Raw genomic sequence first — 57671 nt, 5'->3', positions numbered from 1 at the left:
GCCGCCAGTGACACCACCGCCTACGGGGATACGGGGCGGCTCTTCACCATGTACCGCGGCACCCCGAAATTGAATGCTCCGGAGTTCGCGGTTATTGGGACTCCGCTCAGCGGCGCGACCGACGTAGCGACAGGCGTGAGCATGGTGGCGCCCGCCGCTCCCACCAACGTTGCGGCGGAAACCGAACAAGAATTTGAATTCGTGGCCAGCAATCCAGGAAATTATATTTCCGGGGAGTGGGCCGCGGAGAACCTGCCGCTTACCGGCGGCACCTATGCCGACGGCACGCCCGCCACGTGGCAGATTATCGGACTCTCGGACATTGTGGAGACCGACCGCGATAGCGCAGTCGGAGCGGCGAAAGCTGGCCAATACACGGCAGTGACTCCCCGCACCTCCTGCACTGTCACGGATGGCGCCGCTGGCGCGCAGCTTTCCTGCCGGGGCACCCACGTGACTCCCGGAGCGAAGGTGAAGGTGCGCGTGAAAGTGAAGGCCGTGGCGCCTCCCGCTCCGCCCGCGCCGGAGCCGACAGTGGAGCCAACTACGCCGGAACCCACGGTGGAGCCGGAACCAACGGCGCCAGAGCCGACGTCGCCCGCACCAGTCCCGACGGTGGAGCCCGAGCCAACGGTCGAACCCACCATTGACCCGACCACCCCAGCCCCGGAACCGACAACGGGGCCAAGCACGTCGCCTGCACCAGTCCCAACGGCGGAGCCAACCACGCCCGCACCAGTCCCGACATCCGGCCCGACAACCCCTGCGCCGCGGCCAACTCGCCCCGCCGTTCCCGGCACACGCCTCCCGGCTACCGGCGCGGGCGGAATGGCGATGCTCGGCCTGATTGCCGGCGGTGCATTGGCGGCCGGTCTGGTGCTTCGGGTACGCCGGAATACCCGCGTGAATTCCTAGACTGACGCTGCCCGGCCGGGCACCAGCGGTGCCCTGCTACGCGCCAACGGTGCCCGGCCCGGGGCCAACGGCGCATGGCAGGGTGCCCGCGCCAGCTGCGCCGTCGTCGTCGCACCATCCCCACCACGGCGCCAAATTCCACGGAAAGGCAACGGAGCAGATATTCTAGTAACCGGGCTCGCCACCGGAGGCGAGCAACCGGGGACACACGGGGAGACACAAGGAGGGAACCATGGCGGGTTCACCACCGCAAGATATGCTCAACCGCATCGCTGATGCATACGGAGTGGCAACGCATTATTGGAGTTTCGCGGGCGAATACGTGACGGTGGATGCCGATACGCTCGTCGCGGTGCTCGCGGCCATGGGGATTGATACCTCCACTCCGGAAGCGGCGCAGGCGGCGCTGGACACGGTCGATAGCCGCGAATGGCGCCACGTGTTGCCCGCCACCACGGTGGTGCGCGAAGGCAATGAGCAGATCATCCGCGTGCATGTGCCCCACGGTGCCGCCGTGGCCCTCACCTACGAACTGGAAGACGGCGCGGAACTACCCGCCGTGCAGTCCGAAGATTTTGAACTCCCGCGCCTTATCGACGGTGCCATGATTGGCCGCGCCGCCTTCATCATCCCGGGTAACCTGCCGCTCGGCTACCATACGGTGCGCGCCAAGGTCACCCCGCCAGCCGCGGGGGAGGAGGCCGCCACCTGGCATAGCGGCGCGCTCATCGTGGTACCCGCGCGCCTACCCGCCCCGGCAGAAAAAGGCGTGGCCGGCTGGGGCGTCATGAGCCAGCTCTACTCGGTGCGCTCGCGTGACTCTTGGGGCACGGGGGACACCGCGGACCTGGCCGAACTCGGCTCGCTCTTCGGCGGGCTGGGGGCGCAATTTGTGCTCATTAACCCGCTGCACGCCGCCGAACCGTGCGGGCAGCTCACGAACTCGCCGTATTTGCCGACGTCGCGCCGCTTCTTCAACCCCCTCTACATCCGCCCGGAGGACATCCGCGAAGTGGCCTATATGGACTCCGGCAAGCGCTCCATGGTCACGTGGGCGGGGCAGGCGCCTAAGGAATCCTCGCTGCACAATACTCTGCTGGATCGCAGCGCCTGCTGGGAAGCCAAACGCAGCGCCCTCGAAGTGATTTACCGCGAACCGCGCAGCCACGCCCGCCAGGCCGATTTCGACGCGTTCCGCGCGGCTGAGGGGCAGGGCCTGGAAGATTTCGCGTTCTGGTGCGCGATGTTTGAGCGCTACGGCAAGCACTTCCCGGTTGAATGCGAGCGCCCCGACACCTTGGCCTCGCGCCGCGAACGCACGGAGCTGAGCGAACGCATCGATTTCTACTGCTGGTGCCAGTGGGTCATGGACCAGCAGCTGGAAGCCGCCCAGAAAGTGGCGCGCGATGCCGGCATGGGCATCGGCGTGGTGCACGACCTCGCGGTGGGGGTGCAGGCCTGCGGCGCGGACGCCTGGGCCAACCCGGATGCCTTCGCCAGCGGCGTGAGCGTGGGCTCCCCGCCCGATATGTACAACCAGCTCGGCCAAGACTGGTCCCCGCCGCCCTTCAACCCGGTGGAGCTCGACCGCCAGCACTACGCACCGGTGCGCGATATGGCCCGCACCGTCATGCGCCATGCCGGGGCGCTGCGCATCGACCACGTGATGGGATTCTTCCGGCTGTGGTGGATCCCGGCGGGCAATAAGCCGGTGGACGGCACCTACGTGTACTACAACCACGAAGCCCTCATCGGCGTGCTCATGCTGGAAGCGGCGCGCTCAGGCACCTTCCTCATCGGGGAAGACCTGGGCAACGTGGAGCCCTGGGTGCGTGATTTCCTGACCGAACGGGGCATTTTCGGCACCTCCGTTATGCTCTTCGAAAAGGAAGGGGAAGCTTTCCGCGCCCCCGAACACTACCGCAGCGCCTCCCTGGTCACGGTGGACACCCACGACCTGCCCCCGCTGGCCGGCTACCTGGCCGGCGAACACGTGGACCTGCGCGCCTCCCTGGATATCCTGGTGGAGCCCGTGGAGCAGGTGCGTGAAGAAGCCCGCCGCGAGCGCAGCGTGCTTATTGACACCCTGTGCGGCTGCGGGTTGTTGGAGAGCCACGATCCCACCGAACGCGAGCTCATCGAGGCGATGCACTGCTATATTGCCCGCACCCCCGCCCAGCTCCAGGCCATTGCTCTGGTGGACGCGGTGGGCGAGCGGCGCACCCAAAACCAGCCCGGCACCGATACCGAATACCCGAATTGGAAGATCCCGCTGGCCGACGGCACCGAGAAGGTGGTCCTCACCGAGGACCTGGGCGAGCACCCCCGGCTGCGTTCCCTCATCGCCGCGTACACGGCGGAATACGAGCGCTGCCACCCGCGCGGCTAAGGCAGCTCAGGCACAGTAGCGGTTCGCGACTGTCTTAAAAGGTACGACGACGCAGCTAGGCCCGTCTCCTAGAATTTGCGCAAATTTTAGGAGACGGGCCTATCTCACGCCAGCACTTCTTCTTAGAGTGAATGCACCGGCCGGTCTGCCCCTTTCCTGAGCTGGAAACGGGGCACGGGGTAAGGAGCACGGGGCGCAACGGAAGCGCACCGTTCCCGCCCTCGCAGCACCAGCCACGAACAGCATTCTCAACGGTGAGGAGAGAACATGAAAAAACACCTCGTACCATTTTCGGCCACCGCCGCATCACTCGGTGGCTTCCTCTTCGGTTTCGACACCGCGGTGATTTCCGGAACCACAGCAGCCCTTCAAGACAAATGGGACCTGAGCGCCGGGCAGCTGGGCTTCACGGTCTCCTGCGCCCTCATCGGCACCATTATCGGGGCGCTCTTCGGTGGCATCCCGGCCGATAAATGGGGCCGGCGCCCCGTCCTCAAAGGCGTGGCCGCCCTCTACCTCATCACCTCTGTATGCGTGGCGGTAGCCAATAGCTGGGTCTTCTTCCTCATCTTCCGCATGCTCGGCGGGATCGCGGTGGGGGCCTCCTCGGTAATCGCCCCGCTCTATACGGCGGAGATATCGCCTGCCGCACGGCGCGGAAAACTGGTGGCCACGGTGCAGCTCAATATCGTGATCGGCATTGTGGTGTCCTACTTCTCCAATTACATTATCGTCAAAATGATGCCGGTGGAGCTGGGCTGGCGCTGGATGCTCGGCATCCAGGCGGTGCCTTCCCTCATCTTCCTCGCGGTGTGCTACTTCATTCCGGAAAGCCCGCGCTGGCTCTACACCCGCGGGCGCGATAGCGAATCGCTGCGCGTCATGGAAGACCTGTGGGGCAAGAACGAAGCCGCGCAGGTCATGGCAAATATGCATAACGCCGCCCCGCACGCCGCGGCAACGGAGCCCTTCTTCTCCAAGCGCACCGCCCGCCCCATCACCATGGCGATCCTCATCGCCTTCTTCTCCCAATTCGCGGGCACCAACGCGGTGCTCTACTACGCACCGTCCCTGCTCCAGTCCGCCGGCATCGCCGGCGACGCCGCCTTCGCCTCCTCCATCCTGGTGGGCCTGACCAACCTGGCCTTCACCCTGCTGGGGCGCTCCCTCGTGGACAAGGTGGGGCGCCGCCCGCTGGTGACCCTGGGCGCCGGTATCGACCTGGTGGCGCTGCTGGCCATCGCCGGAATCTTCTATTTCAACGGCTCGGAGCTGTCCACCACCACCGGCATTATTGTGCTGGTTCTCATCATCGTGTTCATCGCGGCGCTCGCGGTGGGTATCGGTTCGGTGCTGTGGGTCTTCATCTCGGAGATTTTCCCGCCGGCCCACCGCGCCAACGGTCAGGCCGTCGGTTCGGCCGCCCACTGGGTGTCCGCCGCGATCATCTCCGGCACCTTCCCGGTGATGTTCCAAGCCTCGATGACCTTCACCTTCCTCTTCTACGCTGCGTGCATGCTCGGCGCGGTCATCTGGTCGCGGACTATGATGCCGGAGACGAAGGGAACTCTTCTCGAGGACGTGTAGCCCGGGCGGCGCCCATGGCGCGCCCACGGTGCGGCGCACCGTGCGCCCCGCGCCTGGTACGGTGCCCACGCACCGTCAAGGTGGCGCACCGACCGGCGGGCGCGGCCCGCGTAGCGGGCCGCCGGCGTCGTCGTAAAAGAAAGAAGGAGGAACAATGGCGGGCGTAGGGATGAAAGACGTGGCGAGCCGCGCCGGGGTGTCCATCACCACGGTGTCCCACGTGCTCAACGGGACCCGGCGGGTGGCTGAATCCACCCGGATGCGGGTGCTGGAGGCGGCAGCGGAACTGGGCTACTCCAGCCCGCGCACCGTCCGCTCCCTACGTGCCGGGGCTTCACCCGGAATCGCCATTGTGGGAACCCTGCTCGGCAACGCCGGGGGCACGGCGGTGGCCCTGGAGCTGGCCCGCCAGGCTACCGATGCCGGCCTGGTGCCCTTCCTGCTGGATACCGGTGCGAATGTGCATACCGAAGAAGCGGCGCTCAGCGCCCTCATCGCGCACCGTCTGGACGCGGTCATCATCAGCCCCGTGCCCGGATGGCGCCGGCACTCGCTGCCGCGGCTGCGCCGCCACGCCATCCCCTTCGCGGTGGTCAACGGGAATGACCCCGCCGTGGTGGCCCCGCAGGTGAGCACCGACTACCAGCAGGGGATCCGCGATATCACCGCACACCTCCTCGACCACGGGGTGCGCTACCCGGTGCTCTTCTACCCGGACCGGCGCATCGCCAACGGCTCGCAGCATATGCGCGGCTTCGAGGAAGCCCTGGTGGAACGGGGCCACCGGGTGACCCGCCACCAGCTGGTGGGCGCCCATTCCTCCCCGCGGGCGGTGCGCCGCCAGATCGCCCAGGTGCTTGACTCCTGCGCCCATATTGACGCCCTGGTGCTGGGCAGCTCGGCCATGTGCGTGCCCGCCATGGCGGAGATACGGCGCCGCGGCCTGGTGCCGGGCCGTGATATTCGCCTGGCCGTTTTCGATGATTCCCACCTGCCCGAAGCCCAATCATTCCTGCGCGCCGTTGACCCGGTAGAAGCGGTTGCCGAGCGCGCCATTACCGAAATCACCCGCCTGCTCGGTGATCCGGATGCCGCCGCGGAGCGGCACCGTACCCGACTGGTGCCCTGCACCGTCATCACCGGGCCGAGCTGCGGCTGCCCCACGGCGCCGCAGGAAAGCTCAACGGCGGGAACTGACCAACATCGGCTCTACGCCGCAGCCCACGGGCGCCGTCACGCCGGCTGGGTACCCGACCGTGCCCTCCTCAACGATGAGGGACACAGCCGCTCCCCGCTGGCCGCCACGCCGCCCCCAACCCCCTCAACAAAGGAGGCACTCATGACACAGCTCGACCACTTCCCCGACCGTTTCTTCCCCGCCCTGCACGTGCGCCCGAACTTCGGGTGGGTCAACGACCCCAATGGCATCCACAAGGTGGGCGATACCTGGCACATGTTCTACCAGTACAACCCCAAGGCGCCCTGGCATGACCACATCCACTGGGGGCATGCCACCTCCACGGACCTCGTCAATTGGACGGCGCAGCCCATCGCCCTCAAACCGCGCCCCGGGCAGCCCGATTCGGCCGGCTGCTGGTCCGGCGTGGGCACCGTGCACGAGGGAGTATCCTCGCTGCTCTACACCGCCGTCACCCGCGGGGACGGCCCTTCCGTGACGGTCCTGGCGGAGGAAAACGCCGATAGGAGTGGCTGGGAGCCCACCGGCGTCGTCGCCACCATGCCGCCCATCGAAAACGTGCGCGCCATGCGCGACCCCTTCATTTTCGAGGTGGAGGGCCGCACGTATGCCATCCACGGCGGCGGCTTCGAGGACGGCACCCCCGTGATCTTCCTTTACGAGTGCTCCGATTGGCGCAACTGGCGCTACCTGGACACCCTCCTGGTGGGCGACGACCCGCTTGCCTCCATCTACGCCCCGGCCTCCATCTGGGAATGCCCCCAGCTCATCCAGGTGGGGGAGGCGTGGGTGCTCATCGTCTCCCAGTGGGTGGAAGCGGAAACGCTGATGGATCACCTCACCGGGGTGGCCTACCTGGTGGGCGATCTCGATATGAGCGCCGGGTACCCCCGTTTCGTGCCCCGTGCCGGCGGTGAATTCGACGCCGGGCCCGACTTCTACGCGCCTCAGTGCGTGGTGGACGGGGAGCGCGTGCTCGCCTGGGGCTGGACCTGGGAAGGCTCCGACCGCACCGACGCCGATATCGACGCCTCGGGCTACAACGGTGCGCTGACCTACCCGCGCCAGGTGCGTATTTCCGACGGGCGCGTGTGGACCGAGCCGGCTCCCGAAATCTTCGCGCTGCGCGAAGGCGAGGGCACCGTGGTCACCGAACTGCCCGAGCTGCACTCCTTCTCCCTGGACCTGGCGGGCAGCGGCACCATCTCCCTGCGCGATTCGGAAACGAACGAGGTGCTCTTCACCGCCGCCGTGAACGCGCCGGCCTCCCTGTGGATGGACGGCTCCCTGGTGGAACTCTTCCAGGAAGGCACCACCTCCTTCACCCAGCGCATTTACCCGCGCGGGCAGGTGCGGATGGAGGTGAGCGGGGAGCTCACCGTCACCTGCTATCGCCTCTCCGCTTTTAACGACGACGGCGCCCGGCTCCCGCGTGCCTTGCGTTAAGGGGCGGCGCGGCACCGTGTCATAAAAGTAGTAGCGCGCACTAAGTGAAGCGGCGGATACCGGTGGGTATCCGCCGCTTCGGCCTGTATGCGAGGAATGTAGCTTTCCTGCTAGACGTTGGGACTGGTGCCTAGTTGCGCGCCCGCCGGATTGCCAGCGCCCCGCCCGCTCCGAGGAGCACCGTTGCCGCGCCAATGGCACTGCCCAGCTCCGCACCCGAGTGGGCCAGTTGCGGCTTGGCTGCGTTGGCCTTGGGTGTTGCTGTTGCGGTGGGAGCCGTGGCTACGGCGGGCGTATTTGTTGCCGCGGGGGCGGCGGTTGCCGGGGCGGCAGGAGCAGAGGGCGCAGCCGGAGCACCGGTGATAGCCGGAGTTGCCACGGGGCCGGCTGGCGGCGTCGTCGTAACACCTGGCGTGGAAGGCTGCGCCGGCTGCGCGGGAAGCGGGCGGGCAAGAACCTCATTCAACTCTGCGATCTTCTTCTCGAGCGCCGCGACGCGCTCGGTGAGCGTAGCCACGCGGGCCTGCGCCGCCTCGAGCGACTTCGCCTTCTCGGCGACCTCGGCGCGCGCCGGTGCGGCCGCGGCCTCCGCATCCTTGATCTGCTGGGCGAGCTCGGCCTCCATAGCCGGGCACTGCGCCTGCGCCCCGCGCAGCTCTTCGATCAGCGGCTTGAGCGTATAAATCTGGGTATTGAGCTGCTGCTGTTGGGTGCGCAGCTGCTCGAGCTTCTTCTCCAGCGCGTCAATCTGCGCGCTGATTTCCGTCACATCCGCGCCGGCCTGCTGCATCTGCGTGCGCTTGACCACCAGCGCATTTTTCTCATCAATCGTGGCGTATTCAGTTTCCTGAACTTCCTTGAGCGTGGCCTGGAGCTGCGCCAGTTTCTTCTCTTGGCTAGCAATGGCGGGGCCGATCTTGCCGCACTCGGTGCTCAATTCCTGCTGCTGCGCACGCAGCGGAGCGAGGGGAGCTTCCTGATACGCGAGGCGCTGGCGCGCGGCGGCAAGGTCTTCTTCAAGGCTCGGAACCTTCGCCTTTTCAGCGGCCAGATCAGCGGTGACCCGAGCCAGTTCCGCTTCCGCGGTGGCCTTCTCCTCAGCGGCCTTATCCCTGTTCGTATCCGCACCGGCGCGGGAAAGATTACTCGTCAGGCTGGTGGATGTGGCCGGGGCACCGAGCGCCGCGGCTGGAATGAACATGGCGGTGGCTGCGGCGGCGGCAACGGCCAGGTAACTCGGGTGCTTCATCGGGGTGTCTTCCTCTTCTTTGAATATGACGGTTTGCACCACAAGTTTATAGCGAAGTAATAAAAGGATATTAGGAAATGTGATGATAAAAATATCCAGGATAGTTTCAGTTTTGGGGTAGCCGGAGCGGGCTGATTAAATGCCACGGTGCGGGAACCCATGGCGAGTTCCCGCACCGCTTGTGTATCGGAATAATCAGCTACGTGGCTAGCGCGTAACTTTTAGTTCCCAGCCTTCCGGTCGGCTTCCTGGTTGCGCACCGCGCGGGCGGTGCCGTCCACCACTTCGGAGACGATACGCCGGCAGGCCGGCGCCGCATCCGTGGTGGCCAGCCATTCCTGGCCGAGGGCCAGCAGATCCACCCCGAGGTCGGTACGGCCAGCCAGCTGAGCCGGGTAGGCGTACTCGAGCATATTCGAGGCGATTTCCACCGAATTGTTATCCCACATGTCCTTGGCCACCGCGAAGTACTTCTCTGCGTAGGCACGCACGCTTTCGGCGGAGGAACGCCCGGTGCCCAGGGCGAGATTGCGCTGGCGGGTATTGGTTTCCGGATGCACGATTTCTTCCCAGACCTTTTCCTTGGCCGCGCTGTCGGGCAACGCTCCTTCGGCCTGGGCCGCGAAAATCTGCCCGAAGGAGGAAGAATCGCGGGCGAACTCAGCGTCAATATCGGCCTGATCGGCCCGCCCGTTAGCCGCCAAGGCGATGAGGATATTCCAGCGGACTTCCTGATCGACGTCGTACCCTTCCGGAACGGCCACGCCGTCGCGCCACCCGGCAATAAGGCCGAGCTGCTCCTCGCTCACGGCCCGGCGCATCGCCGCACCCATGAGCTGGAGCTGGCGATCCGAACCCGGTGCCGCGGTGAGCGCCAGTTCGAAAATGCGCTCGGAAACGGCGGCCGCGAACTCGGTGCGGGTGGCCGGGTTGGAGTAGAGCTCCACCGCGGAATGCAGGGAGCCGAGCACCACGCGCAGCACGGTGCCATCGGTTTCATCCGCCAGCACCGCCAGCGCAATATCGGCGTAGGTGTGGGCGTCGAGTTCGCCGTCGCGCATCATATCCATCGCCGCGAAGACCACCACGGAGCGATCCAGGTGGTTATCGAATTTCTCGAGATTCTCCAGCGCCACCCGGAAGGAATCAGCATCGAAGCGGATCTTGGCGTAGCCCCAATCCTGGCTGTTGAGGAGAATAAGATCGGGGCGCTCAGCACCTTGGAAGGAGGCGATCTCGGTGCGCTCACCGGCAATATCCACCCACTCGGATTTCACGCAGCGCAGCCCGTCCCCGTCCAGGTCGTAGCCGGCAATGCGGATACGGTGCGGGCGCAGCGAAGAGTTCGCGTCGTTGCTCTGGACCACGGTGAGCCGGTCGATAACCCCGCCGCTGGCCTCCACTTCGGGCCGCAGGGTATTGACGCCGGATTCCTCCAGCCATACCCGGGTCCATTCCTTGAGGTCACGCCCGGAGGAAGCTTCCAGCTCGGTGAGCAAATCGGTGAGTGTGGCATTGCCCCACTTGTGCTTGGCAATATAGGCCCGCACCCCGGCCAGGAATTGTTCCTGCCCCACGTACGCCACCAGCTGCTTGAGCACCGAAGCGCCCTTGCCGTAGGTGATGCCGTCAAAATTGACGAGCACATCTTCCAGGTCGCGAATATCCGCGGCAATCGGGTGGGTAGAGGGAAGCTGATCCTGCTGGATCGCCCAGGTCTTCTCCGAGGCGAGGAAGGTGGTCCAGGCATCCTTCCAGCGAGTGTTATTGGCGGCGGCCAGGTGGCTCATGAACTCCGCGAAGGATTCGTTGAGCCACAGGTCATCCCACCACTTCATGGTGACCAGGTCACCGAACCACATATGGGCCTGTTCGTGCAGGATGGTGATGGTGCGCCGGTCGATAATCGCGCCGGTGGGCTTGGTGCGGAATACATAGGTTTCCACAATGGTCACCAGGCCCGGGTGCTCCATGGCGCCGGCATTGTATTCCGGGCAGAACACCTGGTCGTACTTGCGGAACGGGTAGGGATGCCCGTAATTGGCTTCGTAATACTCGAAGCCCTGGCGGGTGATGGTGAAAATCTCATCGGCATCCAGGTAGGGAGCCAGCGACTTACGCGCGTATACGCCCAGCGGAATATCGCGCCCGTCGATGGAATGGAAGGGTTCGCCTTCCACACCCTCGTAGGGGCCGGCCACAATCGCCACCAGGTAGGTGGATAGGCGCTCGGTGGGCGTGAAATCCCAGCGCGCCTTGCCTTCGCCCAAGGCCACCGGCTCCGGGGTGGGGGACACGGAAAACACCTTCCAGTTCTCCGGCGCGGTCACCGTAAAGGTGAAATTCGCCTTGAGGTCAGGCTGCTCAAAATTCGCGAAGACCCGCCGCGCGTCCGCCACCTCAAACTGGGAGTAGAGGTAGACCTCGCCGTCGGCCGGATCCACGTAGCGGTGCAGGCCCTCGCCAGTGCGCGAGTAGTACTGGGTGGATTCCACCCGCACCGTGTTCTGCGCCGCGAGGTTGGGCAGCGGCAGGCGCGAATCCTGGTAGCTGGCCGGGTCGAGCTCCGCGCCGTTAAGCACCACGCGCTCCACCGACTTCGCGATGAGGTCGAGGAACGTATCGGCACCCGGCGTGGCCTCAAAATCAATTTCGGTAACCGCCGCGAAAGTTTCCTCCCCGGTGGTCAGATCAAGTTCAATGCGGTAATTCTGCGTCGCTACGATCTGCGCGCGTTCCGCAGCTTCTGCGCGGGTGAGATTAGTCCCGGCCATCAAGCTTCCTTTCCTTGGCTTTCAGCACAATTTACGTGAAATCCTACCGGTTCTGGCGCGCCCTTGCCCGCAACGCCCGCTTTCAGCCGCACCGTTCGCGCGCCGTTGCCGCACCGTTTGCGCCCCGTTCCAGTTTCGCTCATGGCGCGAGGCGGCCCACGGCGCCCGTTTTCACGCTTGGATAGAACCATGAGCACTCAGGTTGAATTTTGGTTTGATGCAACATGTCCGTGGACGTGGATTACCTCCCGCTGGGTCACCGAGGTGGCCACCGCCCGTGATTTCGCCGTCACGTGGCGGCCTTTCTCCCTCGCGATCCTCAATGAGGGCAAAGATATTTCGCAGGAGTACCGCGCCCACGTGGAGGAGGGGCGCGAAACGGCGCTCGTCGCCATGAAAATCGCCCAGCTGGAAGGTAACGAGAAGCTCGGCGAGTTCTACACCGCGTTGGGCCAGGCTATTCACGAAGACCGGCGCCCCGTGGGGCGCGAGATTCTTGCCGAAGTGCTCGCGGCTCTCGGCGAAGGTAGCGAATATTTGAACGACGCCGCCCATTACGACGCCGCCCTGCGTGACAGCGTCGCATCCGGGCTGGCGCTCGTCGGCGACGAAGTCGGCGTGCCCATTATTTCTTTCGACGGCGCAGCCTTCTTCGGCCCCGTCATCTCCCCGGCCCCGCACGGTGAAGCCGCCCTCGCCCTCTGGGATGGCTGCCTCGCCCTGGCTCGCACCCCCGGTTTCTTCGAGCTCAAGCGCTCGCGTACCACGGGGCCAATTTTTAGCTAGCCGCCGAGCTTGCTCCTCGGCTCAGCTGCCGTAGTTCCGCCCGCGGGTGTGCTGGTAGCTGCGCACCGGTGTGACGGTTAGCTCTGCACCGGTGCGCCATGCGCCCGCGGGTGCACGTTTAGATCCACCCGCGGGCCCGGGCGAGCTGCGCCGCCTCGGTGCGGGTGCTCGCCCCCGTTTTCCCGATAGCGGCGGACAGGTGATTACGCACCGTCCCCTGCGAGAGATACAGCTGCGCGGCCATGCTTTTCACGGTCGCCCCGCTGAGCGCCAGCCGCAGCACATCACCCTCGCGCTCGGTGAGCGGATTGGGCCCCATCTGCAAGGCCTGCGCGGCCAACTGCGGATCGATAGCGTAGCCGCCGCCGGCAACGGTGCGCAGCGCCGCGGCGAGCTCCTCAGCCGGCGCATCTTTCACCACGAAACCGCGCGCTCCGGCCGCCATGGCGCGCTGCAAATACCCGGCACGCCCGAAGGTCGTCACAATAACGACGCCGCAGCCGGCCCCCGCCGCCTGCAGTGCCTGCGCTGCTGCGATTCCGTCCACGCCGGGCATTTCAATATCAAGGAGCGCAATATCGGCACCGGTTTCCGCAACGGTGGGAACGACGGCGCTGCCATCTTCCAGCTGCGCGACTATCTCAATATCCTCTTCCAGGTTGAGAAGCGCCGCCAAAGCCTCGCGCACCATCCGCTGATCATCGGCGATCACTACCCGGATGGGGCGGCGGTGCCCCGTAGCCGCACCGTTGCCCACGTGCGAGTTGGTGGCGGGGGCAGCACCGCCATCTACTTGTGCGCCGTCGTTCATAAGACCACCTCCACGCGAGTTCCCGGTTCCAGCCGGCTAATCGCCAGTGTTCCACCGGCAGCCTCCACGCGCTCGCGCAAACCGGTCAGCCCGGTACCTGCCGGAGCCCCCGTAGGGATACCTACGCCGTCGTCCTCCACCCGCAAGCGCGCGCCAGTCTCCCTCTGCTCGATAGTGATGGTGCAATTGCGCGCACCCGAATGGCGCACCGTATTCGTGACCGCTTCGCGCACCACCCACGCGAAAAGCTGGGCGGTGAGGAGGGGAAGTTCCGGGGGAGGCGTGAAATGCGCGGTGATACGCGCCGAACGGAGCAGTGCGTAAGCAGAATCCAGTTCGACGTCGAGAGTGGGCTGGCGCAGGTCGGTGACGGTGGCCCGCACCGTGTCGATAGCATTGCGCGAAATTTTGAGACTGTCTTCTAATTCAGCGCGGGCCGCCTCCGGATTGCTCTCCAATAATCTCGCGGCCAGTTGAGTTTTCACGGTGATGGCGGTCAGCGAATGGCCCAGCACATCATGGACGACGGAGGCCAGTTCAGAACGCTGCTCGGAAAGGATGAGCTCCGCGCGCATCCGCGCCGACCGCGTGGCAAATTCTTCCAGCAACCGCGAGATGAGAATGGGGATCATCGGGATAATAATGCTGCCCAGAAATGCTGCCCACACGAAATCATACGGTGCCCAGATATGGGCCGCCGCTCCGCCCGCGAAACACACAAGCCCGCACGGAATCCCGGGTATGAGCGGGAGCGAAAAAATCCATACTGCCGCGACGAAGGGTGCCGTGTAAGCGAAGCCAAAGGGGAAAGGACGGATAAGTGCCGCGCAGGCAAGCAGCGGAATGCTCCATAACGTGAGGGACACCCAGCGGGGCCAGGAGGGACGCATATCCGGAAATTGGAAAATCAGAATATACGTCAGTCCAAACCCGCAAATTCCCGCGTAACCGAGGCCGCGCTCAAGTGGAGTGAGACTTGGTGTTAAGAGAACTCCAGCGAAAGGAAAGACCAGGAAGATGAGCCAGATCCCGCTGCCGAAGAGCATAGTCAGGCGCTCGCGGTGGGTGGTCGGGGCCGCCGGTATCTGGTTGGCGGTGCGCCACATGCGGTTCAAATAATGGCTGGAGGGCGATGCTGCGGAGGCAGACGGTGCGGCGGGGGACGGGGCCATACCATGAGCATAGCGGCCGCGAAGTTCCTCCGCGGCCGCTGCCCGTGCCTGCTGATGTGCTCGCACGTTAGCCATATCTTAGCGCGGTACTCTAGCGCCGCACCGTCGAACGGCGCAGGGCCACGAGCGCCAGTGCCGCGAAAATCATCGTCCACACCGCCACGTTTCCAATCGCCCAGGCGAAGGATTCAGTGGGAAGGGCCTCCGGCATACCCGGCGTGGCGAAAGCACCGGTAATAATCACGTCCCCGTTCTGAGGCCAGTGCGCCAGCACGCCCGCCCCGTAGAAGGGCGTGTACCGGGCCAGCTCCATCATGGATCCGCTCAGTGGCATAAAGAGATTACCGAGGAAAGCGAGGAGCACCACCACACCGGAGGCAATGGACACCGCGGTTTCGCTGCGGAGCGCCAGGGCAACGGCAAGGCCGAAGAAAGCGAAGGGGAAGACGCCCACCAGGCACAGCCCGGCGCTCGCGAGCCAGATTCCGGGGGTATCAAATTGCGCGGTGGTCAGGATTCCGAGGAGGAAGGTCGCGCCGATGGGGAGGCAGGCAATGAGGAGGCTGACGATGATTTTGCCCGCCAAGTAATCCCCGCGGCGCATGCCGGTCAGGGCCAGGTGGCGGCCCCAGCCGCTGTCATGCTCCACGGCGGCGGCGCCCGCCATGGATGTCGCGGCGGTGGCCGCCCCGTAGAGGGCCAAGCTCACCATGACGTAGGCGGCGATGGTGCCCCCGGGAATGTGCTTGTCCGTTCCCGGTGAGGCCACTCCGAAAACCGCGAAGATCACGAGGGGGAGGGCGATAAGGAAGATAAGGGAGTCCACCATCCGCAGATTTCGCCAGAGCTCGTGGCGGATATAGGAGAAGAAGATATTAGTGCGGGAACGAGGCGCAGCCGGGCTGGCTATGAGGGTGGTCATGAGAGGGCTCCTTCGGGTGCCGCGGCGGCGGGCGAATCGGTGTGCGGGGAGGCCGTGAGGCTGAAGAACGCATCTTCGAGGCTGGCGGCAGAAATCTGGAGATGGGAGCCGAGGCCTTCATTGAGAATCACTGCGGCAAGCCGATCAGAATCAGCCACGGTGAAACGCACGAGGTCGCCGTCTCGTGCCACCGTGTCGGCGCCGGTGCGCCGGGCTAGTTCTTCCGGAGAGATGGCGGCCTGCGGATTCCAGGTGACGGTGAGGTGGTGGCGTTGCTGGGCGGTAATATCCGCGACGCTCCCGTCCGCCACGATGCGCCCGTTATTCATGAGGATGACTCGCTCGGCGAGGTCCTGGGCTTCTTGGAGGTAGTGGGTGGCGAAAATAATGGTGCGCCCGCGAGCGGCGTCGGCCCGAATATGCTCCCAAAAGTCACGGCGCGCCGTGGCATCCAGCCCCGCGGTGGGCTCATCGAGGATAAGCAGCTCTGGGTCGGATAGCAGGGCGGCACCGAAGCGGATGCGCTGAATTTGCCCGCCGGAGCATTTCGCGATTTTCCGGGAAGCGAAGTCGCTCATGCCGGCGCGTTCAATAACGTCGCTCACCGGGAGATGGAAGGGGAGGCAATCGGCGAGGAAACGGAGGGTTTCCGCGGCGGTGAGATCACGGAGCATTCCACCGGTCTGCAGCATGGCCCCGATGTGCCCGGTGAGAGCCGGGGAACCGGGAGTCTGGCCGAGAACTTCCAGGGTGCCGCGGCTGGGTTTGGTGAAGCCGAGCACCATATCGAGGAGCGTGGTTTTCCCGGCACCGTTGGGGCCGAGGAGCGCCACGATCTCCCCGGTGTCGATTCCGAGGTCGATATTATCGACGGCGCGCACATTCCCGAAATGACGGCTGAGGGCGCGAGCGGAAACGGCTGGCTGTGCGGTGCCGTCTGGCTGCTTCGCGGCGGCCGGCTGTGCGGTGCCGTCTGGCTGCATCGCGGTGGCCGGCTGTGCGGTGCCGGCTGGGGGCGTCGCTTGATCCGGCCGGGCCGGGTGGGCCGAGTTGGCCACGGGTATTGTGTTCATGCCATCAGTGTAAAAATTGGCGGCGGTGCGCCGGAACTGCCATGCATCACCAATTCTTCATGACAGATGTCATGGATAGGTGGCCTGGTCAGTCCGGCGCTCCGCCGCCGGTACGCCGTGGCAACTAGGCGCGCGTTAGCGCCGTCGTCGTACTATTTGGGCCGTGCATACGGAATAGTGCGTATGCGCGATTGCCGCGCCCGCGAATGCCGTATGCGCGAAAGAGCGCTTTTACCAAATACGCACGCGTTCTTCCGGGGCGAGGTAGAGGCCGTCGCCTTCTTCGAGGCCGAAAGCCTGCGCGAAGGCGTCGATATTTTTCACCGTGCCGTTGCACCGGAATTCGGACGGGGAATGCGGGTCGATGGCGATGAGCTGGCGCGCCCATTCGTCACGGTTCTTGCCCTGCCAGATCTTGGCGAAGGAGAGGAAGACGCGCTGCGCGCCGGTGTAGCCGTCAAGCACGGGGGCAGTTTCCAGAGTGAGGCCCTCGCGTTCCAGGTGAATCTCATAAGCCTTGAGCGCGATGGACAGGCCGCCCAAATCCCCGATGTTTTCACCTTGGGTGAGCTCACCGTTGACGTGGAAGGCCTCATCCCCATTCAACTGGGCCGGAATATAGGAATTGAATTGCGCGATAAGAGCCGCGGTGCGCTTCTCAAATTCGGCGCGGTCCTCATCCGTCCACCAGTTGTTGAGGGAGCCATCCGCATCGAACTTCGAGCCCTGGTCATCGAAACCGTGCCCGATTTCGTGGCCGATCACCGCGCCGATACCTCCGTAATTGAAGGCCGCATCGCGATCCTGCTCGAAGAAAGGCCATTGCAAAATAGCGGCGGGGAATACGATCTCATTCCACTGCGGGTTGTAGTAGGCGTTGACCGTTTGCGGATTCATATGCCATTCGCTGCGATCAACTTCCTTGCCGAGCTTGGCGATATTTTCCTCCACCTCAAATTCGCAGGCGGCGCGAATATTGGCCAGCAGATCCGTGCCGATCTGCATGGAGGAATAATCCTTCCATTTATCGGGGTAGCCGATCTTCGGGGCGAAAGTATCCAGCTTGGCCAGGGCGCGCTCCTTGGTGGCCTCACTCATCCAGTCAAGGCCCCGGATGGACAAGCGGTAGGCATCCAGGAGATCCGCGACCAGCTGATCCATGGTTGCCTTATGTTCGGGCGGGAAGTAGGAGGCCACGTAAAGCTGGCCCACCGCTTCGCCGAGCACGCCATTGACCAGCTGCACCGCGCGCTTCCAACGATCCCGCTGCTGGGTGGTGCCGGCCAGCACCTTGCCGTAGAAATCAAAATTCTTCGCGTCGATCACTTCGGGCAGGTAGGAGGCACGCGCCAGCAGAATGCGCCAACGGGTGTATTCCTGCAAGGTTTCCAGCGGGGTTTCTTCCCACAGCTGCGCGGCAGCCTGGAGCGCTTGCGGGGTGGTCACAATAATGGTGCCGAGCTGATCGGGGTCATAGCCGATAGCGCGCAGCGCGCTTGCCCAGGGGAATTGCGGGGCCGAGGCCACGAAATCCGCGAAGGACATCGGGTTATTGACCTTATCCATATCCCGGGCATCCGTGCGGCTCATATGCGCGGCGGCGAGCTTCGTTTCCACATCGATAACGCGCGCGGAAGCGGCCGTGATGGCGGGGCTGGGCTGGGTGGCCGCTTCATCAAAAGCCAGCTGGGCTAGTTGCGGCACAAACTCCCGGTAAGCATCCAGCATGGGAGCGAATTGCGCTTCGCGGTAGTAGGCTTCATCAGGCAAGCCCAGGCCGGACTGGCCGATGGAAAATTCGTTCACATTGGGATTGGCCAGGCTGGGGGCTACATCCACCCCGAAGAAGCTATCCACCCCGGTGCGCATGAGCGCGCCGATCACGCGGGCCAGATCTTCCTTTGTTTTCGCACTAGCTACCGGATCGAGATCAGCGGCGAGGGGAGCGGTGCCCTTCTCATTAATCGCCGCGGTATCAATAAATGAACGGTAGAGGGCCACAACCTTCGCCAGCGATTCCGCCGGAACGCCCGGCGCGGAATCCGCGGCCGTTTCCGAAGAGGTGGCGCCCGCCGCATCAGCGGCCTTCTCAATGAGTTCACGCACGTGGAGCTCAGCTTCATCGCGCAGATCGATAAAGGAACCCACCGACACCTGATCGGCCGGAATTTCCTTTTCACGCAACCAGGTGCCATTGACGGCACGGAAAAGATCATCCTGGGGGCGCACCGAAGTATCAGCGCCCGAAAGCACGGCATGCAAAGCAGTATCAGTCATGTGTCCAGGGTAGTGGACGCCTACGACACTTTAAATAGCGCATCGCCACGGGCGCAGCTTCCCGTTCCCGCCGGGCTCGTGCTAGTGGCGCCGTCGCGCCGCCGCACCGTCGCGGCGCACCGTGGGCGCCGTATGCACCGTTGGCCCCGTGGGCGCCGTCGCTGCACCATCCCCGAAGTAAAAGTGACAAGCGGCACAATAGGATAGGATTGCTGCATGCGAGTACATATTGGAACAGATCATGCCGGTTTCGAGCTCAAGGAATTCCTGGTGGAGATGCTCGAAGCAAGTGGCTACGAAGTTGTTGACCACGGCGCAAAAACTTACGATGCGCTCGATGATTACCCCGCCCCGTGCATTGCCTGCGGGCAGGGCGTTGTAGATGACGCCGGGTCGCTGGGCATCGTGCTGGGTGGCTCCGGGAACGGCGAGCAGATTTCCGCGAATAAGGTGCGCGGGGTGCGCGCCATCCTCGCCTGGAATGAGGATACGGCCAAGCTCGGGCGCGAACACAATAACGCCAACGTCATTTCCATCGGCGCGCGCCAGCATACCCAGGAAGAAGCCTGGAACCTGGTCAAGCTTTTCCTGGAGACGCCCTTCAGTGAAGATGAGCGCCACCAGCGCCGTATCGATCAGATCGCGCGGTACGAAGGCGCCTAAAGCAGTACGAAGGCGCCTCAAGCGGCCTAAATATATATCGCCGGATCGATGAGTGGTTCGTGATGGGCCGGGGTGCGTACCCGCGCGGGGATTCCCACCGCGGTCGCTTCCGCCGGCACATCATGAACGACGACGGCGTTCGCGCCCACCTGGGAACCGTCCCCAATGTGAACAGGGCCTAGTATCTTTGCGCCTGCCCCCACCATGACACCATTTCCCAAAGTGGGATGGCGTTTGACCGGTTCGGCTGATGACCCGCCCAGGGTCACCCCGTGGTAGATCATGCAATCATCGCCGATCTCCGCGGTTTCCCCGATCACCACACCCATGCCGTGGTCAATGAAGAAACGGCGGCCAATGTGGGCGCCGGGGTGGATTTCCACCCCGGTGAGCAACCGGGTGGCTTGGGAGAGGAGGCGCGCCGGCAGCCGGAGCCGCGGCGTCGCCTCCCACATCGCGTGTGCCACCCGGTGCCCCCACACGGCATGCACGCCGGAGTAAGCCAGTACCACTTCCAGGCGGGAACGCGCCGCCGGATCGCGCCGGCGCGCCGTATCAATATCTTCCCGCATGAGCCGGAGTGCTCGAGATAAACCCATAGGACCTACTCTAGCCGGCCGCCCGCGCCGTGGGCGTATAGCCCCGCGCCAGGTTGGCCTGCGCCGTCGTACCGGTACCTCCCACTAGTCGCGGTAGGGATCGAAAAAGGGGAGTGGAGGCGTAACGCTCACCGAAATCGGGGATGATCACAACGATGCGCTTGCCGGCAGCTTCCTCGCGCCCCGCCACCTCGAGGGCGGCCTGGAGCGCGGCGCCTCCGGAAATGCCCAGCAGCAGGCCCTCCGAGGTGGCAGCCGCGCGGGCCACCTCAAGAGCCTTCGCGGTGGGAACCGGGATGACTTCGTTGTAGAGCTCCGTGTCGAGAACCTCAGGCACGAAATTCGCGCCGATACCCTGGATGCCGTGCGAACCGGCCCGCCCTTCGGAGAGCAGCGGGGATTCGGCCGGCTCCACCGCGATAATCTTCACGTCCGGGTTGTGGCGGCGCAGCGCGCGGCCCGCACCGGTAATGGTGCCCCCGGTGCCGATACCGGCAACGAAGTAATCAACCTTGCCTTCGGTATCCGCCCAGATTTCCTCACCGGTGGTCTTTTCGTGGATCGCCGGGTTGGCGACGTTCGTGAACTGGCTGGCCAGGATCGCGTTCTCGGTAGTTGCCACGATTTCTTCGGCGCGCGCCACGGCGCCCCGCATGCCTTCCTTCGGATCGGTCAGCTCCAGGCGCGCCCCGAAAGTGCGCAGCAGCATGCGCCGTTCTACCGACATGGAAGCCGGCATCGTCAAAATAACCTTGTAGCCGCGCGCCGCGCCCACCCAGGCCAGGCCGATCCCGGTATTCCCGGAGGTGCCCTCCACGATGGTGCCGCCGGGGCGCAGTGCACCGGCCTTTTCAGCGGCGTCGACAATGGCCACCGCCACCCGGTCTTTCACCGAGTTGGCGGGATTGTAAAACTCAAGCTTGGCGAGGACTTCCGCGGAGCTGCCCTCCGCGAGCTTATTGATACGGACGAGGGGCGTGTGCCCCACTAGTTCAGTAGCGTCGTTGAAAATGGTCATATTTTCCTCCTCGGGTACGCTAACGCCGCTGCGAGCCATATTGTTCCCGCCGCTCCATCGTATTTTCTGGAGCGCGCGCGGCGCGCCGTGGCCCGAGATATGGATAGAGCTGGGCAAATGCCCGCGCTAGCCGCGCGTTCCCGGCGCGGCGGAGTGTTCTTGCGGAAACCGGAGCGGCGGGGGCGGGGGGCGGGCGGGGGGCGCCGTCTCTTTTTNTGGCCCGAGATATGGATAGAGCTGGGCAAATGCCCGCGCTAGCCGCGCGTTCCCGGCGCGGCGGAGTGTTCTTGCGGAAACCGGAGCGGCGGGTACGGTGCGCGGACGGCGCGCTAGCCGCGCGTGGTGGTGCCTGATTCCTGCGCGCGCCGTTCGGCCTCCGCGGCGAAAGCCGGAATGAGGAAATCGAGTTTGGTATCGAGGTTGGCCCGGTCGCGCCATTTCAGGCGGGAGAACAACACAATATTTCCGCGGGTGGGCTGGGCGATATCGGTATCATCTTTGACGTTATTGAATGACGCCGCCGCGGCGTGCGTGGCCATAATGATATTGGTAACGGTATCCACCGCCAGCAGCCCGATTTCCACATCCCAGCCGGCGATATCTTCGAGCGCATTAATAAGGGCGTTGAGGTGCGGGGCGATAAAACGCGAGGTGGCGGAGAACTGCACGAAAAGCAGATCGAGTCCCGGGTGAGTATCCATGAGCTCCCACACTTTATTCGCATAATCGCGCAGCAACGCATCCGCACTATCCCCTTCGGGTGGGGGATATTCGCTCGAAACACGCGCCAAACATGCTTCCATGAGGTCTTCGCGGCTTTTGAAAAGGCGATAGAGAGCGGATGTAGCCACACCGAGCTTCTCGGCAACCTGGCCGAGCGTGAATCGATCCAAACCGATGTCGAAAACTGCATCGATTGCTTCATCGGCAGTAAAGGTCGGTTTAGGGCCGGTCTTCTTGTGTGACCGCAGGGGGCTTCTCATGGCATCACCGTATTCAGTGGTTGACGTATGTCGATACGGCGCAGCACGATGTGGCCGTTTTTGTTTATTTTAACGCGCTATAGACGAGTCGTCATGTTTATCCAGGTAGAGGGACCTCGATAATCGCATCCTTAATTTGTTCGACGCCGACATTCCCCGCGGATAACTCTGCCATCATAGCGGCCAGGGCTGCGCCGCGCTCCGTGGAAATATGCAGTTCAACACCGTGGTCGCGGTAGTCCATCTCCGGGGTGAAGCCGGCGCCCGAAAGGGCAGCAATGTATTTGCCGGCATCGGAATGGGGGAGGAAAGCCCGGTAACGGGGCACGACGCGCCGTTCCACCATGCGGGCTTGGCCGAGCGCTTGGGTTACGGAATCCGAATATGCGCGCACCAGGCCACCGGTTCCCAGCAGGGTTCCCCCGAAATATCGGGTCACCACCGCAACGACGTCGGTAATGCCCGCGCCGAGGAGAGTATCAAGCATGGGGCGCCCGGCGGTGCCGGAGGGCTCGCCGTCATCAGAAGAACGGTGGATCGGAGCGCTTCCCAGAACGGAGACCACGTAAGCGCTGCAATGGTGGCGCGCATCGGGGAAGCGCCGCTTCTCACCGTCAATCACGGCGCGTGCCTCCGCCTCCGTGGCAACCCGCGCCAGCACCGTGATAAAACGCGAACGCTTGATCTCAAGTTCGGTTTCGTAGCGCGCCCCGGCCTCTAATAGCACATCCGACATATCGGTATTGTCTCATCACCGCTGGGTGCACCGTGCCGCACCATCCCCCCTACGGGGCGCGGCGATGCTTGATATCTCACACGCGCCATCTGGCGCGGCGGGGAGGTGATGAGGTAGACTCATTCGCTGTGTGTTATTGAAGTGCCGGTTCCGGCGCGGATATTCACGAAGATTCGTAGCGGCTGCGCAGGGCGGCCCGGAAAGTAGAGAGGAGCGGTTGACATGGCAGTACCTAAGCGCAAGATGTCCCGCAGCAACACCCGCTCTCGTCGCTCCCAGTGGAAGGCCGAGCTCACCGAGCTCCAGACCGTCCGCGTGCGGGGCCGCGAAGTGCGCATCCCGCGCAAGCTGGCCAAGGCTTACAAGAAGGGTCTGCTCTCGGACTAAGTCCGCGGGAAGCTCAAGCTTGCTTACCCTCGTGAGGATTCCTCACGGGGGTATTTTTTATCTTGCGGGGTAGTTGCTGGCAGCAGCGGGCAGCTCATTTCCTAGAATGGAAGGGACACCGACGAAAGGGGTCCCCATGCAAACCCGTCGCTACGCCGCCATCCTCGCCGCCGCGGCCCGCCAAAAACTCAGCCGCCGCGCCGTTCCTCAGGCTGACGAGCTGCCGCGGGTGAAAGTCCACGCGGTCGCCGAGCGCGCCGTGGGAGAAGGCATCGCCCGTTTCGCCGGCGGGGGAGTGGGCGGCCACGCCCCGGCTGCCCTGCTACACCAGCTGTGCCTGGGCCCCACCCTCGATATTCTTNGGAGGAAAGCCCGGTAACGGGGCACGACGCGCCGTTCCACCATGCGGGCTTGGCCGAGCGCTTGGGTTACGGAATCCGAATATGCGCGCACCAGGCCACCGGTTCCCAGCAGGGTTCCCCCGAAATATCGGGTCACCACCGCAACGACGTCGGTAATGCCCGCGCCGAGGAGAGTATCAAGCATGGGGCGCCCGGCGGTGCCGGAGGGCTCGCCGTCATCAGAAGAACGGTGGATCGGAGCGCTTCCCAGAACGGAGACCACGTAAGCGCTGCAATGGTGGCGCGCATCGGGGAAGCGCCGCTTCTCACCGTCAATCACGGCGCGTGCCTCCGCCTCCGTGGCAACCCGCGCCAGCACCGTGATAAAACGCGAACGCTTGATCTCAAGTTCGGTTTCGTAGCGCGCCCCGGCCTCTAATAGCACATCCGACATATCGGTATTGTCTCATCACCGCTGGGTGCACCGTGCCGCACCATCCCCCCTACGGGGCGCGGCGATGCTTGATATCTCACACGCGCCATCTGGCGCGGCGGGGAGGTGATGAGGTAGACTCATTCGCTGTGTGTTATTGAAGTGCCGGTTCCGGCGCGGATATTCACGAAGATTCGTAGCGGCTGCGCAGGGCGGCCCGGAAAGTAGAGAGGAGCGGTTGACATGGCAGTACCTAAGCGCAAGATGTCCCGCAGCAACACCCGCTCTCGTCGCTCCCAGTGGAAGGCCGAGCTCACCGAGCTCCAGACCGTCCGCGTGCGGGGCCGCGAAGTGCGCATCCCGCGCAAGCTGGCCAAGGCTTACAAGAAGGGTCTGCTCTCGGACTAAGTCCGCGGGAAGCTCAAGCTTGCTTACCCTCGTGAGGATTCCTCACGGGGGTATTTTTTATCTTGCGGGGTAGTTGCTGGCAGCAGCGGGCAGCTCATTTCCTAGAATGGAAGGGACACCGACGAAAGGGGTCCCCATGCAAACCCGTCGCTACGCCGCCATCCTCGCCGCCGCGGCCCGCCAAAAACTCAGCCGCCGCGCCGTTCCTCAGGCTGACGAGCTGCCGCGGGTGAAAGTCCACGCGGTCGCCGAGCGCGCCGTGGGAGAAGGCATCGCCCGTTTCGCCGGCGGGGGAGTGGGCGGCCACGCCCCGGCTGCCCTGCTACACCAGCTGTGCCTGGGCCCCACCCTCGATATTCTTGCCGACTCTCGCCTGCCCCTGGTGGCCACCGGTGCCGTGATCACCGACCTACGGTGGGAGATTCTCAGCCCCGTCCCCTTCGGCCGCCCTCTCACGGTGCGGGCGTGGGTGGCCAGTTTCGAGCGTGATGAGAAGGGAACGGCGCTACGCGTCGCGGCGGATATTTTGTACGACGGCGCAGTATGTTACCGGGAAATCGCCCGTTACCTGGACCGCGGCAGCTCCGGGAGCCCCGTGCACCTCACCGGGGCAGAACCGCAACCCGAGCACAGTGTTTGGCCGGAGGGCGGCGCACCGTCCGCACCATCCTCGGCCCCCGCTCCATCGGCACCTGGCGCGCCGTCCGCGCCGGGCGCCGCTCTCGACTTCCGTACCGAATTTGGGGTGGATGAGGCCGGGCATCTGCGCTACGCCACCCCCTACGCTCTGGCCGAACGGCGCTTCACCGCCAAAGACGCCCGCCATTGGGCCCGCCTGACGGGAGATATCAACCCGATCCACCTCTCGGGCGCCACTGCGCGCCTCTTCGGCTTTAGCGGGGCGGTGCTCCACGGCGCCGCCACCGATGCCTGGGCTTGCGGCCAGCTCGGCCTGCGCGGGGATGCGCAGGGCAGCGGGGAGGTCAGCTTCCGGGCGCCGGTGGTGCTGCCCCAAAAGGTGGTGCTGCGCGCCGTGGGGGAGGAAGGCGCCGTCGCCGTGGTGGAAGAACGCACCGGGCGCGACCTCGTCCACCTGCGCTACACCAGTTCGGAATTACGCGAGGCGCAGGCCGGCATCGTGCTCCCCATCCGCGAGGGGAAACCCTCGAGCACCGCGGTCTCGCGGGGCATGGTAGAAGTCTTCGCGGAAGGCGACGCCGCGCTCGCCGCATCCCTTGAAGAAGCAATTCCCTGGCGCCGTACCTACCGCGAGCCCTACGCGCAGCTCACCCGGATCGATGATCCGGCCCACGGGGCGCAGGCGGCGCGCGCCGGCCTGGACTTCGTGCACAGCACCCTCACCTTGCATGACGGCACGCCGCTCGCCGAACTGCGCCCGCGCGGCGGGGCACCACGGGGCGAAATCCTGCGGGGCACCACGGTGCCCTGCCCCTTCACCGTGCCCTTCCGAGGCCGGGAGATTCCGGAACACCGGCGCGGGGCAACCCGCCAGGATGCCCGCGGGGACTACGTGTACCTGAGCGGCACGGAGCTCCTGGACCACCTCGCGCTCTGGGAAGAAAACGGGCGAGTGCAGCCGGGGGTGCTGGCGGCCCTCACCGAGGTGGTGCACAACCCGGAGATGATGCGCCTGGAGGGGCGCACCGTGGCGGTGCTCGGTGCCGGGGCGGAGCTCTCGCCCGCGCCCACGCTGCTGGCCACCGGTGCGCGGGTGGCGGGAGTGGGGCGCAGCGAGTCGCGCCGTATGCGCACCCTCCGCGCCCGGGCCCTGGAAGCTGCCGGGGACCTGCATATTGCTCCCTCGGGCTTCGGTGATGTGACCGCGGCCCCGGATGCGGTGGCCGGCTGGCTTCTCTCCCTGCCCGGCGACCTCGTGGTGGTGGATACCCTATACGCTCCCGGATATAAGTTCGTGCTGGTGGAAGCGGGAGCGGATGCGGTGCTGCGCATGGTGGGCGAAGAAAGCGCGGCCGCCTTTGCCTGGTACGGTTCCCCCACGGATGCCTACCCGGTGGCGGGGAACGACGCCGCAGCGGCTGGCGCCGCTGAACTCTCTGGCGGCACGGACCTCGCCAACGCCGCTGAGCTACCTAGCCCCGCCGAGCTACCTGGCACCGCCGAACTCCCCGGTGGGCTGCTTTCCCGAGCGGCGATCCGCAGCTGGGCGAAGCTCGCCGGGGCGCGGCCTGCCCGGCAGGGCGGCGTCGTCAATCTGCTCCAAGATATCCAGGGCCCTAATTACGCGGCAGCTAAACGCATCGGGCGGTGGCGCGCCACCGTGGAGCGGGAAGCCGGGCGGGATATTTCCTACACCATCGCGCCGATGGCCCGCACCGAATCGGTCCTCATTTCCCAGCCGCTACGCGCCGGATATGCCGGATTGGAACGGCTGGGATACCCGCCCCTTGCCGCGGATACCGCCGCGGCCCTCCTCGCCGGCCTGCTGGTTTGGGATCTGCACCATCCCGAAGCCACCGCGGCTTCCACCAGTTTCCTGACCGACCGCGCCCTGGACGGCGGGCTTCTTTCCATTCCCTACCAGCCCAATGACCTGGCCGGGCTCGCGCTCCTCAGCGGGGCGGAGAAACTCCTCGGGCGCCCTAGCAAACCTACGGCCGGGCGCTTACGGGAGCGCCCGGCCGTAGGGGATGCGTCCTCGGGTTACTAAACGAGGGAAGGCTGCTAGGAGCCCGAGGACAGATCTGGTTGGAGTGGACAGGTTCCTTTAGTGGATAAGGACCTTGAGGGCATTGGTATCCGCGGCGTGGGCGAAAGCCTCATAGGCTTCCATAATGTCCTCGAAGGCGAATTCGTGGGTGACGAACTTATCGGCGGGCAGCTTCTTGGCGGCCACCAACTTGAGCAGCATTTCCAGGGTATTGGTGGACACCAGGCCCATAGAAATATTGATATTGGCGATCCACAGCTTGTCGATAGGCAGATCAACCGGCTTGCCGTGCACGCCCACATTGGCCACGTGGCCACCCGGGCGCACAATCTGGAGGCAGGTATCGAAGGTGGCGGGAACACCCACGGCCTCGATGGCGACGTCGACACCTAAACCATCGGTGAGGGCCATGATCTGCTCCTTCCAATCGGCGGAGCTGTTATTGACCGTGTGGGTGGCACCGAAATCACGGGCGCGATCCAGGCGCTTATCATCGAGGTCAATGGCGATGACCTTGGCCGGCCCGTACAGGCGCGCCGTCATGACCGCGGCCAGGCCCACGGGGCCCGAACCAACCACCGCGACGACATCGCCCGGCTTGACCTTGCCGTTCTGCACCCCGATTTCGAAACCGGTGGGGAGGATATCGGAAAGGAGGATACCTTCCGCATCGCTCACGCCTTCCGGAATCTTGTACACGGAATTTTCCGCGAAGGGCACGCGCACGTATTCGGCCTGGGTGCCGTCAATCATGTAGCCGAAGATCCAGCCGACGCCCGGCATACCTTCGGGATCCATGCAGTGGGCGTACATCCCTTCACGGCAGTAGGAGCAATGCCCGCAGGAGCTCACGCAGGAGAGAATCACGCGGTCGCCGACCTTGAGGTTCGTCACGTTCGAGCCAACTTCGGTGATGCGGCCAATTCCTTCGTGGCCCAGAATGCGCCCGGGCTGCACTTCCGGGGTGTCACCCTTGAGGATGTGGAGGTCGGTACCGCAGATCGTGGTTGCTTCCATCTTGACGATAACGTCGGTGGGTTGCTGGATTTGCGGGTCAGGAACTTCTTTCCATTCCTTAATACCCGGACCTCCGTAGACAAGAGCCTTCATAGTTTTCTCCTCATTGAGTCGCTCTGGTGAATGCGGTGCCGTGACTGGCGCCACGCTCTCTAATCTACTGGGACGTATGGCCTATGGGAAGAGCGTGTGGCGGCGCGTTGTGTAATTTCGATCACGCGGGAGATTTACAAGAAATACGTGAAAACATGCGGGAAAGTGGGTGGCGTGATGGGTGAAATGGGTTGACGTGAGTACCGTGCCTGGTTGGCGTAAATTAAGGACATACGTCCCGCGTCGGTCCGGTCTTGTGGAAATTGCGCGCTGCCAGCTGGCGGCGTCGTCGTTCATAAAAATATGGCGAGGCTGCAATAAACGAAAGAATGTACGGTCGGGACGGCGGGACTTGAACCCGCGACCCCCCGCTCCCAAAGCGGGTGCGCTACCAAACTGCGCCACGTCCCGTACTGGTTGTGTATACGTTGCCGCGTGCCGGAAACTGAATGCTCCCGGCCTACCGGCCTTGCGGCACGACCTAGGCAACGTGCCTAGTGTAATGGATTCTGGCCGGTGCTGCCCACGGCCCCGGGGTGCGTAACGGAGTGGAACTCTTGGGGGTGGGGTGGTATTCTCTTCGGGTAGCGTTCGCGAAAGCGGCTCTGCGCGAGTGTAGTTTAGTGGTAAAACCTCAGCCTTCCAAGCTGATGATGGGAGTTCGATTCTCCTCACTCGCTCTGTATTTTCGCTGGTCATCAGGCGAATATTTATAGAAACTCCCGCGCAATGTTTTTACTTTTCCCGGTGCCATACCATGCCCCACGAGGGAAATGCCTCACTTTCACGATATTATTTTCAATCTATAGGTATTCTATAATAATGATTGCACCTATGTCGTTGGGATCATTATGTTGAGAAAATCTGTCGCAGTCGGAGCTGCGTTAGTACTTTTAGGTTCTGGAATAGGAGCTGTCACCTCCGCTGTGGCAGTTCCCGCGCCGGCGAGCGAGCTGCCCGCGGGCTTTGTGCCCGCCGATGCGGTAGCCGATGTGACTTCGGTGGTGGTGAGCGCGACCGGCAATAGTTGCACGGGCCGTACCCTCCGCACCGCCAAGCCGGATGACGGGAAAACCTACCCGGCTCAGGATAGTTACTACACCAATAGTGTGACGTATTGCCTGGATCAGTCCTTCGTGACCGGCGATAACAAGATTTCGTGGAACGCCGCCACAAAAACCCTGTGGTTCAATAATTATGTCCAGGACGCCACGAACTCCTACAAGCGCGGCGTGTCCGTGGACACGGGCAAGATCGCTTCCGATGTGACGGTCAAGTTCAGCGGCACAAACGTTTTCACCGCCAGCGAGGGCGGCTACACCGCGAACGCCCTCTATTTCGCCGGCAACCAGGATGGCCTCTATAAATACGTCCTCGATTTTGACGGCGACGCCACCTTCGATGCCACAAACACCATCAATAAATACCCGGTGAATCTGGAGGACAGCGATCCGAACGCGACCTGGCTCAAGGGTGGCTCGATTGGCCTCGACTCCTCGGGTGCGCCGATTGAAATTGTGGGTCAAGGCAAGCTCACCGCCGTGGGCAGGGATATTACCTGCGAGAAGTGCGGGACGGGGGATAAAAACACCGCGATGAGCACCGCGATCCGCAGCACCGCGGACCTCAGTATCGGCGGCAATGTTCAGGTCATCGCCCGCGTCACCAACGAAACCGGTTTAGCAACCGGCATCAACGCCTGGAAGAACCTCAGCATCGACGGCACCCAGGGCGCCACGGTCACGGTAGAAGCCAGCTCCAACGCCTCCACGGCAACGGCGATTATGCAGGCCGGCGGCGGCGATACCGATAACACCGGCGACGTTTTGAGCATCACCAACGCGAAGGTCACGGCGCAGGCAACGGCGCAGGGGCAGTCCAGCTTCGGCGTGTACAGCGCGGGAGACCTCAACGTTGGGGGCACCTCCGCGCTGAGCGTCACCTCCTCCTCGCAATCGCAAGGGTACGGGGTGTACGGCGCGGCGCAGGTGAAGGCCGACGGCGCAGCCACTCTCACGGTGGCCGCTTCCTCAGCGAATGTTGCTGGCGGAGTTGTCGGCGCCACCGGGGTGACGTTTGCGAGCACTGGCGAGAGCCTCATCAAGATGAACGGGGCCAAGAACGCTCCCGCGATTTTCACGGCGGGCCAAGGCACCTGCCGCTTCCTGGGCACGGGGAATGTGACCGCCCAAACCGAGGGTGGCTACGGCGCCTACCTCACCTGCCCGAATACCGAATTTGGGGATCGCATTGGCGTGACCAAGCCCGGTACCTTTGCCCTGGCCGAATTTGCTAGCGGTGCATTCACGGTGGATGAGAATCTCGACAGGAACAAGGTGGCCGGCCCGGCAGGTACCAGCCCGGTTTCTTCTACCGCACGCACACGCTTCGTGGTCAATCACAAGGGTCAGCGCACCGGGAACTGGACGATTGGCCAGGGCTACGTGGCGCAGATCGGCAATACATCACAAACTGGCACCGTGACCGGCCAGGTTGTTGAGCCCGGCTCGCAGCACTATCCGGAAGGTACCGCGCGCCAGCATATTTTCACCGCGCCGCAAGCCCAGGTGAGCACGAGCGCGCAGCCGAGCATCCCGGCGGGGGAGAAGAATCTGCCCTTCGCCTGGTGGACGGTATCTGAACTGGCCACTCCCGCGGAGCAGTTGAGCAAGGAAGCCCTCGGGCAGAATGCGCAGGCGAATCCCGCCGATAGCGCCCTGAAATTCGCCATGCCGGCCGAGGATCTTACATTGACCCCGGTCTACGGCACGATTATTGTGCCCGCGGCTCCGGTGACCGCCCCGCAGCCCTGCGATGGGAGCGGAACCGTGGCACCGGCGAAGGTAACCCTGCCGGAGAATGTTAAGGGCGTGACCTACGGTGAACCGGAGATTACCGGTACCACGGCCACCGTGACCGCGACTGCAAAGCCCGGGTACCTCATCGCTACGCCGGGGGCTGGGGCGAGCTACACGGTTGATGAGGACCATCGCACGGCCACCTGGACCCTGGATCTCACCTCAACCTCCTGCACGGCCACTCCGCTGGAGAAGCCCGCGGTCACCCCGATTGCCCCCACATTCGTTCCGGCAGATACCTGCGGGACGCCGGCCACGGTGAGCATTCCGGAATCCGCTTTCGTGGAGTACACCCGGGTGGAGGCGGATGGCAGCGTCACCGTGACGGCGCAGCTCAAGGATCCGCAGCGCTACACCTTCGCCACGGGAGCTCAGACCGAGTGGAGCTTCGATATTTCCGCCCGGCCGTGCCCCGTGCCCGAGCCGCCGGTGAACCCGGACCCGCCGGCGGGGCCCGCCCCGGAGCCCGGGGCTCCCGGGGCACCGGGGANAAGCCCGCGCCGGAGCAGAAGGCTCCGACGGTGAAGGTCAAGCGCCCCGCGGCCAAGCTCGCGCATACCGGCGCCGCGGCGGCAACCGGGATGGCGGGAGCAGCCGCGCTCATCCTGGGCGGTTTCGCGCTGCGCCGGAAGTACCGCGGCTAAGCGGCATTCGAGGCAGTACCGGAAGCGGCCGCGAGCCAAGCGATTGGCCCGCGGCCGCGCCTGGTCCCTAAGTGCCTAAAACAGCAGGTCACACGCCTGCCAGCTATCCCCTCGGGGACCTTGGTGAAATATTTGCGCAAAAGCTCGACCGGTAGCGCCGGCGGGGAAAGCGCTAAAATACCGGGGAAAACCGAGGGGATAGCGCTGTTTACGCCGCACAAACCCGCCGTGGCGTATCTCATGAGTGAGCTACCGCGTTGTTGTCCCCGGCAAAAACACCTACGATGATTGACTGTGCGCAGCATCCCCGCTGTGCACTAAGGGAAACGTCAGGGGATACGAGATGATCGAACTAGCCGAGGTGGAGAAGATCTACCCGCGCCGCGGAGCAGAATCCGTGGCGGCGCTGCGCGGCATTTCGCTCACCATCCCCACCGGGGAAATCCACGGCATCGTCGGCGAATCAGGGGCCGGTAAATCCACCCTCATTCGCTGCCTCACCGCCCTGGAAAAACCCACCAGCGGCGCCATTCGTATTAACGGCGAAGATCTCAACGCGCTGCCGGCCTCGAAATTACGGGCGGCCCGGCGCACCATCGGGATGGTCTTCCAGGGCGGCAACCTGCTGGAGGCACGTACCGCCGCGGAAAATATCGCCTACCCCCTCCAGATCGCCGGGGAAAAATCCGCGAAGATCGCCGAACGGGTGCGTGAGCTGCTGGGCGTCGTCGGCCTTGCTGATCGGGGCGATTCGTATCCATCCCAGCTTTCGGGCGGGCAGCGCCAGCGCGTAGCCATTGCGCGCGCCCTGGCCACCACACCTTCGGTGCTGCTCTGCGATGAGCCCACCTCCGCGCTGGACGCGGATACCACCTTGCAAATCCTCGAACTGCTGCGCGAAGTGCGCGATGCCTACGGGGTGACCGTCGTTATTATTACCCACGAAATGGACGTGGTGCGCCGGATCTGCGATTCGGTCACCCTCCTCGAATCGGGCCGGATTACCGCCGGCGGCACCATCGAAAGCGTGCTCGCGGACGTGAGTTCGCCCCTGGCGCGCCGCCTGGTGCCCGCCCCGGATATTGAAACAACCAATGTTTCCGGCTCCGTTATTGATATTGCCTTTACTGCCCGCCCCGGCGAAACTGCAGGCTCCCAGGCGCTCAGCCTGGCCGCGCGGCTCGGCTGCGATATTGGCGCGGGCGTTTTTGAATCTATCGGTGCGATCCAGATCGCGCGCCTGGCCCTCGTGGTCGATGACGCGCAGGTGGATACCGTTCTCACCGCGATGAACGAGGCCGGAATCACCGCGGAGGTGCGGGCAGCATGACCATTCTTAGCGCATTCTCGCCGGCGGTATCCGCCGCGGGACTCTTCAGCCCGACCCTCTCCGCACCGGTTAGATCCGCCGCGGCCGCCCTCCCGCTCGAGCGCGGCACCTGGTTCGACGCCCCGGAAATCAAGGACGGCCTGGCCCGTGCCACTTTCGAAACGTTGGCCATGGTGGGGATCTCCACCGTGATTGCCTCGGCGCTTGGCCTTATCCTCGGGATGATCCTGGTGGCGACCGGCCGCGGGGGACTGCTTCCCTCGCCTCTCCTCAATAAAACCCTCGGTTTTATTGTCAATGTGGGCCGCGCCATCCCCTTCATTATCTTCGTCTTTATCCTTATCGGCTTTTCGCGTGCCATCGCCGGAACGGGCAGCGCCTGGCAAGGCTTCACCGTTCCGCTCACGATCTCCGCGGCTTTCTACTTCGCGCGCCTGGTGGAATCCAATCTCATGGGCGTTGAGCGCGGCAAAGTGGAAGCCGTCCTCATGATGGGAGCCTCCCGCACCCGCATTATGTTCGGGGTGCTCATGCGCGAAGCGCTGCCGGCCCTCGTCCAATCCGTCACGATCCTCGCGGTCACCCTCGTCGGCTACTCGGCGATGGCGGGCGCCGTGGGCGGCGGCGGCCTGGGCGCCATGGCCCAAAACGCCGGGTACTACAATAACCGCCCGGATGTGCTCACGATCGTGGTGATCGTACTGGTGCTCCTCGTCATGGTCATCCAGGCGCTGGGTGACATGCTCAGCCGGCTGGTGGATCACCGCTAAGGAACCGCCGGCCGGGTCACGCACCACCGGGAAGCACCCGGACCAGCGCTGTCAGCATAACGGTGTACAGCGATCCGTCATCACCACCAACATTGTGAAAAATAGAGGAATATACAACCATGAAGAAGCTTTCGAAAATTGCCCTGGTAGCTGCGGTGAGCGCGCTCGCGTTGAGCGGCTGCGGTAGCTCGGATTCGTCCTCCTCCGCTCCCGCGAAGAACGACGACGGCGCGGTGCGCCTCGTTGTCGGCGCCTCGCCGGCCCCGCATAAGCAGATCCTGGAATTCGTCAATGACAACCTCGCCAAGGATGCCGGTTTCACTCTGGATATCCGCGAGTACAACGATTACGTGCAGCCCAATGTGGCGCTCAACGCCGGGGAAATTGACGCGAATTACTTCCAGCACCTGCCCTACCTTGAGAACGAAATCAAGGAAAAGAACTACACGCTAGACCACGGCGCGGGCATCCACATCGAGCCCTACGGCATCTACTCCAAGAAGATTAAGCAGCTCAGCGAGCTCAAGGACAATGCCGTGGTGGGCGTGACCAACGATCCGTCCAACCAGGCTCGCGCCCTCGACCTGCTCCAGAAGAACAACCTCATCAAGCTCAACCCGCAGGTTGCTTCCCCCACCATTTACGATGTGGTGGATAACCCGAAGAACCTCACCTTCCGCGAAGCTGATGCCCCCTCGGTTCCGAAGATCCTCCCGGATGTGGATATTGCGATTATCAACGGTAACTTCGCCCTGCAAAACGGCCTGGTTCCCTCCAAGGATGCTATCTACACCGAAGACCCGACCGATAACCCCTACGGCAATATCCTCGCCTGGAACTCCAAGGCCACCGGCGAGAAGCTCGAGGGCGTGAAGAAGCTGGATGCCGCGCTGCACAGCCCCGAAGTTGCCAAGTACATTCGCGATACCTGGCCCAATGGCGAAGTTATTCCCGCCTTCTAAGCACGATCGCCCCGCGCGTGATCACGCCGCGCGGATTTACCCCGCCGTGCCTGCCGCACCGGTAGGCCAGTGATCTCAGCTGCCCGGCGCCTCGCTTCGAGGTGCCGGGCAGCTGCGTCGTCGGCATGTTTCTGGACGCTCTTAGCGGCGGAGGCCTGAATGCTGCGCGGGTGAGAGTGCGTTCACATATGGCAGGTAGTTTTGCGCTAGAACTCCCATCACCCGGGGTGCGTGCCGTAGAATTAGCGGGTATGCCCGCGCCCGGCGCGGCGCAGTAAGGGGACGGATTCGTCCTATCGGCAAGGGTTATCACCCCCATTTTTAGACTGGAGAAAAAGTTGGAAAGCTCCTACGAACAGCTCGATCCCACCCAGGTGAAGCTGACCGTTGAGGTTCCTTTCGAGGAATTCAAGCCGGAAATTGACAAGGCCGCGAAGACCATCGGCAACCAGGTGCAGATCCCTGGCTTCCGCCGGGGGCACGTGCCCGCGCGCGTTCTGGAAGCGCAGATTGGCCGCGCCGCGATTGTGGAGCAGGCGATTAACGACTCCCTGGACGGCTACTACCAGGACGTTCTGGAAGAACACGACCTCGTGCCCATGGGCCGCCCCGCGGTGGACGTGACCGGCGTGGCGATGGAGAAGAACTCCACCGAGCCGCTCGCCTTTACCGTTACGGTGGATGTGCGCCCGGCGATTGTGATTCCGGATCCGGCGCAGTACAGCTTCGAAGTGGAAGCAACCAATGCGGATGCGGATGCCGTGGATGAGCGCCTCGAGCAGCTGCGCGAACGCTTCGCCACCCTCAAGACGGTGGAACGCGCCGCCGCCAGCCGCGATTACGTCACCATTAACCTCTCCGCCAGCATCGATGGCGAAGAAGTTGATTCGGTGGAGGGCGTGTCCTACCGCATCGGTGATGACAATATGCTCGATGGCCTCGATGAGGCCGTTAATGGCGCTTCCGCTGGTGATGAGCTCAGCTTCACCTCCACCCTCGTGGGCGGGGAGCACGCCGGGGAGCAGGCCGATGTGACCGTCGTGGTGGAGAAAGTGCAGGAATCCGAGCTTCCGGAAGCGGATGATGATTTCGCCCAGCTCGCCTCCGAATTTGACACTATTGAGGAACTGCGCGCGGACCTGGCGGAGAAGGCCGCCACGGATGCCGCCCAGGTCCAGGTCATGGCCGCTCGCAACCTCCTCCTCGATAAGCTCCGTGAGGATGTCAAGGTCCAGCTGCCCAAGCGCGTGATCGATGCCGAAGTGGAACGCCACCTCGAATCCGAAAACCGCGCCACCGACGATGACCACGCCAAGGAAATCCGCGGGGAAATCCGCGATTCGCTGCGCGATCAGATCATCCTGGACGAACTGGTCAAGAAGTTCGGTGTGGAGACCACCCAGGATGAACTCTTCAACTTCCTGGTCCAGCAGGCCCAGTCCTACGGCATGGATCCCAACCAGTTCATCTCCGCGGCCGCGCAGACCGGTCAGCTCGGTGCCTTCAGCGGCGAGCTGCGCCGTGGCAAGGCGCTCATCTCCGCGCTGCGCCTGGCCAAGGTTGTGGACACCAACGGCAACGAGGTGGATGTTATCAAGGTCGTCGGCGAAAAGCCGGAAGGCGAACTGACCCCGGACTTCTCCGCCGCCCCGTCCCGCCCGGTGTGGGATGGCCCGGTTGATGAGGACGGCGCGGCTGATTCCGCTCCGGTGCAGGGCGACGACGCCGCCGCGGCCCCGGCAGCCGAAGCTGCCGCTGCCGCGGAGGAAGCTCCCGCAGCGGACTCCGGCGCGGATGCGCCGGCCGCGGATGCGGATGCTTTTGATCCGGCCGCCAAGAAAGTGGACGAGGTCGTGGAATACGCCCAGGGTGCGGATGCCGCTGAAGTGGCCCGCGTGCTCGAAGCTGAGAAGGCCGGTAAGGCCCGCAAGACCCTCGTGAAGAAGCTCGAGGAGCTCCTCGGCTAATTCGGGAAGTACACTAACTGCCCGCTTGCGTGGTGGGCGTGTGGGGTGGGAGGCTCAGCCTCCCACCCCACACGCGTATGCGCGCAGCGCAGCTGCGCCGTCGTCGTACCACCACGGCGCCCACGGGGCGCCGCACCGTCCGCACCGTGCCCTTCCCGCCGTGGCGCCATTGCGCCGTCGCACCGTCGGCCCCGTTGCCCCGCCGCAATGTGATATTCACGTGAAGCTCCTTAAATTAAGAGCCCGTTTACGGCTCATTAAGGCGAATTCAATAGTTTGAGCATTGGAAACGCGTGTTTCCGAGTCGGGCCAATCCGCGCCCCGACTAGCTCAAAGCGAAGGATATTCATGCGACACGTGCGTCGAGCAGTAGCGGCTCTAGCTGCCGCTACGCTAGTGCCGGTCGGGGTGGCATTCACGGTGCCAGCCGCGGCCGAGCCAGTACTCCCGGGAGTCGATTCTCCGGCTCTCGCCTCTACGAATGAGAATCCCGTCGTCGTGGACGGGGTGACTCAACCCATGGATCCGCGTCCCGGTTTCCGGGTGCTGCCCTACCTGCAGCGCCCCGGTGCCCACGAGATGACGATTAACTGGTTTACGGAACTGGGCCATAATGCTGTTCTCACCATCAGCGGTCCGGGCCTGCCCGCCGAAGGGCGCACCTACACCGTGGCCGGCGTGCAGAACCCGGTCAATGATTACCAGGATTACGAACTCAAGCAAGGCACCCTCAGCCGCGGGAAGGCGCTGTCCGTACCGCAGGGCGCCTGGATTCGCGCCGATCATCCCTACAAGTACAGCCAGCGCGTGGAAGAGCTCCAGCCCAGCTCCACCTACACCTACACGGTCACGGTGGACGGCTACGCGCATTCCGCCACGCTCCGTACCCTCCCCGATGGGAAGGCCGGGATCACCGATCCGCTCCACATCATTGCCTTCTCCGATACCGAAACCGATCCCATCGGGCGCGTGACCTACCGCGAATGGGAACAGACCCTCAACCTGGCCGAAGGCTCCGAAGAGCGCCCGGGCAAGGGCTCGGCCTGGGATGAGAAGTTTGGCGGCTCTACCCGCAACGGGAAGTACGCCGTCAATTACATGCTCACCGAGGATAAGGCGCAGGAAATCAATAACGCCGCCATTGCCGCCGCTAAGCCGGACCTGGTGCTGCTGCCCGGCGATATTGCCGAGCGCGCTTCCTCCCAAAGCCACTGGGACGAATGGTTCCGCTACTTCGCCGGTGATAAGGGCCAGCTCCTTGATTCCATCCCGGTGATCACCTCGCTGGGCAACCACGAAGTGTACGGCTACGGCAGCCCGGATGATCGCACCGCGGTAGCGCGGGCCCGCGCCGCCTACAACCAGGTATTTGATACCAACGGTTCGGATAACGCGAATGCGCGCGATGCCTACCACCGCACCGATATGGGCCCGGTGACGATCATCAGCCTCGATTCGACCAACGGCACCGATCAGACTCCGAAGACAATGCCGGAAGAAACCAAGATCGAAGGTAATGACGAAGGCATTACCGCCGCTCAGCTCGGAACCGACACCCAGGGCGTTTTCCCGTACGAGGAATACGCGCGGGACTTCCCCAAGTCCGTGGCGGCCGGCTGGTGGGGCCCGGATGCGGCTCCCGATTCGGTGGATCAGCCCAGCTTTATGCCCGGCTCGGATCAGTACCGCTGGCTCGAAAAGCAGCTGGCTGATGCCCGCGCCAAGGGCCAGATCATTATCGTGCAGTACCACCACGTGGCCTACTCCAACGGCGTGCACGGCACCCCGATGGGTCACAAGTTCCCCGATCAGCAGCCGGGTGTGCCCATGCGCCACCTCCAGCCGCTTTTCGAAAAGTACAATGTGGCCTCCGTTTTCTCCGGCCATGACGAAATGTTCCAGGCCTCCTACGTGGACGAAGCCGGCGATGGCGTGGGCGTGTATCACTGGGACGTCGGGGTAGCCTCCGACGGCCTGCGCGGCGAAAAGATGGTCAAGACGGGGGAGAACGGTGCCTACGAACCGCTGCGTTTCAACTCTCACTCCGTGTGGATGGCGCAGGCTAACGAACCGGAAATGTGGAAGACCAACGAGGCGGGCGTGAAGAAGCTCATCTCGGGTGGAAAGCACTACGGGCACCTCGATATTAAGATCAACCCCTACACCGGCCCGGCCCTCGATTCCGGGGTGAAGCCGGCCGCCGAAATGGTCATGACCCCCATCTCGCTCTTCCCGATCCTCGATAATAACTACGAGGTGGAAAAGGTGGAGCGCCGCGAGCTGCTCTCCGGGCAGTTCACCGTGTACCTCGACGCGGAAGGTAACCCGCTGGCGGGCACCCCGCAGGACGGCACCGGTGATGGCGGCACCGGTGAGGCGGAAGAAAAGACCCCGCTTTCGAACTTCGCGCTCGGCGTTATCCCGGACACCCAGTTCTACTCGCGCTACGCCACGGAAGAAACCGGTAACCAATTCGGCGCCATGTACGGCAGCGAACCCTTCTCCGCCCAGACCTCCTGGATTGCGCAGAACGCTGAGAAATACGGCATTAAGATGTCCATGCACCTGGGCGATATCGTGGATCAGTACAACCACCCCCAGCAGTGGGAAATCGCCGATAAAGCCATGAAGATTCTCGAGGACGCGGGGCATCCCTACTCGATTCTTGCCGGTAATCACGACGTCGGGGCCGATGCCTCGGATACCGATCCGGTTGGCTACGGCACCTACAAGGAATGGTTCGGCGCCGAGCGCGCTGCCAAGAACTCCACCTTCGTGGAACGCGATCCTTCCGGAGCACACGAATACCACATCCTCAAGGTGAACGGCCAAGATTTCCTGGTCATGAACCTGTCCTGGCAGGCCCAGGATGACGCGCTGCAATGGGCATCCGATGTGCTCGATGCGCATCCCACCACCCCCACGATTGTTAATTCGCATCAGCTGATTAACGTGGAGGGCGACGGCGTGACCCCGCTGGCCACCGAGTTCGGTGAAAAGGTGTGGAATAAGCTCATCCGCAACCACGATCAGGTGTTCCTTACCTTCAACGGCCACCATCACGGCGCGACCACCTGGACGCGCACGAACGACGCCGGCCACCCCGTCTACCAGGTCCTCATGGATTACCAGATGGCCTACATGGGCGGAAACGGCTACATGGGCATGGTGGAATTCGACCTGCCGGGCAATAAGATCTACCAGACCTCCTTCTCGCCCTGGGTGATGACGAAGGCCAAGGACACCCTTGTTCCCGACGACCAGGCGATTCTTAACGGTGCGGGTCAAACTTTCGAGCTTGACTTCAACTTCGCCGAACGTTTCCCGAACCTTGTGATCGCTGATACGAAGGCTTCTTTGACGACGCCGCAGCTGCGCGAGTGGCTTGCCAGCTACGATGCACCGACCCAGGTGACCCCCACCGCCCCGAGCGGCGCGGAGGACTACCCCAAGGTGGAGAGCACCGTGGCCCACTGGAAGATGCCGGTGGATAAGGCCGAAGGCACCCCGGTTGCCGTGGGTGAGGCCATCGTGGATGCCGTGGGTGGGGATAACTTCACCCGGGCCCCGCTGGACCAGCCCGGTTCCAAGGGAGCCGAAGAGGGCGACGTCGTATGGACCCGTGACCACCACCCGCTCTCGGCCAATGCCGGTGCGGTGTGCTTCGCCAATGGCGGGCGTGATAACGCACGGTGGAATAACTTCGTGACCGCCGCCGATGCCGCCGTCAATAACGAGACCTTCGAGAACGGTTTCACCTTCGAGACCTTCATCAAGATCTCCCCGAAGTTCGATAACAAGAACAATGCCTGGATGGCCTGGCTTTCCCGCGATGGCCAGCGTCAGAATATCGCTGGCTACAACAACACCGAGGGTGAGGAACCGCCCTTCGCGTGGGCGATGTCGAACCTGGCGGAAATCCAGTTCTCCTTCGTGGATTCCCAGAAGCCCACCCCGGCCGAATCTTCGGCTTGGTCCGGTGAGATTGTTTCGCGCGATCAGTGGCTCCACCTCGCGGTGGTCAATGATCCGGAGACCAAGATGACCACCATGTACGTGGATGGGGTACCGGTGCTGCGTAATTCGCCGGGCACCGTGGGCGTGGGCACCCAGGGCCTGCCGTGGGTCCTCGGGGCGGGCTCCTACGCCGGCGTGCGTGAATCCGGCTTCCAGGGCTGCATCGGTGAAGTCCGCCTCGTGGGCGAACCGCTGGACTCCAGCAAGTGGCTGACCGCGCGCGCCGGGGAAACCCCGGGTGGCGAGCAGCCCGGCGGTGAAGAGCCGGGTGTGGAGCCGAGCGTGGAGCCGACGGCGCCGAGCACGGAGCCTACCGCGCCAGGCACGGAGCCGAGCACGCCGGGTACGGAACCGAGCGCGCCGGGGACCGAACCGGGAGATAAGCCGAGTGAAGAACCGAGCAAGGCGGCGGCGCCGCAGGGCAACCTGCTCTTCAGCTCCACCGCTCTGGCCGGCGGCAACGCCGACCGCGTGACCAGCTACGGTCGCGCTGGCGAAACTATCTTCGTGGGCGATTGGGACGGCGACGGCGTGGACACCCCCGGGGTGCGCCGCGGCAACACCTTCCTGCTCACCAATGCCGCCACCGGCAATGCCCAGCTGCAATTCTCCTTCGGCCGCGCGGATGACGAGATCGTTATCGGCGACTGGAACGGGGACGGCAAGGACACCATCGGGGTGCGCCGCGGCAACACGGTGTACGTGCGCGATGACCTAGCCGGTGGCAACCACACCGCCATGGTTTCCTTCGGGCGCCACGGCGACCAGATGGTGGCCGGTGACTGGGATGGCAACGGGCGCGATGAACTTGCGGTGCGCCGCGGTAACACCGTTTTCGCCCAGGCGTCCTTCGCGGACACCCAGGCGAAGTCCACCTCCTCCTACGGCCGGCCCGGCGATGTATTCCTTGCCGGTGACTGGAACGGGGACGGTGTGGACGGCATCGGCGTGGTCCGCGGTAACGTCTGGCACCTGCGTGAGAACGTGGGCGAGGGCGTCGCGGTGGCCAGCTTCGGCTTCGGCCGCGCCGGTGATGTGTTCCTCGCCGGTGACTGGAACGGGGCGGGCGCTGACCGTCCGGCCGTCAATCGTTAGCGGCTCACTACCAGCGGCTAGTAGCTAGCCACCTTCCAGCGGGAGGGCAGCGAGTATCAGCTCGCCGCCCTCCCGCTCTTTTTCTCGGTTGCGGCGCCGTGGTGGCCCCGTGACGGGGCACTGGCGCGTGGCACCGTAACGCTGCGCCGCCATGCTGGCGCATGGCGTGATGGCGCCGTCGTGCTCCGTGGTACCGTGGGCGCCGTCGCCCCGTGTCACAGTGACGGCGCCAACCATGCGCCATCAGCGAAAAAGTCTCGAGCCAGGATGATCACGGCGGCCCGCGGGCGTTAAAGTCGCATACGAGTATGGAATCTCCGCGTGGAGGTTCCGAGGAAGGAAAACCGTGACCACATCACCTCGCATGGAAGGCCGGGATAATAACCAGCCTTCAGCATTCGGCGATGCTGTTTACCAGCGCCTCCTCAAGGAAAGAATCATTTGGCTCGGCTCGGAAGTTCGCGATGATAATGCGAATCAGATTTGCGCCCAGATGATGCTCCTTGCCGCGGAGGATCCGGAGAGCGATATTTACCTGTACATTAATTCTCCGGGTGGCTCGGTCACCGCGGGTATGGCCATTTTTGACACCATGCAGTATGTTCAGCCGGATGTTGTGACGGTGGCGATGGGCATGGCAGCCTCGATGGGCCAATTCCTGCTCTCAGCTGGCACGAAGGGCAAGCGTTATATCACCCCGCATACCCGCGTCCTCATGCATCAGCCTTCGGGCGGCGCCGGCGGGGTGGCCGCTGATATTCGCATCAACGCCAACCTCATTTTGCAGATGAAGGAAGAACTGGCCGGGCTCAACGCCAAGCACACCGGTAAGTCGCTGGAACAGATCCTGGAAGATTCCGAACGCGACCACTGGTTCACCGCCCAGGAAGCACTGGAATACGGCTTCGTGGACCACATTATTTCCAACTCGCAGGTCATGCTCAAGAAGCCGAATAGCGATAATAACGACGGCGCACTCGACGCCAGCCACGCGGGGGAGGAGCTCTCATGACGATGAATTTCCGAGCCGCGGGTAACCTGCCCGCTATGATGGCCGCCTACGGTGCTGGCAACGTTCCGGGCGCTGGGAACCTACCGAGCGCCGGTTTCGGCCACGGTAGCGCGGGCCCGATGCCCTCCAACCGCTACGTGCTTCCCGATTTCGAAGAACGCACCCCCTACGGGTACAAGCGCTCCAACCCCTACACCAAGCTTTTCGAGGATCGCATTATTTTCCTCGGAGTGCAGGTGGATGACGCTTCGGCCGACGATGTGATGGCGCAGCTGCTCGTCCTCGAATCGATGGACCCGAACTCCCCGGTGACCATGTACATTAACTCCCCGGGTGGTTCTTTTACCGCGCTCACCGCTATCTACGACACGATGCAGTACATTAAGCCGCAAATCCAGACCGTGTGCCTGGGCCAGGCGGCTTCCGCGGCGGCGGTGCTGCTGGCGGCCGGCTCCCCGGGGCGGCGCCTGGCGCTCCCCAATGCCCGGGTGCTTATCCACCAGCCGGCGATGGAGGGCATGCAAGGCCAGGCCACGGATATTTCCATCGTGGCCGACGAGCTCGACCGCATGACGGAATGGCTTGTCAATACCCTGGCCCACCACAGCGGGAAGTCTCCCGATGAGGTGCGGGCGGATATCCAGCGCGATAAGATCCTCACCGCCCAGCAGGCCAAGGATTATGGCTTGGTGGATAACGTGCTCGAATCGCGTAAAAATGCGGATGTCGTAACCAACGGTTAATGCGATTCTCGCGCTCGCGCTCGCGCTCAGGGCTGTAGCTTCGGGCGGTAGCGCGTATCATGGGCGGGTAGGGGCCGAGTGCTCCTGCCCGCTCACGTGCATGGGGCGGCGGGGCATGGCGCGGGAGCTGCGTCGTCGTACATCTCACTGACCGGGCGCCCCGCGTGGGAACGTGACCTTTGGGCGCAGATGCGGTGAAATAGGGAAGACGCGCGTACGGCGCGGCCGCGAGGCAAGGAGGAACATGGCGACCGTCGATGCAGCAGAAGCTCTCAAGTGTTCGTTCTGCCAGAAAACCCAACGCCAGGTGAAGAAACTTATCACCGGTTCGGGTGTATATATTTGCAACGAATGCATTGAGCTGTGCAATGAGATTATCGCCGAGGAATTCGGGAAAGAAAACGACGGTTTCTCCCCGAACGAGCTCCCCGTTCCCGCTGATATTTATGCGTTTTTGAATGAGTATGTGGTGGGGCAGGATGCCGCGAAGCGTACGCTTGCCGTGGCCGTGTACAACCACTACAAGCGGCTGCGCGCGAAGGCTGCGCCGCGCCCCGCCGACGGGGAAGATACCGTTGAGCTCGGCAAATCCAATATTTTATTGCTCGGACCCACCGGAACTGGGAAAACGTATCTTGCCCAGTCGCTGGCGCGCATGCTCGATGTGCCCTTCGCGATTGCCGATGCCACCTCGCTTACCGAAGCCGGGTACGTGGGTGAAGACGTGGAGAATATTTTATTGCGGCTCGTGCAGGCGGCCGGTGATGATGTGAAAAAGGCCGAATCCGGCATTATTTACATCGACGAAATCGATAAAATCACCCGCAAATCTGAAAATCCCTCCATTACCCGCGACGTATCGGGGGAGGGCGTGCAGCAGGCGCTCCTCAAAATCGTGGAGGGGACGGTCGCGGCGGTGCCGCCGCAGGGCGGGCGCAAGCACCCCCAGCAGGAATACCTCCAGATCAACACCTCGAATATTCTTTTTATTTGCGCCGGGGCTTTTGCGGGTTTGGAGGATGTTATTTCCACTCGCGTTGGACGCCACGGTATCGGCTTCGGGGCACAATTGCACGACGCCGACGCCCATTCGGATATGCTCTCGCAGGTCACCCCGGAGGACCTCCACAAATACGGCCTCATCCCGGAGCTGGTGGGGCGCCTGCCCGTTATTGCCACGGTGGAAGCCCTGGGCGAAGACGACCTGGTGCAGATTCTCACCGAGCCGCGTAATGCCCTCGTCAAGCAGTACACCCGCATGTTTGAGCTGGACGGGGTGCGCCTGACCTTCCAGGATGAGGCGCTGCGCGCCATGGCGCGTGAAGCGATGGAACGGGGCACCGGGGCGCGCGGGCTGCGCTCCATTATGGAGCGGGTGCTCGGCCCGGCCATGTTTGATGTGCCTTCCCGGAAAGATGTGCGGGAAGTGATTGTGACCCGCGCGGCGGTTACCGACGGCGCGCCCGTGGAGATTGTTTCCGCGGCGCAACGGAAGAGCGCCTAGTGGGTGGCGAAGAGACGCGGCGTACCTCGGAATCGGAAGCGGAGCGCTGCGCGGTAGACGTGGGGAGTGTTCCGGGTGCTCCGGGTGCCGATGGCGCGGATGCGGGCACGGCGCAGCAGGAGCGCTGTGCCGCTGAGCTCGGGGCCTTGCGGGCACGCCTGGACGTTTTGGACGCCCAGCTCATTGAGCTGTTGGGGCAGCGCAAGCAGGTCACCGATGCCGTGGGGCGCCTCAAGGATCGCTACCGGCTTCCCGCCCGCGATATGGCTCGCGAGGGCGTCCAACATGCCCGGATTGCCGAGCTGGCGCGCGGGGTTGGGCTGGATCCCGATTTCGCGGTGCGGGTACATAATGTCATTACCTCGCGCGCGGTCGAGGATCACCAGCGTATTTCCCGTGCTTCCCGCGTTGTTCAGGCTTCCCGCGTTGTTCAGGATGACGGTGTTGTGCAGACGGACCGCGATGAGCGTGAAGCTGACGATGAAGGCGTGAACTAGCTTCGCACAACACCGGGAGAAACGAATAGGGGCGTGGACTAAGGTAGCCCACGCCCCGTTCGCAATTGAACATGCGCTAATCGCGGTTCTTATCGCCCTTATCCCCGTAAATATCGCGCCCGATCACGGTGGCGAAATCACGGAGCACCGCGGTGCGCTTCACCTTGAGGGAAGCGGTGAGGTATCCGTTCTCCGGGGTGAAATCAATGGGAAGAATAACGAATTTACGGATGGATTCCGCGCGGGAAACCGCTTCGTTGGTGCGCTTAATGGCGCGATCCACCGAGGCAATAATCTGCGGATCGTGCACGGCTTCCGATACAGACATGGCCGGCAGATTCTTATTCTTCAGCCAAATGGGAAGCATCTCCGCATCCAGGGTGATGAGCGCACCCACAAAAGGCCGCTGGTCACCCACCACGACCACCTGCGAAATCAGCGGGTGGCCGCGCAGGCGGTCCTCCAGGATTGCAGGGGAGACGTTCTTCCCACCGGCCGTCACAATAAGTTCCTTCTTCCGCCCGGTAATCCACACGAAGCCATCTTCGATCTTGCCGAGGTCCCCGGTGCGATACCAGCCATCCTCGGTAAACGCCTTGGCGGTTTCTTCCGGATTATTCAGGTACTTATGGAAAACGTGATCGCCCTTGACGAGCACTTCGCCGTCGGTATCAATAGCCACGTGGCAGCCGGGATAAGCCGGACCCACCGAACCGATCCGCTGGTGGTTGAAGCGATTCACAGTGGTCGGCGCGGACGTTTCCGTTGCACCGTAGCCTTCAAAAATATTAATTCCGATGCCGCGGAAGAAATGCCCGAGCCGTGCACCCAGCGGAGCACCACCCGAAATTACATTCTCCAGGTTCCCACCGGTAATTTCCTTAATCTTGGAGTAGACGAGGCGTTCGCCCACTTCATGCTGGGCCCGCAGCGCCAGCGAAGGCCCGGCCGCGCTATCGAGGGCCCGCGAATAGGCGATCGCCACTTTCGCGTAGTAGCGGAAAATCTTCTGCTTCACGCCGGTGGATTGGGCATCCGCCGCGTTATAGATCTTCTCGAAAACGCGCGGCACCGCCAAAATATAATGCGGCTTGAAGGACTTCATGTCCTCAACGAGGTTGTGGGTATCGGGGCAGTGCCCGATGGTATTACCCGCGTAGAAGGCCACCAGGTTAATGAAACGCGCGAAAACATGGGCCATGGGGAGGAAGAGCAGAGTGTGCTTCTCGCCGGAGAGGATCGGGGCGAGATTATCATCCAGCGGCCCGTTAATAACGACGTGCAGCAGGTTACGGTGGCTGAGCACCACGCCCTTGGGCCGGCCTGTCGAGCCAGAGGTGTAGATGACGGTAGCTTCGTCGTCGGCATGCATCGCATCGATACGGCGGTCAATCTCAGCGTCGAGATCCATGGTGCCGCGCGCGGAAATCCGGGCCAGGTCATCATCAGAAATAACGAAAATATCGGTGAAGAAATCAAAATCGGACCGGAAGGGCGCCATAACCGCGGCCATCTGCTGATTTTCGACGACGGCGAAGCGGCAGTGCGCATCCTCCACAATCCAGCGAGCCTGCTCCGTGGAATCGGTTTCGTACACGGTCACGGCCATCGCACCGATGGACCACAGCGCGAAATCCACCACGCAGAATTCGTAGCGGGTGTGGCACATAAGCGCGATACGATCCCCGGGCTGGACGCCCATCGCAATAAAACCGCGTGCCAGCGCGCGATACTCAGATTCGAAAGTCCGCCACGCCACCGGCACCCATTGCCCCAACGAGGCTTTGCGCGCCACCACGGTGCGCTCGGGCTGTTCGCGTGCGATATTACGGAAAACCCACGGAATCGTCATTTCATCGGTGATATGAATCTTTCCGGGAGTGAAAACTTCAGTCCGCTCGATTTCGGCCATGATTCTCCTCAAGGTTACGCGTGAGTAAGTAAAAGTGTACGGCACGCGCGGGAAACGGGGGTGGAGGCGCGATGAGAGAGTTCTCATCACCTCCTCACCGCGATATTAACACGGGGCGGAACACTGGAGCCATGACGATCTCCATGAATGCTCTGCTTGCCGTGCTCCTTCTTGTAACGGCCCTATCCGTTGTCCTTCTCGAAACTTCGGTACGACGACGCATCCGCGCCTTCCGGCCCCTCCAGCTTTTTACGCTGGGGAGTGCTTTCCTCCTCGTCCCGGCGAATATCGCTTTGCTGGGCGGGAATGCGCCCGGGAACCTTGAACGGTGGGTGAGCCTGGGCTCCGTCGCGGCGCTGGCCACCCAGCTTGTTCTTCTTATCAGCGGCTGGATTCCGGTGGGGGCGGCGGCGCCCACGCGCCGTATCCTCGCCGTCGGGGCGCATCCCGATGACCTGGAATTAGCCTGCGGGGGGACTTTGGCGCGCTTGGCCGATGCGGGGCACGAGATTCACGCCATCGTGGCCGCGGACGGTGCGGTGGGAGGCAATGCCGGGGAGCGGGCCGGGGAGGCCCAGCGCGCCGGTACTTTCCTCGGGGTGACCTCGCTGCGCACCCTCGGCCTTCCCGATACCCGCCTAGCCGAGCATGAAAATACCCTCACCGGTGCTATCGAAGAAAAAATCCGCACCCTCAATCCGGATATTATTTTCACGCATTCGGCTCATGACCAGCACCAGGATCACACCGCCGTGCACCGCGCTACCATGCGGGCCGGGCGGCGCCACCCGGCGATTCTCTGCTACGAATCACCCTCCGCCACCGCGAACTTTTCCCCGCAGGTATTCGTGGATATCACCGATTACACCGGGGTGAAAAGCGCCGGGGTGGCCATCCACGCCGACCAGATGAACAAGACGTATATGGCCGGCGACGTGCTCACCGCCAAAGCTAATTTCCGGGGCGAACAAGCCAAAATGGAGGCCGCTGAAGCTTTTGAGGCGATGCGTATTCCCGCTTTCCGGGGTGTGCTCTAAATCTTCGTGGCGTGCTCTCAGCTCGGAGTGCCTGGCTGGGCGCTGGCGCTCCGTGCCTGCGCGCGCCGCGGGCGCCGTTGCCCCGTTCCTGTGCCGTTGCTGTTGCCCGCGCCGCGAGCGCCGTCGCACCGTCCCGCCCCGTTGCCCCGTTATCTCCCTCTCTTACCTATAAGGACCATCATGATGAATCATTCACCTCTCAGTTCCCGCCCGCGCGTGCTCGTTACCGGGGCCAGCGGCCCGGCCGGCTCTTCCCTCCTCACCCAGCTGTGGGAGCGCGGGATTCCAGTGCTCGGCGTCGATATGGCGCCCCGTCCCCGCACTGATGGCCTGAGAATCCTCCAATGCCCGCCGGCTACGGCCCCGGATTTTGTGAGCGCCCTGGCCGCCATCTGCGAGGAATACTCTATTGACCTCCTCATCCCCACCGTGGATGAAGAACTCTCCGTCCTCGCACCGCTGCGCACCGCACTGCTCCACCGCGCCCGCATCGCGGTGGCTCCCACCGCCGCGGTGGCGATTGCCGCCGATAAGTGGCTCACCCATCGGGTAGCGGAAAGTAGCGGTCTGGCCGTGCCCCGCAGTTTGGAGGCTCCTACCCTCACCGAGGAAGGCGCTTATTGGCTCGGTTTCCCCTACGTGGTACGCCCGCGGGTGGCACGCGGCGGGCGCGGGGTGCGCCTGGAAACAACATTCCCGCCCGCTACGCCACTGCGCGATACCGAGATGGTCTCCGCTTTCCTCCCCGGCACCGAATACTGTGCCCAGCTCTACCTGCCTGCCCCGGGAAGCGTGCGGCGCGACGGGGCAGTGAACGGTGCAGGAAGCGGCGCGCGAGACGGAGCGCGGGGCGGTGCGCGGCGTCGCCCCACCGTCGTCGTACTAGAAAAAACCAGTCTGGCCTCCGGACAGCACGGAAATGCGACCGGGGTTCGGCGTGTGGAAGCCCCGGACGTCGCCGAGCTGGCGCTCGCGGCGGCGCAAGCGGTGGGCCTGAGCGGCGCGGCAGATGTGGATATCCGCCGCGATACCCAAGGCCGCCCCGCCCTCATTGAAATCAATGCCCGCTTCGGCGCCCATAGCGCCCATGCTCCCGAATTACTGGACGCGCTCCTGGAGGCTTACGCACCCACGGAGCCTGCTTCGACACCCCGCGGCACGGTCGAGGTGACTGCATGACCACCCTGCTTCTCATTCTTGCCGTACCCACCCTCATCCTCACCGCGGTGACCTGGATGATGTACCCGGCTGCCATCCTGGGGGAGCTGCGCCAGCCGCCCCGCCCGCTCTACGGTGCGCACACCAAAGTCTCGGTGATTATCCCGGCCTACAACGAGGAAGTGGTGCTCGGCGCTTGCTTGCGCTCCATCCTCGCCACTGGCTGGCGCCGTCTGGAAGTGATCGTCGTTGATGATGGTTCCACCGATGCCACCGCCGCCGTTGCCGCACCGTTTACCAGTGATCCGCGTGTCACCTTCCTCAGCAAGCCGAACGGCGGGAAAGGCAGCGCCCTGAATCTCGGTATTGCCCAGGCCACCGGGGAGATCCTTATCTTTGTGGATGCTGACGGACTCTTCACCCCCACCACCATTCCGGAGCTCCTGGCAGGGTTCCGCCACCCCGGTGTAGGCGCCGTATGCGGGAATGACCAGCCGGTCAATATCACCGGTCCCCTCACTGCGCTGCTTGCCCTCATGACCCACGTCGGAACCGGCATGACGCGCCGTGCCCTGGCACTGGTGGGAATGCTCCCCATCGTGGCAGGAAATTCCGGGGCTTTCCGGGCTGATGCAGTGCGCCGGGTAGGAGGCTTCCGGGAAGATACCCTGGGCGAGGATCTCGAGCTCACCTGGCGGATCCACTTCGCCGGCTGGGACGTGGAATTTGCGCCCCATGCCCTGGTGCTGGCCGAGGTTCCCGCCACCCTGCCAGCACTGTGGAAACAGCGAGTGCGCTGGCAACGGGGCCTCATCCAGACCGCCCGCATCCACCGCTCCCGCCTTACCTCCCCGTGGCGGCGCCCCATTGATGCCTACCTGCCCATCAATCTTTTCTCGCTCCTTGTTGCCCCGGTGCTCCAGGTCGCCACCCTCGCGGTGTGGGCGGTGGCAGCACTCAGCGGTGCGGCCCCGCACTGGATGAATGTACTGGTGGGAGCGGGACTGGTAATGGCGCTGGGCGTAACGGTGCTTTCCTTGATCCTGGATCGTGCCTGGCGCGACCTGCGCCTTCTTCCCGCCCTACCCCTGTGGCTCCCTTTCTCCTGGATGATGAGCGCCGCCACGGTGCGCGCGATCTGGCTAGAAATACGCGGAAAAGCCAGTGAATGGAATAAGCTGGAACGAACGGGCGTGCACACCGTGCCGCTCCCGCCCGCTGCCGTCGAACGGGAAACAATGTGACATCACGTCCTATTACGATTCGTTTTCGGATTGCCGCCACCATGGTCGCGCTCGTCGCGGTTGTGCTGGCGGCAACCGGCGTTGCCGTCGTCCTCACCGAGAGTCGCATGTGGCGCGCCCAGGTGGATGCCACGCTGGTGCGGGTGGCGGACGAATTTCGGGTGCTGGCCGAAAACGGAGTCGATCCGGAAACCGGGCAGCCCTTCGCCGGGCCATCCCAGCTCATCGAAACCTATCTCTCGCGTACCGTCCTCTCCGAAGCCGAAGGGGAAATGGGGATTGTGGATGGGAGAGTCGCCTGGGTGGGCGGCGATACCAGCCCGGTGCGCCCCGAGGAAGACACCGGACTGGTGCGGCATCTTCTCCCGCTTACTCGCAGCAGGGAGATAACGATGGGGACCTACGCGGGAGCCCAGCGCGAATACCGCTATATCGTGGTGCCGGTGCAGTTTTCCGGCTCGCAGCCCGGCGCGCTCGTGCACGTGTACCTTCTTGACGTCATCAGTGCCCGTATCTGGAATCTTATGACGGTGCTGGCGGTGGTCTACCTGGTGGCCGTCATCGGCGTCGTCGCCATCGCGTGGCGACTGGTGGGGCAGCTGCTGCGCCCCGTGGAGCAACTGCGCGCCACGGCCGAAAATATTACCGCCAATGCGGATTTGTCCCGACGGGTCCCGGTGGAAGGGCGCGACGACCTGGCGCGGTTATCAACGGCGATGAATACCATGCTCGATTCCCTGGAAACCATGGATGCCGATCAGCGCAAACTTTTAGACGACGTCGGGCACGAGCTACGCACCCCCATCACGATCGTGCGCGGGCACCTGGAGCTCATGGATGCCACCGATCCGAGCGACGCCGCGGATACTCGCGCCCTCGCCCTCGAAGAACTCGACCGCATGAATTCGCTGGTCGGGGATTTACTTACCCTCGCGAAAGCCGAACGATCCGATTTTGTGGTGCCCCGCGAGGTTGATATTGCGGCGCTCACGGAGCGGATCTTCGATAAAGCCACCGGGCTGGGCCCGCGCGCCTGGAACCTAGGCGCCGTGGCCAGCGGGCAGGCGTACCTGGACCCGGAGCGCATCACCCAGGCGGTGCTGCAATTGGCAGCGAACGCGGTCAAATACTCCGACGAAGGCACCCCGGTGGAGATTTCCTCAAGAGTGGTAGCGGGGCGGGTGAGTTTCACGGTGGAAGACGCCGGGTGCGGGATCGCCCCGGAGGATACCGAACGTATTATTGAGCGTTTTGCGCGTGGGCGTAATACCGGGCGTTCGGAAGGCTCCGGGCTCGGGCTCGCGATTGTTAGCTCCATCGCTCGGGCTCACGGTGGGGAAGTCACGGTGCGCTCGCGGGTGGGGGAGGGCTCCGTATTCACCTTGAGTTTGCCCAGTGTTTACCGAGGTTCGTGATAGCCTCACAAGCGGAGAAGGGAGCATGATGAGCACCATCCTCATCGTCGAGGACGAAGAGCGCATTGCCCGCTTTATTGCGAAGGGCCTGAAAGCCGCCGGCTACACTTCCACCACCGCGTCAAGCGGTGCGCAGGCCGTTGAGCTGGCTGTTCACACTCCTTTCGATCTTATTATTTTGGATATTGGCCTGCCGGATATTGACGGTTTCGCGGTGCTCGAGCGCCTGCGCGGGCAAGGACTGGACACTCCGGTTATTCTCCTCACCGCCCGCACCTCCGTGACGGACCGCGTAGCCGGGCTCGAGGGCGGGGCCGATGATTACATGGCGAAGCCTTTTTCTTTCGAAGAACTGCTCGCGCGTATCCGTTTGCGTTTGCGCGACGCCGCAGCCACCCCGGCGCCAGCTAGCTCCGCTACTCAGCTTTCTCACGGCGGTATCATCCTGGATTTACTCTCCCACCACGCTCACGTGGGCGGGAAACAGGTGGAGCTGTCCGCCCGCGAATTTACCTTGCTGGAAACCTTCATGCGCCACCCGGGGCAGGTGCTTTCCCGCGAGCAACTCCTCTCCCGGGTCTGGGGCTACGATTTCGATCCCGGTTCCAACGTGGTGGATGTGTACGTGCGTTATCTGCGTGGGAAAATCGGGCGGGACCGTATCGAAACGGTGCGCGGAATGGGCTACCGCCTGAGCTAAGGCAGCGGGGCCTTCTCAGCGAAGGAACGGGGCTGCCAGCTCAGGCGGTAGTGCCGAGGTGTGCGACTGGTCTAGTCGTCATCCTCGTCGTCCCAATCGTCATCGTCGTTATCATCCCAATCATCGTCATCCGCGTCATCATCGTCCCAGTCATTATCCGAGTACTGGGGCGGTGCGGGGCGCGCGGGAGCCGGGGCCCCCCGCTGCGGCGCGGGGGCCGGGGNGGCGTCGTCGTACTATTCGAGGCGTCACCGGTGAACAAGTGCGCATTTTCGGCCACATCGACCAAAAGACTGCGCAGGGTGGCGCGCTGTGCGTTGTTGAGCGGCGGGCGCTCCGTGGGCGCAGAAGCCGACGCGGTGCTGCCGGCACCAGTGGCACCAGTGCCGCCAGCGGACGGGGAAGACGGCGCCGTGACGGTGACGGCGGGGCCCACGGACTGGGTACCGCTCCCGCTCACGGCGTGGGCAAGCTGCATACCCAAGAAACCGAGGAGCGCCAGCCCGAGAAGTACGGCAAGAAGTTTCACACGAGTTGTCATGTCCCTAAGTACACCGGAGCGAGATGACGGGGCCAGGAAACAATCATGAGAATCTTCTCATGTACGCGAAGTGGCGGGCCTGCTTTCGCAGACCCGCCACCAGGATTCACTCAATCGCGCGCCACGCTATGTGGAGCGCTGCGCCTTCGCGCCGTTGTTCTTGCGACGCTACTTCCGCTTCGGCTCCGGCTCGTCCAGCTCGTAATCACCGATGGTGATCTGCTCGCTGGCCTCCGTATCTGGCGTGAAACGGAGCTCTCCGCGCACGTGGGCGGCGCGCACCAGGTCCGCGCGCACCTCCTCCAGCAGGGCGGTATTTCCGCGCAGCTCCACCCGTGCGAAACTGGTGCGCTGCGATACCTTCGCCGCGGATTTCACGCCGCGCAGCACCGTGAGTGCCTGACCGGCCACCTTGAGCAGCTCCGCATTCCCGGAACCTGCCGCCTCGCGCAGCGGCGCCGCCTCCGGCCACGCCGCCCGGTGCACCGAGCCGGTACGGTACCAGCTCCACACCTCGGCGGTGGCATAGGGGATAAAGGGCGCCAGCAAGCGCAGGAAGGTATCCACCGCAATCGCCAGCGTCACCCGGGCGCTCTCCGCCTCCGGCGTATCCGAATAGGCGCGGTCCTTGACCAGCTCCAGGTAATCATCACAGAAGGTCCAGAAGGCCGTTTCGGCCGCCTCCAGAGCGCGGGTGTGATCAAAGGCCTCAAAAGCGGCGGTGGCTTCCTCCACCACGCGCGCCAGATCGGCCAGCAGGGCCCGATCAATCGGCTCGGTCACGCGGGAAGCATCCAGGCAGACCGGTGAACCTTCCCCGCCCATGCCCAGCGCAAACTTCGAGGCATTGAGCACCTTCATGGCCAGACGGCGCCCCACCTTCATCTGCTTTTCGTCGAAAGCGGCGTCCACGCCCAGGCGCGCGGAGGCAGCCCAGTAGCGCACCGCGTCCGCACCGTGCTTGACGAGCAGTTCCGTGGGCATGACCACATTGCCCTTGGACTTGGACATCTTCTTGTGGTCGTTCTTTTTAGCCGGATCAGGATCCAAAATCCACCCGGAAATCGTGGTGTGCTTCCAGGGTAGCTCCCCGAATTCCAGGTGTGCGCGCAGCACGGTGGAGAAGAGCCAGGTGCGGATAATATCCTGACCCTGCGGGCGCACATCCATGGGATACACGCGCCCGAAAAGATCTTCATCGGTGAGCCATCCCCCGGCGATCTGCGGGGAGAGCGACGACGTGGCCCAGGTGTCCAAAATATCGGTTTCCCCGGCGAAGCCGCCCGGCTTACCGCGCTGATCTTCGGTGTAGCCGGCTGGCACATCACTGGAAGGATCCACGGGAAGGCTGGATTCCTCCGGGGTAATGACGGCGTCGTACTTTACTTCGCCGTTCTCCGAGATTTCGTACCACACCGGGATCGGCACCCCGAAGAACCGCTGGCGCGAAACGAGCCAATCGGAGTTGAGACCCTTGACCCAGTTGTCGTAGCGCACGTGCATGAAATCGGGGTGGAAGGCGAGCTGGTTGCCGGCCTCAATGAGGTTATCGCGCAGCTCCTTACCGTTGCCTTCCACGTGTGAGCGCCCACCGTTGCGAATGTACCACTGGCGCGACATAACAATTTCAAGCGGCTTATCGCCCTTCTCAAAGAAGTTGGTCTTACGCTTGGTCGGCTTCTCATCGCCGATCATTTCCCCGGTTTCCTTGAGTTTTTCCACCAGTGCCTTGCGAGCGGAGAAGGTGGTTTTCCCGGCCATCTCGGCGTACATGGCGCGCCCGGCCTCCGAGGTGATCCACTCGGGGGTATCGCGCACCAAGCGCCCGTCCTTGCCGAGCACGCTGCGTAGTGGCAGCTGCAATTCGCGCCACCACTCCACGTCCGTGATGTCACCGAAAGTACAGCACATGGCGATACCGGCGCCCTTGTCCATTTCTGCCTTGTGGTGAGCGAGCACCGGAACTTCCATATCGAAAATCGGCACGCGCACCGTGGTCCCGAAGAGGTGCTGGTAGCGGGTGTCGTTGGGATGGGCGATGAGGGCCACGCAGGCGGGTAGCAGCTCCGGGCGAGTGGTTTCGATAACGACGTCGCCGCTCGCACCGTGGAAAGCCAGGGCATGATAGGCACCCGGATAATCGCGGGCCTCAAGTTCGGCCTGCGCCACCGCGGTTTGGAAGGTAATATCCCACAGGCCCGGGGCCTGCGCCTGGTAGGCTTCCCCGCGCGCGAGGTTACGCAGGAACGCGGTTTGGGCTACCTTCTGGGCCTTCTCTCCGATGGTCTGGTAATTCTGCTTCCAGTCCACGGACAGCCCCAGGTGGCGCCACAGGGCTTCGAATTGCTTTTCGTCCTCTTCGGATAGCTTCCAGCACAGTTCAATGAAATTACGCCGCGAAATGGGCACCTGGTCGGCGTACTTAATGGATTTTGCGCCACCCTGGTGCGGGGGCACGAAATTCGGATCGTAGGGGAGGGACGCATCCCCGCGCACCCCGTAGTAGTTTTGCACCCGGCGTTCGGTGGGCAGACCGTTATCATCCCAGCCCATCGGGTAGAACACCGATTTGCCGCGCATGCGCTGGTAGCGGGCCACGGTATCGGTGTGAGTATAGGAAAAAACGTGGCCGATATGCAGCGAGCCAGAGACCGTGGGCGGCGGGGTATCTACCGAAAATACTTCGGAACGGGTAGCGGTGCGGTCGAAAGCGTAGGTGCCTTCTTCTTCCCACCGTTTGCCCCAGGTAGTTTCAAGACCGTCGAGAGTGGCACGGTCCGGTACCTCCGTGTGATCGAGGAGTTTGGACTCTTGGTTAAAACTAGTCATGGGGCTATTGTTTCACGCCCCGTGCGCTGCGGGAAACTGCGCCATACGTGAGAGGGGCGACGGCGCAGCTACGGCGCGCGGTGCCCGGGCACCGTCATGGTGGTCTCCAGCACCGTCGGGATGGGGGCTGGCGCCGTGGGTGCCCCGGTGCTGTCGGCGGGGCACAGCCCCGTTAGCGGCTGGTATCCGGTTCCACCAGGTGGGCGCGCAACAGCTCAAAAACAGCCGGGTCAATCCCGTGCCCGAGGAGGTACTCGCGCGCCCCGCCGGCCGCTTCGATGCGCACCGTGGCGGCGCTCAAAGCTTCTTCGGTCACGTATACGGCGCGGTGCGCGGCGGCCCCCGGAATATATTCGCGCCCCATCACGAAAGCAAGATCTTCCTGGTAGCTTTCGCCCAGCGCCGTGGCAGAAGTGAGGTAATCAGCCAGGATTGTTTCGCGGCTCGCCCCGAGGATGGAGAGGATAAGCCCGGTGACCACCCCGGTGCGGTCCTTACCTGCGGTGCAGTGGATAAGTACCCCGCCTTCGGCCGATAGCTCCGCCGCCGCGGTGACCGCCTGCGCCAATTGCCCACCGAAATTACGGGCCATCTGCATATACAGGTCGGCGAGTTCAGACCACTCCAGGTGGGCAAGCTGATTATTGAAAATAGGCACAGAGGCAACGCTCACCCCGTAATCTGCCCAATCGGTGGTGCCGGCGCGTTCAGCGTCGTCGCGCAAATCAATAACGCCGGTAATACCCTGCGCTCTCAAAAAATCTCCCAGGCTGTCATCGTGGCGGAACGCCGCGGAAGAACGCAGCAGGGCGCGCTCGCGGATATGCCCGCCGGCCACCGGGGTGCCGCCCAGGGAACGGAGATTATGCAGGCCGAGGGGCAGGCGTGGAGAAGTCATCACTGTCCTTTCGATCCGGTGCCAAGCGTGTTTTCCAGGAGGTAGGAACCCGGGCCGTCCCAGGCCAGCGGGTCGCTCGGGCTCCAGCCGGGCCGCCCAGCGCGCCTCCCGATAGTCACCACTTCTTCCGGACTATACGCAAAGATTTCCTCGCCCGGCTCTATGCCGCCAGACGGTGCCGCCACGGAACCATCCAGGTAGGTAATATCCTGCTGGATACTGGCCTCGCTTAGCTGCACCACCGAAAAAGCCGAACGGGCTCGCGCGCTTTCCCATTCGGGACCCCGCCCGAGCGTGGTTTCATTGGCGAGGGCCGGGCCAACCACCACCGGCACCCCGCCAGCGCGCCCGCGCCCGGCCAGATGGTAGTGACCCGCCAGCACGAGGTCGGGCGCCACCTCCCAGGATTGGAAACCCTGCGCCAGGCGCGGGGCGTCCATGAGGCGCAGCGCCCCGTGGAGCACCGTGGGGGCCGCCAGCGGCGGGGGTAGGAGGCCGGAGACAAGGAGGAGCGGTTCATCGGCCGCCCCGCGGGAGAAGATACCCGCTCCGGTCGGTGATGGCCCCCCCGC

Annotated in this window: 42 protein-coding genes and 2 tRNA genes (1 of these 44 running past the window's edge); 25 read left to right on the top strand and 19 right to left on the bottom strand. The window is 63.7% G+C overall.

Going from position 1 to position 57671, the window contains the following annotated elements:
• The 4 genes from CZ322_RS09230 to CZ322_RS09215 all read left to right on the top strand — a co-directional run.
• On the top strand, nucleotides 1-915 hold the 3' end of the coding sequence (locus CZ322_RS09230; protein WP_087071052.1) for a hypothetical protein. Its footprint begins 942 nt before the window's first position; 915 of the gene's 1857 nt are visible here — the last part of the coding sequence; the start codon falls outside the window, past its left edge; the stop codon is at nucleotides 913-915.
• Nucleotides 916-1147: 232 nt separating this feature from the next.
• Entirely contained in the window at nucleotides 1148-3304 is a 2157-nt protein-coding gene (malQ, locus tag CZ322_RS09225) for a 4-alpha-glucanotransferase (protein ID WP_087071051.1), read from the top strand.
• A gap of 267 nt (nucleotides 3305-3571) precedes the next feature.
• Nucleotides 3572-4891 carry a sugar porter family MFS transporter gene (locus CZ322_RS09220; RefSeq protein ID WP_026428475.1) on the top strand — a complete coding sequence of 440 codons (1320 nt, stop codon included), beginning with the start codon at nucleotides 3572-3574 and terminating at the stop codon, nucleotides 4889-4891.
• A gap of 154 nt (nucleotides 4892-5045) precedes the next feature.
• Nucleotides 5046-7535 (top strand): LacI family DNA-binding transcriptional regulator, encoded by a 2490-nt coding sequence (locus CZ322_RS09215; RefSeq protein WP_087071050.1) that lies wholly within the window; start codon nucleotides 5046-5048, stop codon nucleotides 7533-7535.
• A gap of 130 nt (nucleotides 7536-7665) precedes the next feature.
• Here the strand turns inward: CZ322_RS09215 and CZ322_RS09210 are convergent, their stop codons facing one another.
• Together CZ322_RS09210 and pepN are read right to left on the bottom strand one after the other, a co-directional pair.
• Nucleotides 7666-8823 (bottom strand): hypothetical protein, encoded by a 1158-nt coding sequence (locus CZ322_RS09210; RefSeq protein WP_143231895.1) that lies wholly within the window; start codon nucleotides 8821-8823, stop codon nucleotides 7666-7668.
• Between the two features lie 182 nt (nucleotides 8824-9005).
• Nucleotides 9006-11558, bottom strand: coding sequence for an aminopeptidase N (pepN, locus tag CZ322_RS09205; RefSeq protein ID WP_087071048.1), 2553 nt, complete (start codon nucleotides 11556-11558; stop codon nucleotides 9006-9008).
• A 189-nt stretch (nucleotides 11559-11747) separates the two neighbouring features.
• On the opposite strand from pepN, the gene CZ322_RS09200 reads away from it, so the two are divergent.
• Nucleotides 11748-12344: a mycothiol-dependent nitroreductase Rv2466c family protein gene (locus CZ322_RS09200; RefSeq protein ID WP_087071047.1), complete on the top strand. Its 597-nt coding sequence runs from the start codon at nucleotides 11748-11750 to the stop codon at nucleotides 12342-12344.
• A 118-nt stretch (nucleotides 12345-12462) separates the two neighbouring features.
• Here the strand turns inward: CZ322_RS09200 and CZ322_RS09195 are convergent, their stop codons facing one another.
• From CZ322_RS09195 to CZ322_RS09175, 5 genes are all read right to left on the bottom strand, one after another.
• Nucleotides 12463-13155: a response regulator transcription factor gene (locus CZ322_RS09195; protein WP_087071046.1), complete on the bottom strand. Its 693-nt coding sequence runs from the start codon at nucleotides 13153-13155 to the stop codon at nucleotides 12463-12465.
• On the bottom strand, nucleotides 13152-14327 hold the full coding sequence (locus tag CZ322_RS09190) for a sensor histidine kinase (RefSeq protein WP_159455029.1): 1176 nt from the start codon (nucleotides 14325-14327) through the stop codon (nucleotides 13152-13154). Before CZ322_RS09190 ends, CZ322_RS09195 begins: the two co-directional genes overlap by 4 nt.
• A 91-nt stretch (nucleotides 14328-14418) precedes the next feature.
• Complete coding sequence (locus CZ322_RS09185; RefSeq protein ID WP_087071044.1) at nucleotides 14419-15249, bottom strand: ABC transporter permease; 831 nt, start codon at nucleotides 15247-15249, stop codon at nucleotides 14419-14421.
• Entirely contained in the window at nucleotides 15246-16322 is a 1077-nt protein-coding gene (locus CZ322_RS09180; protein WP_234984526.1) for an ABC transporter ATP-binding protein, read from the bottom strand. The genes CZ322_RS09185 and CZ322_RS09180 overlap by 4 nt, the downstream gene beginning before the upstream one ends.
• Before the next feature lie 231 nt (nucleotides 16323-16553).
• Nucleotides 16554-18599, bottom strand: coding sequence for a M13 family metallopeptidase (locus CZ322_RS09175; protein WP_087071043.1), 2046 nt, complete (start codon nucleotides 18597-18599; stop codon nucleotides 16554-16556).
• 216 nt (nucleotides 18600-18815) lie between these two features.
• On the opposite strand from CZ322_RS09175, the gene CZ322_RS09170 reads away from it, so the two are divergent.
• A complete protein-coding gene (locus tag CZ322_RS09170) occupies nucleotides 18816-19262 on the top strand; it encodes a ribose-5-phosphate isomerase (protein WP_087071042.1) in 447 nt (148 codons plus the stop codon).
• Between the two features lie 26 nt (nucleotides 19263-19288).
• On the opposite strand, the gene epsC is transcribed toward CZ322_RS09170, so the two are convergent.
• The 4 genes from epsC to CZ322_RS09150 form a co-directional block, all read right to left on the bottom strand.
• Nucleotides 19289-19861 (bottom strand): serine O-acetyltransferase EpsC, encoded by a 573-nt coding sequence (gene epsC, locus CZ322_RS09165; protein WP_087071041.1) that lies wholly within the window; start codon nucleotides 19859-19861, stop codon nucleotides 19289-19291.
• Nucleotides 19862-19871: 10 nt separating this feature from the next.
• Nucleotides 19872-20879, bottom strand: a complete 1008-nt coding sequence (gene cysK / locus CZ322_RS09160; protein WP_087071040.1) for a cysteine synthase A — start codon at nucleotides 20877-20879, stop codon at nucleotides 19872-19874.
• 329 nt (nucleotides 20880-21208) lie between these two features.
• The gene (locus CZ322_RS09155; protein WP_087071039.1) at nucleotides 21209-21862 is read right to left on the bottom strand and encodes a TetR/AcrR family transcriptional regulator; all 654 of its coding nucleotides are present in this window, start codon (nucleotides 21860-21862) and stop codon (nucleotides 21209-21211) included.
• Nucleotides 21863-21959: 97 nt separating this feature from the next.
• Nucleotides 21960-22598 carry an IMPACT family protein gene (locus CZ322_RS09150; protein ID WP_087071038.1) on the bottom strand — a complete coding sequence of 213 codons (639 nt, stop codon included), beginning with the start codon at nucleotides 22596-22598 and terminating at the stop codon, nucleotides 21960-21962.
• Nucleotides 22599-22820: 222 nt separating this feature from the next.
• On the opposite strand from CZ322_RS09150, the gene rpmF (CZ322_RS09145) reads away from it, so the two are divergent.
• A complete protein-coding gene (gene rpmF, locus CZ322_RS09145) occupies nucleotides 22821-22985 on the top strand; it encodes a 50S ribosomal protein L32 (RefSeq protein WP_016442420.1) in 165 nt (54 codons plus the stop codon).
• Between the two features lie 207 nt (nucleotides 22986-23192).
• Here the strand turns inward: rpmF (CZ322_RS09145) and CZ322_RS09140 are convergent, their stop codons facing one another.
• The gene (locus CZ322_RS09140; RefSeq protein ID WP_234984525.1) at nucleotides 23193-23780 is read right to left on the bottom strand and encodes an IMPACT family protein; all 588 of its coding nucleotides are present in this window, start codon (nucleotides 23778-23780) and stop codon (nucleotides 23193-23195) included.
• A gap of 222 nt (nucleotides 23781-24002) precedes the next feature.
• On the opposite strand from CZ322_RS09140, the gene rpmF (CZ322_RS09135) reads away from it, so the two are divergent.
• Complete coding sequence (gene rpmF, locus CZ322_RS09135) at nucleotides 24003-24167, top strand: 50S ribosomal protein L32 (RefSeq protein ID WP_016442420.1); 165 nt, start codon at nucleotides 24003-24005, stop codon at nucleotides 24165-24167.
• A gap of 136 nt (nucleotides 24168-24303) precedes the next feature.
• Nucleotides 24304-26856: a MaoC family dehydratase gene (locus CZ322_RS09130; protein ID WP_159455028.1), complete on the top strand. Its 2553-nt coding sequence runs from the start codon at nucleotides 24304-24306 to the stop codon at nucleotides 26854-26856.
• 57 nt (nucleotides 26857-26913) lie between these two features.
• Here CZ322_RS09130 and CZ322_RS09125 read toward each other — a convergent pair whose 3' ends face one another.
• Entirely contained in the window at nucleotides 26914-27966 is a 1053-nt protein-coding gene (locus tag CZ322_RS09125) for a zinc-dependent alcohol dehydrogenase family protein (protein ID WP_087071036.1), read from the bottom strand.
• A gap of 337 nt (nucleotides 27967-28303) precedes the next feature.
• Nucleotides 28304-28377, bottom strand: a tRNA-Pro gene (locus CZ322_RS09120).
• A gap of 198 nt (nucleotides 28378-28575) precedes the next feature.
• On the opposite strand from CZ322_RS09120, the gene CZ322_RS09115 reads away from it, so the two are divergent.
• The 6 genes from CZ322_RS09115 (at nucleotide 28576) to tig (ending at nucleotide 36497) form a co-directional block, all read left to right on the top strand.
• A tRNA-Gly gene (locus tag CZ322_RS09115) sits at nucleotides 28576-28646 on the top strand.
• A gap of 2699 nt (nucleotides 28647-31345) precedes the next feature.
• The gene (locus CZ322_RS09935) at nucleotides 31346-31468 is read left to right on the top strand and encodes an LPXTG cell wall anchor domain-containing protein (RefSeq protein WP_143231894.1); all 123 of its coding nucleotides are present in this window, start codon (nucleotides 31346-31348) and stop codon (nucleotides 31466-31468) included.
• 343 nt (nucleotides 31469-31811) lie between these two features.
• Nucleotides 31812-32798, top strand: coding sequence for a methionine ABC transporter ATP-binding protein (locus CZ322_RS09105; protein WP_087071034.1), 987 nt, complete (start codon nucleotides 31812-31814; stop codon nucleotides 32796-32798).
• Nucleotides 32795-33568: a methionine ABC transporter permease gene (locus CZ322_RS09100; RefSeq protein WP_087071033.1), complete on the top strand. Its 774-nt coding sequence runs from the start codon at nucleotides 32795-32797 to the stop codon at nucleotides 33566-33568. Before CZ322_RS09105 ends, CZ322_RS09100 begins: the two co-directional genes overlap by 4 nt.
• A 119-nt stretch (nucleotides 33569-33687) precedes the next feature.
• Nucleotides 33688-34530 carry a MetQ/NlpA family ABC transporter substrate-binding protein gene (locus tag CZ322_RS09095; protein WP_087071032.1) on the top strand — a complete coding sequence of 281 codons (843 nt, stop codon included), beginning with the start codon at nucleotides 33688-33690 and terminating at the stop codon, nucleotides 34528-34530.
• Nucleotides 34531-34868: 338 nt separating this feature from the next.
• Nucleotides 34869-36497, top strand: coding sequence for a trigger factor (gene tig, locus CZ322_RS09090; RefSeq protein ID WP_087071031.1), 1629 nt, complete (start codon nucleotides 34869-34871; stop codon nucleotides 36495-36497).
• Between the two features lie 13 nt (nucleotides 36498-36510).
• Here the strand turns inward: tig and CZ322_RS09930 are convergent, their stop codons facing one another.
• Nucleotides 36511-36717 carry a hypothetical protein gene (locus CZ322_RS09930; protein WP_143231893.1) on the bottom strand — a complete coding sequence of 69 codons (207 nt, stop codon included), beginning with the start codon at nucleotides 36715-36717 and terminating at the stop codon, nucleotides 36511-36513.
• Nucleotides 36718-36845: 128 nt separating this feature from the next.
• Between CZ322_RS09930 and CZ322_RS09085 the strand changes: the two genes are divergently transcribed.
• The 5 genes from CZ322_RS09085 to CZ322_RS09065 all read left to right on the top strand — a co-directional run bounded on the left by CZ322_RS09085 (nucleotide 36846) and on the right by CZ322_RS09065 (nucleotide 45365).
• Nucleotides 36846-41609 carry a metallophosphoesterase gene (locus tag CZ322_RS09085; RefSeq protein ID WP_087071030.1) on the top strand — a complete coding sequence of 1588 codons (4764 nt, stop codon included), beginning with the start codon at nucleotides 36846-36848 and terminating at the stop codon, nucleotides 41607-41609.
• A 364-nt stretch (nucleotides 41610-41973) separates the two neighbouring features.
• Nucleotides 41974-42621 carry a ClpP family protease gene (locus CZ322_RS09080; RefSeq protein WP_087071029.1) on the top strand — a complete coding sequence of 216 codons (648 nt, stop codon included), beginning with the start codon at nucleotides 41974-41976 and terminating at the stop codon, nucleotides 42619-42621.
• 119 nt (nucleotides 42622-42740) lie between these two features.
• Nucleotides 42741-43364 (top strand): ATP-dependent Clp protease proteolytic subunit, encoded by a 624-nt coding sequence (locus CZ322_RS09075; RefSeq protein WP_087071212.1) that lies wholly within the window; start codon nucleotides 42741-42743, stop codon nucleotides 43362-43364.
• Nucleotides 43365-43608: 244 nt separating this feature from the next.
• Complete coding sequence (gene clpX, locus CZ322_RS09070; RefSeq protein ID WP_087071028.1) at nucleotides 43609-44868, top strand: ATP-dependent Clp protease ATP-binding subunit ClpX; 1260 nt, start codon at nucleotides 43609-43611, stop codon at nucleotides 44866-44868.
• Nucleotides 44868-45365, top strand: a complete 498-nt coding sequence (locus CZ322_RS09065) for a chorismate mutase (protein ID WP_087071027.1) — start codon at nucleotides 44868-44870, stop codon at nucleotides 45363-45365. The genes clpX and CZ322_RS09065 overlap by 1 nt, the downstream gene beginning before the upstream one ends.
• Nucleotides 45366-45441: 76 nt before the next feature.
• Here the strand turns inward: CZ322_RS09065 and CZ322_RS09060 are convergent, their stop codons facing one another.
• Nucleotides 45442-47277, bottom strand: coding sequence for an AMP-dependent synthetase/ligase (locus tag CZ322_RS09060; protein ID WP_087071026.1), 1836 nt, complete (start codon nucleotides 47275-47277; stop codon nucleotides 45442-45444).
• A gap of 131 nt (nucleotides 47278-47408) precedes the next feature.
• Between CZ322_RS09060 and CZ322_RS09055 the strand changes: the two genes are divergently transcribed.
• The 5 genes from CZ322_RS09055 to CZ322_RS09035 all read left to right on the top strand — a co-directional run bounded on the left by CZ322_RS09055 (nucleotide 47409) and on the right by CZ322_RS09035 (nucleotide 52831).
• Entirely contained in the window at nucleotides 47409-48314 is a 906-nt protein-coding gene (locus tag CZ322_RS09055; RefSeq protein ID WP_159455027.1) for a PIG-L deacetylase family protein, read from the top strand.
• Nucleotides 48315-48494: 180 nt separating this feature from the next.
• Nucleotides 48495-49493 (top strand): ATP-grasp domain-containing protein, encoded by a 999-nt coding sequence (locus tag CZ322_RS09050; protein ID WP_087071024.1) that lies wholly within the window; start codon nucleotides 48495-48497, stop codon nucleotides 49491-49493.
• Nucleotides 49490-50716, top strand: coding sequence for a glycosyltransferase family 2 protein (locus CZ322_RS09045; RefSeq protein ID WP_087071023.1), 1227 nt, complete (start codon nucleotides 49490-49492; stop codon nucleotides 50714-50716). Before CZ322_RS09050 ends, CZ322_RS09045 begins: the two co-directional genes overlap by 4 nt.
• On the top strand, nucleotides 50713-52131 hold the full coding sequence (locus CZ322_RS09040; RefSeq protein WP_143231892.1) for a sensor histidine kinase: 1419 nt from the start codon (nucleotides 50713-50715) through the stop codon (nucleotides 52129-52131). The genes CZ322_RS09045 and CZ322_RS09040 overlap by 4 nt, the downstream gene beginning before the upstream one ends.
• A gap of 28 nt (nucleotides 52132-52159) precedes the next feature.
• Nucleotides 52160-52831 (top strand): response regulator transcription factor, encoded by a 672-nt coding sequence (locus CZ322_RS09035; RefSeq protein ID WP_087071211.1) that lies wholly within the window; start codon nucleotides 52160-52162, stop codon nucleotides 52829-52831.
• A 709-nt stretch (nucleotides 52832-53540) separates the two neighbouring features.
• On the opposite strand, the gene valS is transcribed toward CZ322_RS09035, so the two are convergent.
• The 3 genes from valS to CZ322_RS09015 all read right to left on the bottom strand — a co-directional run.
• Nucleotides 53541-56201: a valine--tRNA ligase gene (gene valS, locus CZ322_RS09025; RefSeq protein WP_087071020.1), complete on the bottom strand. Its 2661-nt coding sequence runs from the start codon at nucleotides 56199-56201 to the stop codon at nucleotides 53541-53543.
• 172 nt (nucleotides 56202-56373) lie between these two features.
• Nucleotides 56374-57099, bottom strand: coding sequence for a tyrosine-protein phosphatase (locus tag CZ322_RS09020; RefSeq protein ID WP_087071019.1), 726 nt, complete (start codon nucleotides 57097-57099; stop codon nucleotides 56374-56376).
• Nucleotides 57099-57671 (bottom strand): hypothetical protein (locus CZ322_RS09015; RefSeq protein WP_200807191.1); only part of this gene is annotated, 573 nt, incomplete at its 5' end. The genes CZ322_RS09020 and CZ322_RS09015, both read right to left, overlap by 1 nt.

The sequence above is a fragment of the Actinotignum timonense genome, from assembly GCF_900155575.1.
Classification (GTDB): Bacteria; Actinomycetota; Actinomycetes; order Actinomycetales; family Actinomycetaceae; genus Actinotignum; species Actinotignum timonense.
The sequence above is the reverse complement of the archived record's forward strand: the minus strand, read 5'-3'. Positions and strand labels throughout refer to the sequence as shown.

Excerpts from the sequence above, each read along its gene's own strand:
- CZ322_RS09085 (WP_087071030.1), top strand. The coding sequence starts at position 36,846 with ATGCGACACGTGCGTCGAGCAGTAGCGGCTCTAGCTGCCGCTACGCTA.
- CZ322_RS09105 (WP_087071034.1), top strand. The coding sequence starts at position 31,812 with ATGATCGAACTAGCCGAGGTGGAGAAGATCTACCCGCGCCGCGGAGCA.
- CZ322_RS09200 (WP_087071047.1), top strand. The coding sequence starts at position 11,748 with ATGAGCACTCAGGTTGAATTTTGGTTTGATGCAACATGTCCGTGGACG.
- CZ322_RS09155 (WP_087071039.1), bottom strand. The coding sequence starts at position 21,862 with ATGAGAAGCCCCCTGCGGTCACACAAGAAGACCGGCCCTAAACCGACC.
- CZ322_RS09045 (WP_087071023.1), top strand. The coding sequence starts at position 49,490 with ATGACCACCCTGCTTCTCATTCTTGCCGTACCCACCCTCATCCTCACC.
- CZ322_RS09080 (WP_087071029.1), top strand. The coding sequence starts at position 41,974 with ATGGAAGGCCGGGATAATAACCAGCCTTCAGCATTCGGCGATGCTGTT.
- rpmF (WP_016442420.1), top strand. The coding sequence starts at position 24,003 with ATGGCAGTACCTAAGCGCAAGATGTCCCGCAGCAACACCCGCTCTCGT.
- CZ322_RS09100 (WP_087071033.1), top strand. The coding sequence starts at position 32,795 with ATGACCATTCTTAGCGCATTCTCGCCGGCGGTATCCGCCGCGGGACTC.
- CZ322_RS09050 (WP_087071024.1), top strand. The coding sequence starts at position 48,495 with ATGATGAATCATTCACCTCTCAGTTCCCGCCCGCGCGTGCTCGTTACC.
- CZ322_RS09060 (WP_087071026.1), bottom strand. The coding sequence starts at position 47,277 with ATGGCCGAAATCGAGCGGACTGAAGTTTTCACTCCCGGAAAGATTCAT.
- CZ322_RS09035 (WP_087071211.1), top strand. The coding sequence starts at position 52,160 with ATGAGCACCATCCTCATCGTCGAGGACGAAGAGCGCATTGCCCGCTTT.
- CZ322_RS09195 (WP_087071046.1), bottom strand. The coding sequence starts at position 13,155 with ATGAACGACGGCGCACAAGTAGATGGCGGTGCTGCCCCCGCCACCAAC.
- malQ (WP_087071051.1), top strand. The coding sequence starts at position 1,148 with ATGGCGGGTTCACCACCGCAAGATATGCTCAACCGCATCGCTGATGCA.
- clpX (WP_087071028.1), top strand. The coding sequence starts at position 43,609 with ATGGCGACCGTCGATGCAGCAGAAGCTCTCAAGTGTTCGTTCTGCCAG.
- CZ322_RS09220 (WP_026428475.1), top strand. The coding sequence starts at position 3,572 with ATGAAAAAACACCTCGTACCATTTTCGGCCACCGCCGCATCACTCGGT.
- CZ322_RS09095 (WP_087071032.1), top strand. The coding sequence starts at position 33,688 with ATGAAGAAGCTTTCGAAAATTGCCCTGGTAGCTGCGGTGAGCGCGCTC.
- CZ322_RS09215 (WP_087071050.1), top strand. The coding sequence starts at position 5,046 with ATGGCGGGCGTAGGGATGAAAGACGTGGCGAGCCGCGCCGGGGTGTCC.
- CZ322_RS09125 (WP_087071036.1), bottom strand. The coding sequence starts at position 27,966 with ATGAAGGCTCTTGTCTACGGAGGTCCGGGTATTAAGGAATGGAAAGAA.
- CZ322_RS09180 (WP_234984526.1), bottom strand. The coding sequence starts at position 16,322 with ATGAACACAATACCCGTGGCCAACTCGGCCCACCCGGCCCGGCCGGAT.
- CZ322_RS09175 (WP_087071043.1), bottom strand. The coding sequence starts at position 18,599 with ATGACTGATACTGCTTTGCATGCCGTGCTTTCGGGCGCTGATACTTCG.
- epsC (WP_087071041.1), bottom strand. The coding sequence starts at position 19,861 with ATGGGTTTATCTCGAGCACTCCGGCTCATGCGGGAAGATATTGATACG.
- cysK (WP_087071040.1), bottom strand. The coding sequence starts at position 20,879 with ATGACCATTTTCAACGACGCTACTGAACTAGTGGGGCACACGCCCCTC.
- CZ322_RS09185 (WP_087071044.1), bottom strand. The coding sequence starts at position 15,249 with ATGACCACCCTCATAGCCAGCCCGGCTGCGCCTCGTTCCCGCACTAAT.
- valS (WP_087071020.1), bottom strand. The coding sequence starts at position 56,201 with ATGACTAGTTTTAACCAAGAGTCCAAACTCCTCGATCACACGGAGGTA.
- rpmF (WP_016442420.1), top strand. The coding sequence starts at position 22,821 with ATGGCAGTACCTAAGCGCAAGATGTCCCGCAGCAACACCCGCTCTCGT.
- CZ322_RS09150 (WP_087071038.1), bottom strand. The coding sequence starts at position 22,598 with ATGTCGGATGTGCTATTAGAGGCCGGGGCGCGCTACGAAACCGAACTT.
- CZ322_RS09020 (WP_087071019.1), bottom strand. The coding sequence starts at position 57,099 with ATGACTTCTCCACGCCTGCCCCTCGGCCTGCATAATCTCCGTTCCCTG.
- CZ322_RS09075 (WP_087071212.1), top strand. The coding sequence starts at position 42,741 with ATGCCCTCCAACCGCTACGTGCTTCCCGATTTCGAAGAACGCACCCCC.
- pepN (WP_087071048.1), bottom strand. The coding sequence starts at position 11,558 with ATGGCCGGGACTAATCTCACCCGCGCAGAAGCTGCGGAACGCGCGCAG.
- CZ322_RS09130 (WP_159455028.1), top strand. The coding sequence starts at position 24,304 with ATGCAAACCCGTCGCTACGCCGCCATCCTCGCCGCCGCGGCCCGCCAA.
- CZ322_RS09190 (WP_159455029.1), bottom strand. The coding sequence starts at position 14,327 with ATGGCCCCGTCCCCCGCCGCACCGTCTGCCTCCGCAGCATCGCCCTCC.
- CZ322_RS09055 (WP_159455027.1), top strand. The coding sequence starts at position 47,409 with ATGACGATCTCCATGAATGCTCTGCTTGCCGTGCTCCTTCTTGTAACG.
- CZ322_RS09170 (WP_087071042.1), top strand. The coding sequence starts at position 18,816 with ATGCGAGTACATATTGGAACAGATCATGCCGGTTTCGAGCTCAAGGAA.